Origin of the sequence: Parabacteroides sp. AF17-3, assembly GCF_003635445.1 — a bacterium.
In the GTDB taxonomy this organism is placed as follows: domain Bacteria; phylum Bacteroidota; class Bacteroidia; order Bacteroidales; family Tannerellaceae; genus Parabacteroides; species Parabacteroides goldsteinii.
This window is the reverse complement of record NZ_QTMM01000021.1, coordinates 69,351-124,291: the sequence shown is the minus strand read 5'-3', so window position 1 is coordinate 124,291 and position 54,941 is coordinate 69,351. Positions and strand designations below refer to the sequence as shown.

The following is a 54,941-nucleotide window of genomic DNA, read 5'->3' as shown; positions in this document are numbered from 1 at the left end:
CCCCTATTTACATTCTCTTGGACGAAATTTATTTCATGGATGTTTCATGATATCTAATTTTAAAAGGATTCATCAAAATGAAACATTTAAGCCAAAAGACAGAACGGCCAACGAAAACATCGATTTACCATTTCCATATTTACCCAGATTAGCAGTCTCCGGATCAAAACCGACAGGAAGCTTGGTTAATGTCAGTACATTCTCTGCCGAACAATAAATCCTGGACTTTTGTAACCCCACTTTCTTTAGAACCGTCTGAGGTATCGAATACCCCAACTGCAAATTTTTAAGTCTCAGATAAGCACCATTTTGCAGATATCTGGTCTGTATTTGCTGGTTCTTTTTATAAAGACTGGACTGGCTGTATGGCCGGGGATAATACGCATCCGTATTTACTCCTAATCCTGAATAAGTACTTTCTTCCGCATCCCGGTAATAATCCAGATGATGCGGGAACAGGGTCGTTTGATTCCAGTTATTAAATCCCCAGAACATATTACCGGTCAACCACAAATCTCTTTTCGCCGTACCCTGGAAAAATGCCATAAAATCAAATCCTTTATAATCAGCAGATAATGTTATTCCAAACTGGTACCGGGGAGTATTATTACCTATTATCCGTAAATCACCATGATCGGAAACCGTATTCTTACCGTTATTTATCAAACCGTCATTATTCAGATCCCGATACATAACATCTCCGGTACGCCATACCTGGGCATTAATGAAATTCTGCGATTTACTTTGATTAATCCGATCCGCATCTTCCTGCGTCCGGATTAAACCAACAGTTTCATATCCCCATATTTCTCCAATTGTTTTTCCTTCATAATCAGTCGTCAGTATTCCGGTCGGATTATTATACTTGGTAACAACACTCTTATAATCAAACAACATGGCAGTGACCGAGTAAGAAAAGTCATTACTTACCTTATCCCTCCAGGTAAAAGACAAATCCCAGCCCCTCGTTCTCAGTTCAGAGTTATTCTCTTTAGGTATATCAGCACCTAACACGGCAGGCAGAGCTTGAGCCGGTCCAAGCCGGTTAAAGGTCAGACGTTGATAATAATCGGCAGTTATCTGCAACCTGTTATTAAAGAATCCCAGATCAGCACCTACATCCACCGTCTTTGATGACTCCCAGGTCAGCACAGGATTAATCAGATTCGGAGCAGTCGTATAAGCAGGACGTTTGCCGTTTAAAATCCATTCCAGATTCATCTCCGTACCCAGCAAAGGCAGATCCTGGTAAGCATCTACATTCTGATTACCCAAACTGCCCCATGAAGTTCTTAACTTTAGTGTATTTACATAAGGAGAAACTGGTTCCCAGAACTTTTCATGGGAAATATTCCATCCCAAAGAAAAAGAAGGGAATAACCCCCACCGATGGTCTTTCGTGAATTTGGAAGTTCCATCATAACGGGCATTCACTTCCAACAGATATTTCCCCATATAATCATAATTCAGACGGGCAAAATAACCCTGAGTAGACCAGTGCGTCAGATCATCAGTTGTCTGCATTTCACCCGTAGCGGTAGAAATAGACGGAACCTCCGGCGTTATAAGTTCTTTTTTCAATCCGCTCAGATAATCATAAGAGTTCGACTCTTGCTGAAATCCCAACATTGCCGTGAAGTGATGTTTATCCTTCAAGTCAAATTTATAAGAAGTATAGACATTCAATGAATTATACATCGTATGGGACTTATACTTATTCACATACGAAGGAACTGTTGTCGGAATAGCCGACAAAGAACCATCCACCAGATCTTCATAAGCGGTAAGATTATTGGAAGTGAAGCTGGTATAAGGAAAATCTATTGAATAGTCCGCGCTGATCGTCCAATTCTTCAAAGGGGTAATATCCGTAGCAAAACGTTGCAGTATACCTCTTGTTATTGTCTTATCCGATCCGGCTTCGATCATCGGTATTCTTGACAAACGGGAATAATAACCGTTCGGTGATTTCAAGAACTGGTTAGGCTGCGTACGGAATATCTGGTGGATCATCATGTCATAATCGCCTTCGTCATCATAGTTCGGATTCTCCCGTGTAGACTGGACCACGCGTGTATTGGATGATAATTTCCACCATTTGGTTAAACTCAAATCCAGTTTCGCATTGAAGTTAATCCGCCGATATGTATCTTTTCCGAAATTAAGAATACCTTTTTCATAAGCATGCCCGGCAGAAAGGTAGAAAGCCAGATCTTTACCACCTCCTTTAATCGACACATTCTCCTGATTACGGACACCGGAACCGAAATGCACATCAATCCAGTCATTATTGCCATTTGCCAACAAATAAGTAGCCCATTGATTAGAGTTTGTTGCGTCAGGAACAGTTTCCGGTAGTGACGGATTATTAATGTAAGCTATAATACGGTCTATCGTTTCTTCGGCAAACAACCGGGATTCTCCCTGATTATCATGAAACTCATTCATTGCCCGTACGAAAGTATAGGAATCGACCATCCGCGGTTTACGGATCGGCTTTGTAAAGGCAACATTCGCTGAGAAATCAACCTGTATTTTCTCTTCACGCTTTCCTGATTTCGTCGTTATAATAACTACACCATAAGGAGCCCGGGCCCCATAGATGGCAGAAGCCGCAGCATCTTTCAATACAGATATATTTTCGATATCATTGGGATCGATCATATTCAGATCCCCCACCGTCCCGTCGATAAGCACATAAGGTTCTCCCTGACCACGAATCTGCAAATTCAATTTTGCCCCCGGTTCTGAACCCGAATTCCCATAAGAGAAATTCACACCGGAAACCGTACCCTGCATCACTTGTGACACATTCGTTGACGGACGGTTTTTCAATCGATCTCCATCCACCACTTCAATAGCGCCGGTCAGGTTCACTTTTTTCTGTGTACCATAACCTACTACAACCACCTCCTCCAGTTTTTCGTTGTCTTCATGCATCACCAGCATGATCGATTCCTGCGCTTTCATCTCTATCGGCTGGTAGCCTATATATGAAAATCTCAATATGGCAGAAGAAGGAACATCTTCCATGGAAAAGTTTCCGTCGACATCCGTAATGACTCCCTGATTAGATCCTTTAATTACTACATTTACTCCAATCAGAGGGAAACCGGTATCGTCCTTTATATTCCCGGAAACAGTAATTCCTTTTTGCTGCTGGAGGACTGCGACACTTTTAACACCTGGAGTTTGCGGTGCATCCTCCTTCTTGACAACTATCTGCCGCCCTTTTACAACATAAGTGAGTCCCGTACCTCTAAATACGTCTTTCAGAATATCTTTAATCGGCTGATCTTTGATATTCACATTCACTTTATGACTTAAATCGATTTTGGAAGCATGATAGATAAATACATAATCACTGTGATTTTCAATAAATGTAAATACATCTTCCAACGTTTTATCCTGCATGTTGATGCTCAACTTCTCATGCTGGGCAGAGATAGGTAAAGCTGATAAATGGTTAACAGAAATAGAAATAAAACATGCTGATAAACAAAAACATTTAAAATAATTAGTCATTTTCAGACCAATCGTCTTCATTTTTTTCATACCTTTGTTTATTAATTCTTTAAGTGAGTTTTAATTTTAGAGAATTTTCCAGATCGGGTAATACGGCTAATATTATCCGATCTTTTTTGTTTTTCAATTCGATATACCCATAGGCTGTCTTATTTAATTAATAATTTTATTTGTCATTTCAATGATAAATGGAAACCACCCGAACTGTCACAAACAAATTTCACAGAAACCGATTCTTCAATAACATCAAGTACAGAATTTATATCCCCCCGCAAATCAAGCTTACCGGAAATAGGAATATCCGCAACCTGTTCGTCATATCTGATATTTACTCCATAATATCGTGCGACACGATTTAAAACATCTCCCGTACGGTCATTCTTCAAGTACATCAAGTTATCTTTCCAACATATATATTTAAAAACATTAACTTTTTCTGTCGATGTTTTTCCATCTGTAATACTGACCCGCTGATCTGGTGACATCATAACCTTTTCTTTAGTGTTTGTCTCCACTTCAACACATCCCTTCACCAATACCACCGATGCCGATTTATCTTCTTTGTATGCCGTAACATTGAATACGGTTCCCAATACTTTAACATCGAATTTTCCTGTTTTCACAATAAAAGGACGTTTTGGGTCGCGTGCCACATCAAGATAAACCTCACCTTCCACTGCTATCTCCCTCTTTTTCTTATCGAATACGGCGGGGTATATGACATGGCTGCCTGCATTCACATATATCTTGGTTCCGTCTTCAAAAGTAATGTTCATACGTCTTCCTTTGGGAACAATGATATGGTTCAGTTCTTTTTCATTTTTAGCGGCATCGACATTCCTCACAGACTGAACTTGTTGTTTATTAATAGAAACTTTCCCATTCGAATCATAGTTAAGAACAGACTCATCCTCCAACTTCAAATGATTACTGGAAGTAATCAAAGATATTTCCGTCGTACTGTCTGCCAGCATGCTACTTTCATGTAATGCAGCAACCAGAGAAGATTCGGAAGGTATAAGATATAATGTAGAGAAAACGGCAGCTCCTAAAACCAGCATAGCGGCCACAGAAGTCCACACAAGACGGTATCTCGTTTTCTTTATTTTCTCCTGTTCTGACGCCTGTAGTATTTGTTCTACAGCATTCCACGAGTCATCTATTTCTTTCCGGCTGACCTGCTCTATTTTCTTCATCAGGCCGACCGACCGTCTGGCCTTTCTGAAAAAATAATTATTTGATATGTTATCTTTCCTATACACGTTTCTATTGTATTTACACTATTAAAACGATAGGATAGAGAGATCGTACTCAACGAAAATAAGAAATTATCACTTTTGCGAAAAAAAGTTTTTCAGGGAAGTTTACTTGGCTAGTTCGACATGAAACCATTTGAAATTTTCAGCCAGATGAGAAAAAACATCCAGTTCCTCTTCTTTACAGTCTGCCTGACCCTTATAATCTTTCAGTTTAATGAAAAACAACTCTTTCAGTTTTAACAAAGAGCGGCAAAGCAAATTCTTACTCGACTGGTAGTTTATATTCAGAATATCAGCAATGTCCGAATGACTGGCACCTAACATATAATAAAGGTAAAGAATTTCCTGCTGCCGTGGTGAAAGTTCAAGAAAAGCTAACCGCATAATTATAAAGTCATCAGACGACTCATCTTCCGGAGGATAAGGAATCAGGCTCTTATCGAAAGATAAAAGATCATCTATGCAAGGAAGAAACATATCTGAACGGGAATTTTCATATTTCAGGTCATCATAAAGTCTGTTGCGAAAAGCCAGAAGCAGGTAGCCTTTAACAGATTGGGTGGCAGATAATTTATGATAATTCTGTATTAACTTGGCAAAAAAGTTCTGGATACAGTCTTTTACAAGTTCTTTATTTGCACAAAATTTACATCCATAGTTATATAATAGAGGATAGTATCGCCTGTACAACTCAGCAAAAGCCTTCCGGTCTCCATTCAGACAGGAATCCCATATTTTTATATCTGATAGCTGAGTCATAATTAAATTAGATTATTATAAGAAACAAATGTAGGTATTTATTTCCGAACCAATATTTCAAAATAATTACAAAATTAATTATTTCTACACATATAACATGACAAATCTTTTATCAAATTGTCAGACTGATGCTTCTCCTCCTTCTTATAATTATCATATTAAACATAAATCACATCAAGTTTCCAGACAAAATTCTAGTTCACTCAAAAGCTTATTTGTTAAATTACACCAATTTCAAACCCAGATGCATCTTTTTAATGCCTTTGCTCATCTTCTTTTCATACAAATACAAAAAATCTGTCAGGCTGATAGGGGTTTTTGAAATATTTCAGTCTTACAGGTGGAATTTAAAAGAAAAAAGAAATGAAATACATACTATTCATTACTATGGATCTGGCAGTATATCCTTTTCTGCTACTAATTTATATAGTAAAATGCATCTTTGATAAGATACAACCAGTTCACTGATTTTCAATACAAACAAAAATCAGCCCAAAGGGACATTTCAATATCCTTTTGAGCTGAATTATATGATTAGGATCGGGAAGTCTTATTTAAAAACCTTTTTAACTGCTTCCAGAAATCCATATTTAAATTCTGTATCCGGTTCCAGATAACTACCTTCTCCCCATTCGTTCCAGGCATTAATCGTTACTAAAGGAGTCTGATCCGGATGTTTATCTATAAACTCTTTTGCTTTATACAGGAATTTCTCAAATTTTTGAGGTGTAACATTTGATACAGCAGGCTGAGGATCACCCGGAAAACGAGGATTATTGTCCCAATCGATAGAAACATGCGGAAAATAAGGGATAGAGAAACTTTCACTGAATTCTTTATATTTGGAAACAGCTTTTTCTCCCCACGAAGCATAATCCTGATTAGCCGGAACAAAATGACACCATTGATAATTAGTCAAACTATTAAATCCTAAATATTTGACTGTATTATCCTGTGTTTCCGATTTATCACCCGGAACTGCAGACAGCGTTGAAGGAAGAGCCCCCCACAAAATGGCTTGCAGATGTACTCCTTTTAAACCCGCCTTTACACATTTTACCCTAAAATGGTCCAATGCCTTTTTAGCCTCTTCCATTCCTCCCAAACCATTGATGAATGTTCCTAGTTCATAAATAGCAAAAACAGGTTTTCCATCTATTCTGTAATAATTAGGCTTCATGAAATAGTCTTTGATAACATGATCGGTAAAACGATCAAAAATATCAAAATCCACCTCTCCTTTCCAGAACACCTTACTTTTATCCGGTTCTTTGGGATCTAAATAAGTGGTATGCGTATGATTAGCCCACATTAAATAAAAATTCATTTTTTCATTATTCCGGGCTTTCAGAAAACCATCGTTCAACGTTCTCTCCAAAAAAGGTTTATCATCATACCAATACCAATCAAAGATAAATGTATTAACACCATATTCCAGAGCCGTATCGATTACTTTCTCCTGAACCTTCGGATCAGCCTCATCCAAATATCCCCACAAAGGAACCCTGGGTTGTCGATGTCCCTCAAATTTAGGTTTAGCTTTATAGATCGCTTCCCATTCTCCCTTTCCATCAGGAAAAACATTCATCTCCTTAAAACGAGGATCGTCCTGATAAGCCGGCCAAATATAAGCTGCAACATCATACTTTGACTCATTCTGCTGGGAAAACACATAAGAACTCAACAAAAGCAACACACTCAGTATATAATAATATCTCATATATTTTATCTTAATTGAAAATGATCATTTTATTTTTCATCCACAAATACATGTTTAACAGCCTCCAAGTAACCATATCCAAATACATTACAAGGCATCAGATAACTGGTCTCCGTCCATTCATTCCAACTATTTATTGTTATCAGCGGTTTCTGCTTCGGATGCCGATCAACAAAAGATTTTGCTTTGCGAAGCGCTTTTTCAAAGTTCTCAGGTGTATTATTCTTCACTACTGCACTAACACCTGTACGGGGACTATTATCCCATCCCACACTTATATGAGGATAGTAAGTGAAATCATATGAAGAATCAATGCGTTCCCATTCTTTTTCAACAGCATCCATAATGACATTATAATCTTCATTTACATTTGTAAAATGAGCAAACTGATAATGAGTTCCGCTGGTGAATCCTAATTTCTTTACAAATGAATTTTCCGGATTCGTTGTTTTCCCGGCATCGAACCCACTATAATTCATATTTATGGACCACATAGTTATCTGCAACTCAAGCCCTGGGAACCCTGCCTTCTTCGTTTCCTTCTTGAACCATTCCAAAGCATCAGCTGTTTCTTCGATTCCCCCCAAACCTGCTATCAACTGTGGTATATCGTAAATCATAAAAACAGGTTTTCCGTCTATCTTATAATATTGAGGATGTTTGAAATATTTCTCGATATTACGTTTGCAAATCTTTTCAAACTCCTGGCGATCCACCTTGCCGGTCCAGATCACATTATCTTCTTTGACTCTAGCCAAACGGGTATCCCAGACATTCACCACATCATGGTTTGCCCACATCAGATAGAACTGCATTTTATCCACATTATCAGCTTTCAGGAAACCATTATCCAACGTTGTCTCCATAAACGGACGGCCATCAAACCAATACCAGTCAAAAATAAAAACATTTACACCATGCTTTGTTGCCTGTTCTATTTCCATCGACATAACCGAAGGATCTGCTTCATTAATATACCCCCACAGAGGTTTGCGGTCCCAATAATGTCCGGGATTTCTCTTTTGCATCGTCATAACAGTTTCCCACTCACCTATCCCTATCGGCCAAAACGGACGTAAACGCGGATCGTCAGAAGCATACGCCGGATAAAGGAATGCAGCTATATCATACTTCTGCTTCTTTCCTTGTCCAAACAAAAGGATCGAGCAACATAAAAACACAAATAATAAACACAATCGATTTTTCATATTTTCTACATTTTATAAAAACACATATTTTTCATGAGAATAGCCAAATTTAAAGAAAATCGGCTATTCTCTTCTCTTACTCTATTTATATCCCGGATTTTCTACCATATTAGGATTACTGGATGTCCTGCTCAAAGTTATAGGCAAATAATAATTTTCCTCTTTAAACAATGGCGCAGAAACACTTCCGTCAATATTGTCCAGAATTTCCAACTTATATTTTTTCTCATCATCCGTGTAGCTGGAATAGTCCAAAATATATCGAAGACCTGAAAAACTTCTTGATAATTCTGTTGTTGCTGTTCTCCAACGTCTGACATCCCAATACCGATGTCCTTCAAATGCCAGTTCCACTTTTCTTTCATGACGTATCTTATCCTGGCTGATTTCTTTTAGCGGGGCAATACCGGCGCGTTCCCGTATTTGATTGATTGCATCCAATGCTTCGCCTTTCTTACCTAATTCATAAGCGGCCTCTGCTAAATTCAGTAAGGTTTCCGCATACCGGAACAATAAGAAATCCTGAGAAGAAGTAGCCCATGCAGACTCAGTTCCTGCCATATTATCATGAGATTCATCCAAATATTTCATTACCCCGAAACAAGTTCCTTCCAGATCCTGATCACCAGTACATAACACTCCATCGTAAGAATCTTTCGTCATAATTGTTCCATCAGGTAAAAGTAATCCATTGTGATAATCCACATAGCTACCTTTCCATGGAGTTTCCTGTGTATATATCGTTGCGAAGAAACGAGGATCCTTTTTCCCCCACAACTTATCCATAGTCCACAGGCCATTCTCTACTTCTGAACGGTTCAGTTTTCCGGAAGTTCCATCTATATGTTCAAACTCTTCTACCAACTCCAGATAAGGGCCGTCCAAGTTACCCCTGTTCCAACCCTGGGGGCGAGGGCACTGAAAGAAATCGACTGCCCATCCATTTCCTCCGGTGATCAAGCCATTGGAACTATCATGTCTTTTAGCAAAGATAACCTCACTATTATTTTTAACTAAAAATATATTTTTAAAATTTGTTACTTTATCCGCATCCTGATTATATAAAGCAAACTTCCCGCTATTTATGATCTCCTTGGAAGCCTCATAAGATATCTGATAAAAATCCTTAGCTTTTTCTGCTGGGATTCCCACAACTCCATCCAATTGCACCTTACCGAACTGTGCAATACTTGCAGCGTATAAAGCAGCCCGCGACTTCAAAGCCAAAGCAGCATATTTCGTTGCACGTCCCAGGTTTCCGCTTCCGGCTTCTTCCGACAACTCATTAGCGATTTCACTTGTTTCAGATATAATAAAATTATAGACAGCTTCTTCCGTATCCCGTTTAGGATATAATTCTTCCTCAGGATCAGTCAACTGTTGTGCTTTCAGGATCAAAGGAATACCGCCATAACGCTTTACCATGGCAAAATAAGAAAAAGCTCTCAAAAAACGAGCCTCTGCCACTCGAGTACCTTTAAGTTCCTGATTTAACGGAGATTCAGGGACTTTTTCTATAAATTCATTGATCTTACGGATAGGATCATATCCCCACCAGTCCAACAAACCACCATCTATTTTTAGTCCGCCAAACTTATAATTATATCCGGTCATAGCTTCTCCCCAATCTCTCCATTGAGACAAGCATTCATCAGACACATGATTCACAACAAATGCAGGAAAATAACCATCACCTTGCCAACCATTACCGCCACTTTCATTGCCAAAATAAGACATATGAAAATAACATTGAACCAAATAAGCTTCAATCAAAGCTTCATCATTCCATACAGCTTCATCAGAGATGATATCTAACGGGGTTTTGTCCAGAACGTCTGAACAGGAAACAAGAGATGAAGCAATTATCATTAATGACAAAAATATTTTTTTCATACGATTAGACTTTTTATTAGAATGACAAATTAAGACCTACAGAAAGAGTTTTTTGTTGAGGATAGTAGTATCCGCCTTGTCCGGAAGGAGCCTCCGGGTCAATATGATATTTTCCTAACTTATCGAATGTCAGCAAATTGGTACCTGCGAAATACACTCTGCATTGCTTAATAAATAATTTTGTACAAAGCTCTTTTGGCAAATTATATCCGATAGCCAACGATTTCAGACGCAAATAACCCGCTTTTTTATAAAAATAATCAGACGTATACCCATTGGTAGCAGCACCTCCCAAACGGGGATAAAGAGCATCCGATACATTATTTTGCTCACACCAACGAAGATCATACAGCTCCTGTGGGAAGGTCAATGTATTATGCCACAATGTAATATTGCTGTTATATCCGAAAGCCCCCTGGAAAAGAGCAGCAAAATCAAAATCTTTATATTTCAGATCGACATTCAGTCCGTACATCCAGTGAGGCATAGTTCCTTTACCTATCTCAACCTGGTCTTTCCAATCCAACACTTTATCTCCATTTACATCCACATACCGAATATCGCCTGGTCGCAAAGATGTATTTTGCTTATTATCCTGATCAAAACCCAAATTATCAATTTCTTCCTGAGAAGTGAACAATCCGTCTGATACATATCCGAATTGTCTATCTATCCATTGTCCGGACTTCTGATTTATCCTTTTCTGGTCAGGATCTGTATACATCTGTTCTTCATAATGATCCCATTTTGCTCTGGACCACGAAATATTACCACTAATATTATAACTGAAATTTTTAAAGTTTTTTGAACTACCGACAATAAGTTCAAACCCTCTGTCTGTCATACTATTAATATTCTCATCCGGAAAACTTGCACCAAATGTAGGAGATAAACTCATAGAACGTTTAGCCGGGATACCCGATCTCTTCCGGTAGAAGACATCACCTTCCCCATAAATTAATTGATTCAGGAATGAATAATTCAAACCGACATTCCATATTTCAAATTTCTCCCAGGACAAAATAGGATTAGCTAATCCTGTCGTCACAATACCGGACATACTTTTATCTCCCAACAGATAATACCCATTTAATTTATAACCGGATAAATATTGGAAGTTACCCACAGCATCATTACCTGAACGTCCGTAACTTGCTCTAACCTTCAAATCATCCAATACAGATTTGGTATTTTCCATAAAAGATTCCTCTGTGATTCTCCATCCTAATGAAGCACTCGGAAAAAAGCCCCATCTGTGTCCGGGAGCAAATTTAGCCGAGGCATCCGCTCTTAATGTTGTTTCCAACAAATATTTATTCTTATAGGAATAATTGAATCTTCCGACAAAACTCTTACGTCCCATCTCCGATGAAGCTCCGTCATTTTTCATTGTTTCTGTATTACCGACAAATAATTCCTCTATAGAAGGAGTCAGCAAATCTTCCCTGCTGGCAGACATCCAGTTGCCGGAGTAATCAATCGCCTCATACAGAGCCAAAACAGACAGGGTATGATCTTCTGCCAACGTATTATCATAATTAACAGAAAATTGTCTGGTCAGCATTTTACTTCGATCATCCCGTTGCGATAATTGAGCCGAATTTCCCAATCCACCTGCACTGATATATGTGTCACTCGCCACATCATATCTATAAAAGGAAGATGGTCTGTTAAATCTCTTTTGGAATTTAATATCATCATAATAATTAACAAAAAATTTAGCAGAAAGTCCTTTTACCCATTTTATACTATATTTTAAAGCGATTGTACCGGTTAAAGTTAGCTTTTCATCTTTTGTATATCCGGATAAATCGGTATTAGACGTAACATGTGCCCCCCCTGTTCCCTTTCCATCGGCATAAGAGATTCTCGTCGGATCAGGCAAATGAGCCGGATAAATAGGCAACGTATTCCAAAAGTCCTGCCAAACTGTATTTTCCCCTGCAGACTGTCCACGGACTGTTGTCATATTATCAGACTTTATGAAAGACAAGTCCAACTGCAATGATAACTGATCCGTGATATTGGCATCGATATTCGATTGTAAATTATAACGCTTATAATCCCCTCCATTATTTTTCCAGATAGATTCCTGATCTAAATACCCCAAAAAGCCGTAATACTTAATCTTCTCACTACCTCCGCGTACCGATATATTATGCTGGTTCAATGGAGACCAGTTTCTGATCAATTCGCTATACCAATCGGTATTTACATACTGCGGATCTGTTCCGTCATAAAACTTCTGTATTTGTTCTTCCGTATAGGGAGCGGTCGACTCCGGTTTACCGGACTGAAGCCATTCTTCCCGTTTCAAAGTCGCATAATCTCCCGAAGAAACAGGTTTAGGCATAGTAGTAATACCTTGAAAAGTAATGGATGAATTAATAGCAATAGTCGGTTTTTGGACAACTCCTCTCTTTGTTGTTACCAAAACAACGCCATTACCGGCACGAGCTCCATAAATTGAGGCGGAACCATCTTTCAGTATACTGATAGACTCAATCTGGTTCGGGTCAACCCGGTTAAAATCAGTTTCTATTCCATCTACAATCCAAATAGCATTATCCGCAAATCCACGCACCTTTATAGTGGCCTGGTCCGCCCCTGGTTGTCCGCTTGTCTGCTGAGACACCAACCCTGGCAATCTACCACCTAAACTATTTATAGTACTGGAAACCGGAGCCACTGTCATTTCTTCACTTTTAACCGTAGCAATAGAACCTGTCAAGTTTCCTTTTTTCTGTGTACCATATCCGACAACGACTACTTCATCCAATGTTTTGGTATCTTCTTTTAACGTGATAGCCAATGCCTGTTCATTACCGATTTTCTGTTCATAAGAAAGATAACCGATATAAGACACTTCCAACAGATCGCCTTTTTCTACATTCAATGAAAATTTTCCGTTTATATCTGTAACAGCTCCATTTGTCGTTCCTTTTACCATTACATTGGCTCCAATAATAGGTATACCGGCTGCATCGACAACTGTCCCTGTAATTTTATTCCCTTTTTGGGAAATAACAGGATTTGATGATTTTACAGATAATACAATACGGTTCTCTACTACTGAATAACCGACATTGGTCCCGGAAAAAACGGCATCCAGTATTTTAAATATATCAGCATCGTCGACAGATACCGATACTTTACGATTCAAATCGACATGACGATTGTTATAAAAAAAAGAAAAATTACTTTTCGCTTCTATCTGTTCCAACACTTCCTGCACTGTTTGATTTTTCGTTTCCAAACTTATCCGGGCAGTTTGTGCATAGCTACCAGAGGCATGTAATAAGCTAATTGAACTTAGCATAAAGACAAAAAACAGTTTCATAACCAATGGAATCTTTTTTAAGGTTAACCCAAGTGACATTGTCACCCACCGAAATTGGGTAATAGATAATTTTTGCATAACTTTGTGTACTTTTTTAAGGAAAAAATGATTTGATACGAACCTGTCGCCAAACAGGTTTCTTTCAGTTAACTCATTTCATTCGGATAAATACGCCAATATTTATCCGAATGTTTTTGTTTCAGGAGGTCCGTTTGCCATACGCTTTCATTTTTAATAGATTTCTACTTTACTTTTTCTATCCAATTTGTTTTCCGACGGAATATAACGCCACTTAATTCCGGAAGAAGCATTGAATATGTCTAATATCTGTTCCAATCGATGATTGGTAAATGATCCGGTAAAAAAATCTTTTACATATTTATTATTTGACACTACAAAATCCACATTAAACCTCTTTGTCAACATACGCAATGCTTCTTCAAAAGGAGTCTTCTTGAAAATAATCATTCCATCCTTCCAGGATATCTCAGCTTCCCCGCTTGTCTGATATATATCCGACCGATTCGTCTGGATATTATAAACCAATTTTTCACCCGGCTTTATATCCACCTGTCCGGACTTGGAAATGAATGCGACTTTCCCGCTTATCAATGTAGTCGAGACAATAGAATCCCATCTAAAAGCTTCCATATTAAAAGAAGTTCCCCACACTTCCACGCTGGCATTGTGAGGAGTGGTTACAACAAACCGCTTTTCCGGATTCTTTACGACCTCAAAGAAAGCTTCACCTTCCAAGCGGACCGAACGGAATTCCCCTTCGAAACTCTCCGGATATACCAGTGAAGACTCGGAATTCAAATTAACCTTTGTACCATCCGGTAATGTCAGGCTGGTCGTCATACCCGGATTTGTCCGGACTTCCAACATACGGATATCCTGTTTTTCAGGAATAAGTACTTGCAACAGATAAGCAACCAGCAACGGGATGAATAATATGGCAGCCACCCGCTGCCCCCATATAAACAACGCCTTTAGTTGGCTTCTGAAAATACGGTTGTCTACTTTGGATAAAGCATTGTCCGTATTTACCCGATCCATGACAGAGATAGTATCCGATGCCAAATAGATCAGTTGTATCTGCCGGGCTATTTTATAATGCTCTTCAGATTGACGGATCCATTTTTCAACTTTCTCCCTTTCCTCCGCAGACACATTGCCTTCACAATAACGGGGAAGAAGTTCCTCTACAATATCTATATTCTTTTCGCTCATTAAAATCACCTTTTATTATTATGACAGGTGGGATCGGATGAGTTCCTAAACAGAAATCGACTTTTTTCAAAAAAAATTATGATATTTGCTCTTAGATAAGAAAAACATATGAAAGGGAGTATACATAACGAACAATACCAGAATGAGAATTTTCTTTTGTCAGCATTACGTCAGTCAGACAGAGAAGCATATACCTTCTTGTTTCGGAAATATTATCCGATGTTGTGCGCATATTGCCACAAGTTTATTTCATTAGAAGATTCTGAGGAGATTGTCCAGGATGTTCTGTTCTGGTTATGGGAATCCCGCAAAGAGCTGGTTATCGAAAAATCACTCAGCCAATATCTGTTTAAAATAATATATAATAGAGCAATTAACAAAATAGCCAGTCTACAAGCAAAAAGTAAAGCCGACACCGTCTTCTTCGAGCAGATGCAGGAAATGTTACAGGATACCGATTATTACCAGATTACAGAACTAAGGGAATTGCTCAAAAAAGCTATAAATAAATTGCCGGACAGCTACCGCCAGGCATTTGTCATGCACAGGTTCCAGCACATGAGTTACAAGGATATAGCTGAACAGGCAGGAGTCTCGAGCAAAACCATAGATTATCGGATACAGCAGGCTTTAAAGATTTTACGCAAAGAATTAAAAGATTATCTGCCCCTCCTGTATTTTATTCATCTGGTTTAACAGAAAAAATATATATTATTCTTTATCTTGACACATTAATCATTTATGATGAAATAGAATGAAATTATTTATCCAATTGTTTATCTTGCTGTTGTCACTCGGTATACTGTATCCGGCAAATGCTACCGAAGCCGATAAAGCACCTACTATCACATTGAATATCAGCAATCTCCCTCTACCTGATGTTCTTGTGATAATCGAAAAGCAATCGGAGATGTCCTTTTCTTACGAATCTTCGGTTATCAAAGATATTCCGAAAGTAACATTGCAGGTAAATCAAGTTCCGTTGCGTACCTGTCTTGATATGCTTTTCAGGGATCTCTCCGTCACCTATACTATAAAAGGAAAATTTATTATCTTACGAAGAAAAAGCAATCTCGTTACGATCAGCGGCTTTATCCGCGATCAATATACAACCGAATACCTTATCGGTGCTTCCGTCTACAATCCCAAAACCCAGGAAGGGACAGCAACCAATAACCATGGTTTTTTCAGTCTGACCGTACAACAAGGTGATATCCAGCTGGAAACATCTTATATTGGTTACCAGCGCTTCGCATATCATTTGAATGATCTGAAAAAAGATACGGTCATGGAAATACTGCTCAAAAGCGGTAAAGAACTTCAGGAAATAGTCGTTACCGGAACAAATGCTTCACAAAATCCGGTATACACTCCCCAAATGGGGACATTGAAGATTTCACAGAAAACAGTAAAATCAATCCCAACCCTTCTCGGAGAATCGGATGTGATCAAGACTTTGCAGACACAGCCGGGTGTTTCGGCAGGAACGGAAGGTTTGGCTGGTATGTACGTCCGGGGTGGCAATGGCGATGAGAACCTCTATATGATAGACGGCATTCCCCTTTACCAGGTAAACCACCTGGGAGGACTCTTTTCCGCTTTTAATGCCGAGGCTCTGAAAGATGTCGATTTTTACAAATCGGCTTTTCCCGCCCGTTACGGAGGAAGACTTTCAAGCGTAGTCGACGTACATACCAAAGATGGAAATATGAAAGAATATCATGGCAGCGCCATGCTGGGCCTCACTTCCGGAAACATTAATTTTGAAGGTCCGCTCATCAAAGATAAAACATCATTCAATGCATCCCTGCGCCGCTCCTGGTTCGATGTGCTGACAGCTCCGGCACTTGCCATCTGGAACAGGATAGAGAAAAAGGATGGAAAAAAACGAACGGGCAGATATGCGTTCACCGACATCAACATGAAGGTAAACCATCACTTCAATGACCGCAGCCAAGGATATGTCAACCTTTATTTCGGACAAGATTTTCTAAAAGGAGGAAGTACCGATTATAAAACGAGTGATGATAATCTCTACTACGAATCGAAAGATATCGGGAAATTACGCTGGGGAAATACCGTTGCCTCCGCCGGATGGTCTTATGTGATGAATCATAAAATGTTCAGTAATATTTCGGCTTATTACACACGTTATAATTCCTCCATAAGAAGAATAGAGGAAAACCAGACAGGTAAAAAAGACGATGAGGAGTATAAAAAAAGTAAAAGAAATACATCGACTGAAAATGGTATCAACGACCTGGGTTTCCGAATGAATTTCGACTATTTGCCCGCTCCTGCCCATCATGTCCGTTTCGGTAGCAATTACATCTATCATCATTTCCGCCCGGAATATACCCAAAATGAAGTGACCGGCGATTATGAGAAACTGGAAGTCAAAGATGTGAAAGAGACTTTATCAGCTAATGAACTGGCTGTTTATGCAGAAGATGACTGGACAGTCAATCATTTTATCCGCCTGAATGCCGGGATACGTTTCAGTCTTTACAATGTCCGTCAAAAAACGTATACTTCGCTGGAACCCCGCATATCTTCCCGCTTCCTGATCAATCCCCATCTAAGCCTGAAAGCATCCTATGCCCGGATGAGCCAGTACATTCACCAGATAAACGAAAGTTATATGAGTCTGCCGACAGATACCTGGATGCCGGTTAGTAAGAAACTCCGCCCGTTGGTCAGCGACCAAGTATCGGCCGGCACCTATTACAATCTGCACAACGACTATTCTTTCTCAGTAGAAGGTTATTATAAATGGATGAATCATATTCTCGACTATAAAGACGGATATAATTTCCTCCCGTCATTCATCGGTTGGGAAGATAAACTGGCCCAGGGCAAAGGATGGTCGTACGGGGTAGAGCTGATTGCCCGGAAAGAAACCGGACGTGTCACAGGATGGTTAGGATACGGACTGATGTGGGCAGACCGCCAGTTTGCTGAAATAAATGACGGTAAACGTTACCCTGCCAAATTCGACAACCGTCACAAACTGAATGTCGTAACAAACTGGAAACTAAGCGACAAAGTAGAATTAACCGGCAGCTGGACATTTATGACGGGAAACCGCCTTACCGCTTCTTTCGAAAATTACGAAGACCTCGGACAGGCACATTTTCCATCCGACGTAGCTCCTATTCCTCCGTTTATGAATACACCGGGAGGACTTGAATATTTCACCGAACGCAATAATTTCCGCCTGCCGGCTTATCACCGGCTTGATCTGGGTATCAATATTTATCGTCCTAAAAAGAACGGATGCATGGGTATCTGGAATATCAGTATATATAATGTATATTGCCATATGAATGCGATTACCTTAAAAAAGCGTTTCTGGTATAATTATTATTGTTATTTCGAAACGATGAGTATTCTGCCTATCATACCATCGGTTTCATACACCTATAAATTCTGAACAAGATGAAAACAAAAATACTTCTGTTATCTGTCCTGTCAGGCTTCATATCTATCCTGACTTCCTGTTACCGCGAAATTGACGTGGAGAAATATCGTACTACCCCTAAAATCGTCATTAACTGCCCTATATCCCCCGATACCGTTATCCGGGCGAGCATTACCCGCACCTATTTTTTCTCAGATCTGGACAATCTCGAACCTGAATACAATGGCTGGAACGGGCAAACAGAAATTTCAAGTATAAAATTAAGAAATGCAAAGGTTGAACTTTACATAAACGGAACTTACAAAGAAGATATGAAATGGCAGGCTTTGGATAGTGTCGAAGAGCATCAAGCACCGGATACCTTTTTCATATCGACGGTCATTCCGCAGGCCGGTGATAAAGTCAAACTAGTGGCTACCACACCCGAGTACGGATCTGCATGGGCAGAAGACGTCGTTCCTCAACGGGTTCCGATCGAAAAGATAGAGGTCAGTTGCCGGAAAGAAACCGGAGATCCTTACAGCATACAAAATAATACCCCTGGCAATATAACTTATAATAATGAATATTATGCCTTTCAGTATTACATAACCTTCAGGGACACACCGGGTAAAGCGAATTACTACCAGTTATGGGTGGAAGGAGACATTCAATATATCGACCCCATATTCAACAGTGTAAATTCCACTATCGACGGGACGTTAGGCTATGACGGCGTAGACGGACGGGGCGGTCGTGTATTTACCGACGAACTTATTGATGGAAAAGAATATACCATCCAGGTAAAAGAGCTGATACAGGCACATTATAGTGTTCAGGATTTGAAAGAAAGAAGCATTAACTTGTATGCTCTCTCCGAATCTTATTATCAATATTTGTTATCATTGGAAAAAATCAGTGCCAGCACTTTATCCGGTAGCCTGTCTAACATAGGATTGGCCGAACCGCTTCGTGTTTATACCAATGTAAATAACGGCACCGGTATCTTAGGAGCCTGCCAGCGTACTAACATAAAGATCAATCTGGGAGATTATATTCCAAAGAAAGAAGACAAATAAAAGCCATCTCCGGATATATACGGAAGCCAGTATTTCCTATTTCTTCCGATTATTTGTACCTTTGTTCTGATAATACAAAAGGAACATTCATGTACTTCAAAGATATAATCGGTCAGGAAGAGATAAAAAAACAGCTTATCCATTCAGCACAAACAGGTGTTGTGCCTCATGCCCAGCTATTCACGGAACAGGGAGGTGCGGGAGCATTTCCTCTGGCACTGGCTTATGGCCGTTATCTGAACTGTACGCACCGGACCGAGACTGATGCCTGCGGGAGATGTCCGTCCTGCCTGAAATTTAACGAACTGGCGCACCCAGACCTGCATTTTGTATTCCCTATCGTTGCCAAAAAGGAAAAGAAAAAAGAAGTATGCGACGATTATTTGACCGAATGGCGCGGTTTCCTGAAAGAACGTCCTTATTTCAATATCGACGGATGGCTGGATTACATCGATGCCGGCAATTCGCAGGCCATCATCTATTCGAAGGAAAGTGACGAAATCATCCGTAAACTGAATTTGAAAATATACGAGGCGTCTTATCGTATCCTGTTGGTCTGGCTGCCCGAAAAACTCCATCCGACCTGTGCGAATAAACTTCTGAAAGTGATAGAAGAACCTCCTTTGAATACCGTCATCCTGATGGTATCGGAAATACCGGACCAGATCTTAGGAACGATCCTGTCACGTGCACAGCGGATCAATGTCCGTTCCATCCACCCGGAGGCTATAACAGCTGCTATGATAACACGATTCGGACTGGCGTCGGACGATGCAAAACATGTAGCTCACCTGGCAAACGGGAGTTATCTGAAAGCCATAGAAGCGATCAGCCTGAGTGAAGAAAACAGTTTCTATCTGGAGCAGTTCAAGGCGATGATGCGTAACTCCTGGGCACGTAACGTCAAAGGGATGAAAGCGATGGCCGATGTTCTTGCCGGCATCGGACGCGAACGCCAAAAGAACTTCCTGCAATACTGCCAGCATCTGATCCGTGAAAACTTTATGTACCGTTTCCAGTCACCGGACCTGAATTATATGAATATGGACGAATCCGGTTTTGCCGTAAAATTCGCCCCTTTCGTTAACGAACGGAATGTATTCGATATCATGGAAGAGCTGGCAAAAGCAGAACGGCATATTACCCAGAATGTAAATGCCAAAATGGTCTTTTTCGATCTTTCGTTACGCCTGACGGTTCTGATAAAACGGTAAGCAAAAATTATTCTAAAAAATCCAGTGTCAACAGTAACTAACCGTGAATCAGTTACTGTTGACTGCCGAATAATAAATAAAGCCTAATGAATCAAGCCATCACCAGCCGGAGAATAAGCACCGATCTCACCGATATAAGCATATGATGAGCGGGAGTTTGATCCTACATAATACATGAAATAGCGTGCTTTAACAATATTAGCCGCTCTTGAAAATTGAGGAATATCGACTACGTTATCAAATGAATAAACGCCATAATCCTTCCATCCCGGATCCTTACTGTCTGCCGGATCGGTCAATGATTCGGCATAGAATATCTGATGTGTCGGCTGGGCACCTGCCGAGTCATCCATACGGCGATAGACTTCAAAACTTGATATATTCACCGTTTCTCCCATATCTACTATAAAATAATGGGGAAAGCCAGAATATGGATTATGTGAAGTATGCCATGGAGTATTAATATCGCCATCGATGGTATTCGATGCCCCCCATCCATTTGTTGCAGCAGCGTCGGAACTATAACCGACAATCTTCCAACCGGATTTGTCTATCGGACGTTCATAATAAACCGGTATATTTCTAGATGTAGAAATAAATGTATCTATGGCATTCTCTTCCGGTATGAAACGTGAGCTGTAACTTATATTTCCCTTCAAATCATACAGGGTAGTTGTTGTAGCATCAGCCGATAGTTCCATACGAACCCTTTCATCCGAAGTATTGGTATATTGCAAATCCATACCGATAGCCCCTCTGACTGTTCCTCCCCAATAAATCACCATCGAATCACCTTCCATATCATAACGGGTAAATTCGGTAGTATAACTTCTGTTAGAAAGTCCGTTCTTATAGTTCTCTCCATAAGAAGATCCGGTAGCTTCATATTCCAACGAACGGTTACCGAACTTATCGAAGCTGACCAACTGGAACAGATATCCGCTTTCCGGCATATCATCGAGTATAACAGGAAAAACACCAGTCTTTCCACCGATCTCGACATCGACAGAGTCTTCATAATTATTCCAATAAACGCGTAAATTCTCTACACGTTGAGCTTTTACATAAATGTCTAATTGAATCCGGTTCTCGCCTGCCCGAACACCTACACTATCCACTTTTGCGGCATAAACGATCTCTCCTTCGTCAAGATACTTGTCAGTAAGATCATTCATATCCGTACATGACTGGCTGGCGATTGCCAATAGCATCAGTAATGCAAAACATACTTTATTGAATTTCATAAACTGTTCTTTTTATAATTATTGATATAATTCAGATCTGTTGTCACCAAACACAAACAGTTCTCCTATCTGGAAATTATCACCGCCTGCCCAAGTTCTAAGCACTTTTATACGAATCCATCGAACAGGTGGAACATCCAACGGCATAATAAAATTCTCGCCGGACACAAGAGCAACGTCATCATCTTCCGAAGAATGCTGACCTAAAGGAAGCCCTGAAGGTTTTACAGATTCGAAAGTACCCAACAATGTCCAACTATCCCAATTACCTGTAGGATCCAGATCTGTAGCACCATAAACTTCAAACTGTTTCAGGTTTCCTTCAGAAAAAATATAAGCATCTCCACGTTGATAGAGTAATAAACGACTGATCTTACCTACCGCTCCTAAATCAATAGTAATCGATTGAGGCCAAACCCCGGTTCCACCCGGCGAACTAAACCCATTATCACCTGGACCATAAATGCCATCCCATATACGAGACATCCCCCAACCAGCTCCTTCACCAATATCGTTCGGTAATTTAGCATCGGACCATTTAGTCTTATCGAATGAGGTTTCAAACATAGGTGTCAACTCTTTATAAAGAGTCGGACTGATATTTCCCCAGCGATCCTTCACGTAGATTCCGAAATCCATTGGAATAGTATCCAAACCACGGGCAGCTCCACTCCCCTCTATAACAGTCGTATAAAATGTTTCCAAGGGTTGATAATCTCCATATTCATCTTTACGTACAATATGAACTGTCACCTCATCCCGGTTGTTATTTGTCCACAGCCCTTGTACCCCCCCAAAATCTTGTACCAAATCAAGTGTCTTACCGATCGTCAACACGGGAGGTTCTTCAGGATTCACCGTTACTTTCACAGGAGCAGATTCATTACGACTCCGATCCACTGCTATAAGCGAAACCTCACGCGGTTCCATATCGCCAAAACCCACAACCTTGATCGTATCCGTATAAAGAGAACTTTTAGCTTCAGCCAACCCTTCCTTTAAGTTATAAACGGCTTTAACATAAAGCAAATCTTCATCATCCGGTAAAGTATAACTAAGAATAGCCCCTCCGGGAATATTTTTTACATTCACATTCGAGACAGCCTCCGGAGCAATGGAATCTATAGGTTGCTGTCCTATTGGAGATTCGCTGCATGACCAAGTGATCAAACCTAGCGTCATGACAGACAGTATAATCTTATTTTTCATATTCATCATTATTATAATGTATTAGATATTGAATTTATTACCAACCGTAATTTTGTACAAGATTTTTATTAGTAATAATATTCGTCTCCCGGATAGGCATAAAATAATCTTTCACCGTAACTTTTACAGGAACTTCAGCCACATTCTGCAACTTATAAAAGTCTTCAGGTGTCTCACCCATGATATTCCACCCCTGAGGCTGTATATTATAAGTATCGATCTGCTTCCAACGACGAATATCCCAATAACGTTTGGATTCAAAAGCAAACTCAACCGTTCTTTCATCATGGATAATATTACGCAAACCTTCTTTTGTCGTCGGTTTAGACGGATCGGTAGAATATTTACTCCATGAATCTATTACCCCCTCCAATCCGGCACGTTCACGAATCCGGTCTATATATTCATACACTTCTGCCGAAGGACCGGAATATTCATTCAATGCTTCCGCATAAAGCAAATAAAGATCAGCCAAACGGATAACAGGAAAAGGGTAATATTCCGGTTCTGCAATAGTACTGTTAGTAACACCGTTTTTATAACTGGCCATTTTCTTCGGAGCGTAACCGGTTATAGAATAGGAACTACCCCCTTGGTAACCGGACCACCCCAAATTTAAAAAGTTGGTATAGTTACATGACTCGAAGTCGTTTTTCCCGTTTCCGTAGTAGATTCCCTGGTCGAAACCTATGCTGGCATAAAAACGAGGTTCACGGTTATAGTGCATATAACAAGTACGTTGTCCTTCCTTTACAAAATATTTCTCATCTCCGGAGGAAGGTTCCGAACGTAATTCATAGCGTTTATCATACCATCCCTCTTTGCTCCACTGTTTATCTTCATTCATAGGGACACCATTGGATGTATAAAAACGTTCCACTGTTTTAATTGTCGGAGCCCATTGAGCACTGATTGTATTGATTATTCCTGCATCGATACGTACAACACGAGGGGTCGAATGATAGGAACGATCCCTGCATTGACTATTCGTACCTCCCCATATCAACTCACAGTTCCAACGTTCGCAAACAACCTGACGCAACATAGTCTGCAATTGGAACACAGGATGCTGAGTCACTGTGATCGGTTCAATTTCCGTATACAGTTTCTTTCCGGCGCCATGACAAGCTTCTATCGCTTCTTTACAAGCATCTGCAGCAATTTTCCATTTTTCAGGATCATACGTTTGATTAAACAAGACTGTCCCGCGATTATCTATCAGTCCTGCCATTTCTGTATTACCATTAAACAAAGGGCTGGCAGCCATTACCAACATCTCTGCACGAACAGCCAAAGCTATCTGTTTATCAACACGACCGCCTTCAATACTCATAACCATGTCTTTATAATCCGGCAGATCAGGCAAAGCTTCCAAAATCAGATCATTTACATAAGTCACCACATCATCCACTTTATCACGATAAACCGCAACCTGTTCAGGTGAAGCAGAAACTGGTAGGTTTTCATCTATAATAGGTATAGGACCATAGCATTTCAACAGATAATAATGATAATATGCCTTTAAGAATTTCACTTCAGCAACCCAACGAATACGTTCAGATTCTTCCAAATCAACCGTACTAGCTATGTTCTCCAAGAAGATATTACAATCACGGATACCAATGAATAAACCTTTACCACCTTGCAGACCATCCCAAAAATTCAGATAAGGATCATCTAGTTTTTGAAAACCACGTTGTAGATAAGAAGATGTAAACGTTGGAAATACATGTGATGCTATCGGATAGAACTGCCATGTCTCGTCACCACCGTTAATCGCCGGGTCATTAAATAAATCCCCCCACTGCGGGCGATAACTGTAACAAGTATATAAAAACTTTTCGGCTGCAGCTCGATTCGTAAAAGCTGACTCAACCGTTGCTACGTTATCCGGTACTAAATCCAGATAACCGTCACACGAGGTAAATACCTGTATTAATGCTGTAAACATTAATATTTTATAGAATGCTTTCATGTAAACTAATTTATTGATTAATAGAATCAAATAAGACAAAACTCGTTACAACTCTCATTAGAAGGAAATCTGAGCTCCCAAATTGAATACACGCTGAACCGGATATCCTAAACCATTTCCACCCATTTCAGGATCCCACAATTTGAAAGGACTGAATGTAAGCAGGTTCGTGCCGCTGAAATAGATACGAAAGTTCTTTACAAAGACTTTTTTAAGTACATTGGTCGGAACTGTATATCCGAACTCCAATGATTTCAAACGCAAGAATGAACCATTGCGCATAAACCAGGTAGACGGTTTCCGATTATTCTCTACAGCTTCATAAGATAAACGTGGCCACAAAGCATACAGGTTACGATTATCTTCAGACCAGTGATCATCTGCATATGCTTTTAACAAAGCATTCTGTCCGTTGAGGAAAGGTAGAGTTCCGTTATCCGTTGATGTGTCGATCCAGAATGATTCCCGAGCCAATCCCTGGAAGAAGAAAGATAAATCCCATTGTTTGTATCCTCCGGACAGACCGAAACCATACACAATTTCCGGACTGGTTGGATAACCCATCGGTACCATATCCAATTCGGTAATCTTACCATCGTTATTGATATCTTTATATTTGATATCACCGGCCATATAATTACCAAACTGACTCGGCGAATTACGGATATCTTCTTCATCTGCAAACAAACGTTCAGCCACATAACCGAAATTCTGATTCAGGGAAGTCCCCAGTTTCGACTTCCAAGGCGTTGCACTGTAATCCGGCTCTTCGTAAGCAGTAAACTCACTGGTTGCATAAGTGAAGTTAGCCATCCCCGTCAACCAGGCATCATTATTAATCATATGGTTATAGTTCAACGACAGGTCGATACCACTACTTTTAGCTTTTCCCACATTAGCCATTACATCAGCCTGAAGCCCCATAGTTGTAGGAATAGAAGCACGTGACATTAAAATATTCCAACGGGATTCCATAAAATAATCCGCCTGCAATTCCAATTTATCAAATAGTCCTAACTCTACACCCAGATTTGTTTTCCGGGCAGTCTCCCAGGTTATATCCTCGTTCGGGTAACGAGAGATCGAAACACCATTCAACGTACGTCCTCCAAAATTTCCATAAGTACCGAACGACGATTGCTTTCCATCGCTATTCATATTTACTTCCGAAATATAGAAAAAACGATCTTCAGGTCTGCCAATCGCATCGTTACCGGATAACCCGTGAGTGACTTTCAGTTTCAATTTGTTAATCGTTTTCTTCAAATCGTCATTCCAGAACGCTTCACTAGAAACAAGCCAACCAAGTCCCATTGAAGGGAAGAAACCAAAACGTTCCTTTCTGGCAAAACGTTCGGAACCGTTATAACCGAAGTTTGCTTCAAGGAAGTATCGCGAATCATAAGCATAAGTAGCACGACCGGCAAAGTTCACATTACGTGAAGGTAATGAAAGTTGTAATGTATTGGCGTCGGAAGTCAGGGATTGACGAAGTGTGAAAACCAACATAGCACCGACAGCATGCTTTTCATTATAAGTTTGATTCCAGTTAGCTGCCGTTTCAAAATAAGTTGTAGAACTAACTACTTTATTACCGGGAACAAAGTCTAATGTTTCACGTCCATCCTGTTCGTTAAGGGGGGCCAAAATATAGGTATCCTCCAACTTATTATAGGAACCTATTCTATAGAAGAATGGTACATATTGACGAGATACATCAAAATAACCATATCGATTTGTATTGAACATAGCACGAAGAGACAATCCTTCTGTGATAAAATCCAAATTCTGCTTCAATTCGAACTGAGCCGCCATCTGAGATGTTTGCGTATCTTTATACCCTTTCAACATATCTGCATACGGGTTATTATACTGTCCCTTGTCTGCATTACCGAATAATATATGTTTGGTATACTGATTTGCTTCATCAGCCGGATAAGAAGGGGCGAACAAAACAGGGTTAGTCCGCATTACTTTTGCGAACAGCTGATCGCCACCATCTATCGGTCCGGTATAGTCATCAAATGCACCGCTCAAACGAACGACAGCTTCTGTCGTTTTGGTAACATTGATATTTACATTGGCACGAAGCATATATCGTTTCAAGTTGATATTATTATTGAAACTGCTCTTTTTATCGACATTCAATACGCCCTTATCCGAAATATAACTGCCGGCAATGTAATAACGAGCGACTTTACCACCACCACTTACGTTAAAGTTGGCACGGTAATTGAATGTATTATTCTTGAATAGTTCGTTATACCAGTCCGTAGCCGGATAAACGTACGGATTCACACCGGCAATCGTATTATCTATCTTCTGTTGCGAATAAGGTAGTGCCCCCATCGGGTTACGTGTCAAAACGGCTTCATTATGAAGACGCATATAGGTTATCGGATCGGCCAGCTCCACCATTTTTGTCGGTTGCGACATAGAACCTTCCAACCGGATACTTACTTGGGCGGCCCCTTCCGCTCCTTCTTTCGTCGTTACCAAAATAACACCGTTAGCACCACGAGACCCATAAAGGGCTGTTGCTGTGGCATCCTTCATAATAGAAAAAGAAGCGATATCATCCGGCTGAATGCGGGATAATTCCGTGGTAGTAACCTCATTGTTATCAATAAGAATAAGAGGATCTTTTTTATAACCGAAAGTAGTCACACCACGAATAAAAAATTCAGCATTGTCTTTTCCCGGTTCGCCACTTCGTTGATAGGCAATCACTCCGGACAGACGTCCGGCCATTGCCGTAGTCAGGTTGCTGGAAGGAACTTTTAATTCCGATGGATTCAAGGTTGTAATAGATCCGATAACACTTTCCTTCTTTTGTTTGGCAAAAGCAACGACAGTCACTTCCTCCAGTTCATCCGTTTTGGGTTTCATCGTAATTACAAGATCCTTCTTATCCTTGACCGTTACAATCTGATCTTCCATACCCAGATAAGAGACAGTCAGTTTCTCACCAACCGAAACACTGATCACAAATGATCCGTCGATATCTGTGGCAACACCTCTTGTGCCACCAACGAGAACTATATTTGCACCGGGAAGAGGCTCTCCCATATCATCAATTACTTTTCCTTTTAAATTGAAGGTTGCCTGACTCTGATTCGGAATAATCCTACTTGAAGCTGATTTGCCCCTATCTACTCCTACATTAACCGACGCAAAAGATATTGTATAACTAAAAACACATAGAATAGTTAGGGATACAGCTTTTCCTTTTATATTACTGCATATAGATTTATTCATTATATTGATATTAAGTTTAACAATTAAATATGTTAATTACTGATACTATTGAATAGGTTCATTTTATGTCTTCATAAGCTATTTCATTTATGTTACTGACTATTAGTTCTTGTGGAACTATGTTAATATCAGAAATACAAAAAAGAAGACATGCATTGTATATCAATACATTAACAATTTAACACATAGTTAACACAAAAAGATTCCGTGGATTACATATCTGTTTTCAAGATGACTTTCGAAACTTATTTAGGGATAGTGCCAGTTTTATTATATTAAATATCATTTTTGTAACTTGTGATTTTTATTTAATACGGATATTTGTAACAATTAACAATCCGGATTAAATTAACATAGTTCCACAAGGACTGAGGATACCTTTAAACAACAAATATGAAATTGTGAAAAAATATGGCAAAAGAGAAACCTGCCATATCTGTAAATAGATTACATTGTAAAGAGATGAATCTTTCTTTTATAACGGGAGAGTAACTTTTCCCCTCTCGAGAGGGGGAAGGGGGTGTGTTAAAGCAAGTTACAAACTATCGGCAAACTTCCCCAAAAAGTACCTATCTTTTAAAATGTAAAGTCCCTACTTTTGATTACAAAACTAGGGACTTTTGATTTCAAAACATATATGTTTTTACAGAGGATGAACTATAGCTTCTTATTCCTCCAATTACCTTTCCACAAATAGAAGAAGGCAATAAACAGCATCCCATTATAAACATGTTCCGTTGTCCAGCAAACCGCTACATCGGCATGTAACCAGACACCGACCAGGAACGTATAGGATACATAGACTAAAATACTTGCCATATCGATCCATAATGCAACCTGTGTGTTCCCTGTTCCCGAAACGCTGAAGAAATAAATAAAAGCAGGAACCGCCAATATATAGGAAGAAAGCATGACCCAAAGGGACGGAACAGAACTTTGTATCAAGTCCGGATTATCCGTATAAATACGCAGTACCAAATCCGGAAATAAAGCGATCAATATCCCTAACGGCAACACAAAAAAGTAACAAAGCCTTATCATCCGCCCGCACAATCCCATCACCTGGTCTGACTTGCCGGAACCGATCAGGTTACTCACCAGTGAACTCGACGTGGAAGCAAACGCATTGACAAACATAAACAGGAAAGACGAAATACTCCGTACTACATTCGTGATAGCCAGCGGACGTTCCCCCTGATGCTCCATCACTACAAAAAAGATAAACCAACCGATAAACGCGATACCATGTTGCACCATTATCCAGATCGATACATTCAATATTTGTTTCAACATCCGGAAATCAATTCCGGTAAAACTAAACATTCCATACTTCTTATAATCGATCTTCTTCCAGGTATAAATGATAAAGAACAACACCGACACCGCCTCAGAAATAGAAGAGGCGATCGCCGCTCCGGCAATCCCTAAAGCCGGGAAACCGAACTTACCGAATATCAGGATATAATTTAGCACCACATTCGTCAGCACCATCACGACAGAGTTGGCCGTCAGTATCTTAGTCTTGGTGATACCGACATAAAACGCCCTGAACATCACCGCTATGAACGAGAAGAAGAACCCGTAGACACGCCAATCGATATAACTCATGGTCGCCTGATAAACCTCATCCGAGCCGATCAGCTTCCGAAGAATCACCGGTGAATAGAAATGGGAAACCGTAAATAAGGTGGCAGCAAGTAATAACAGGAAAAGTGCTCCCTGCATGAAAACCGGTCCGATCCGGGTATAATCCTGTGCTCCGTTGCGCCGGGCAATCAGGACCTGTGCTCCGACACTAAAACCGAATCCCAGCATATAAATAACCAGATAATAAACTCCCGCCAGTGCCGAAGCTCCCAGCTCAACCTCTCCTACCCGGCCCAGATAAGCCGTATCGGTCAACCCGATCATATGCTCCATCAGCAAACTGATGAGTACAGGATAGGTAATCTGCCAAATTTGTTTATTCGTAAATTGCATAATGGATATTCAAAAAGGGATGCAAAGGTAGTAATAAGAAGTTTTCCATACAATATAACCGTTAATTATCCGTTTATCATTTTGTCACTACTATACCAACTAATTCGGATTACTATACCGGATATTTGAAAATAGTATACCGGGTAATATTTTTTAACGTATTAAAAAGACAGAGAAATCAGTCAATACATAACATAAAGACAAAAACGATGAACTTCAAAATACTTCTGACATTCCTTATGACCATCGGCTTTTGCAGCTGTAACGGACAAAATACAAATGCAAACAATATCACGACAGCCACTCCGATGCCGATCAACCGGTTCGACAAAGCATTGTTCCAGCTAATAAACTCCGATGATACGACGCTCAACCAACAGCTATTGAATCAATATCCGCTGATGACAGAGATTCTGGGTAAAGGTATCCTGAATATGCAATCGCCGGAAATGCCCGGCTTTTTCAATAAACTGGAAAACTTTTATTCCGAACCAACCCTGAAAAATCTTTATGCGGATGCAATCAAAAAATATGATTCGGTCACAGAGACAGAGCAATCGCTCGGCAACGCATTCGCCTGGATACAGGATAAATTCCCGACTATGCAAATTCCGGCTTTGTACATGCACGTTTCCGGATTCAACCAGAACGTATTGGTCGGCGACAGTCTGTTATCACTCTCCATCGACAAATATATGGGAGAAGATTATCCGTTGTATCAGGACTTTTTCTATGACTATCAACGCCGTAAGATGCAACCCTCACATGTGGTTCCCGATTACATCGCCGGCTGGCTGATGTCCGAATACCCATTTAACGGCAATGAAAATGTATTGCTCGACCGGATGATCTATGAAGGCAAAATAAAATACCTGGTTTTATCAGCATTACCGGAGATGACTCCGGCCGCTTTGTTCGGTTATACAGACGAGGCCTGGGAATGGTGCAAAAATAACGAAACCAATATATGGAAAGCCATTGTCGAACGGAAACATTTATATACACCGGACCAGATGAACACCATGAAATATTTCGAAGACATGCCTGCCCAATTCCTGACAAGCGATGCTCCTGGAAATATCGGCAGCTGGGTCGGACTGCAAATCATCGAACAGTACATAAAAGAAACAAATACAACTCCCGAAGCATTGATGAAAAACGATAATGCACAGGAAATACTGGCTGCATCAAAATACAAACCATAGGGCATAAAAAAACCGCCCTATCCTCGCGGACAAGACGGATAACCTAATCTAACTTAATTCTAATACCATGAAAAACACTATATCTTAATAACAGGAGTTGATGAAAAAAGTTCAACTGACCTGTTTATTTTAATTTCTTTCACAAAATAAAGATCGTGTGAGACCAACAACACGGTACCTTTATAGTCCCTGATTGCTGCTGTTATTATATTAACACTCTGAATATCCAAATTGTTCGTCGGTTCATCCAAAACAAAGATATCCGGCGTACTATTACTGACCATCAGACAGCAGATAGCTAACCGCATTTTCTCTCCACCACTTAATTTTGAACAACATTTATCCCAGGTCCCAACCGGGAAAAGGAAACGGCTCAAAATCATTTTTAACTCATGTTCAGGTTTGGCAAACAGATTATACTTCTCTAATTGCTCAAACACAGTCAGGTTAGGCAACACAATCGAATATTCCTGATCGATATAAACATACTTGAAATCGGCACGATCAACAGAGCCTTCTACAGGTTGCAGTTCTCCCAGGATCAGCTTCAGCAAGGTTGTCTTTCCTGAACCATTGTTACCGCCGAACCGGATACGGTCGCCACTTCTGATCTGCAAGTTTAGTGGTTCGGACCATAAACGGTTCACGCCATAGCCAAAGTTCATATCCTTAACAGTCACCAGTATTTTACCGGTATGAAGATTCGGTGAATTAAAATCCGTTTTCATCTGCCGCATATCCGGCAAAGCGGTCTGGATATCCGTAATGGAGGAACTGAGCGAACTCATTTTCTCATCATGCACATCCTTCAACTTAACCGCACTCTGTTCTGCGTGCTGTTTCATAGCCCCCATTATTATACGGGGAATACCTTTCTTTATGGCTGCTTTCTCTCCTCTTACACTCGATTTATTTTTTCTTTCAAGCGCCTCCCTGGCTATTTTCTTTGCCTGGCGCAACTCTTTTTCTTTTTCACTCAACTGATTCTGCAAGGCTGCCAGTGCGATCTCTTTCTGCTCCTTATAAAAATCGTAATTGCCACCGTACAATGTGATCTTACTTCTGTCGAGTTCACAAGTGTAAGGCAACAAATTAAGCAATGTTCTGTCATGGCTCACAATAAGGATAGTGGCACGGCTCGACCTGATAAAGTCATAGAGTTTGTCCCTGCTTCCGGTATCCAGATGATTGGTCGGTTCGTCCATCAGGATAATTTCAGGGGAATGTATCTGTATGCCCGACAAATATACTTTTGTCTTTTCGCCACCACTCAGCGTATTCATCGTCTGTTCCAGTCGAATATGCTCCAATCCCCAAAAAGAAAGAGCGGCCAGGCTTCGTTCTTCGATATTCCAGTCATCATCCAGAATCGTAAAGTTCTCTACCGAGGCATCTCCGGCAATGATAGCATGCAATGCCTTGATTTTAGCCTCAACCTGCAAGGCCTGCACTACGGTCAATTCATCGTATTGCCCGAAATGCTGGGGCACATAATAGGGTTTAGAGGAACAAACGACTTCACCCGAAGAGGGCTTCAGGCTACCTTCCATAATCCGCAATAAGGTAGATTTGCCGGACCCGTTATTTCCGACCAATGAAACTTGTTCTCCTTTATTTACCGTCAAACTGATATCTCTGAATAGTGGTTCTTTATCCGCATGGATATAGCAAAGCTGTTGCACTGATATGCACATAGTCTATCTGCTTTAAAAATGTTAGAAACTAAAATTTGGAAATAAAAAAAGCGCCAGGAATAAGCGCATGAAATAGCCGGGATGGTTATACAGAAATCGGTTCAACAGAGATTGAACCTTTTAAATTATATGTTCTGAAACCGGCTTACTTAGATATTTTCATCGGAGGTATTTATAATATGATGGGGCAAAGATAGGTATTTCCCGGAATAAACACACAAATATTTGACTAAAAAATGAACAGGCATCGGCTAAGCAACGGATGACTACCCATCCGGTCACGGGTAGTTATCCGTCTAGAAAGAATAATTATCAGCTGTTTTTTACATTTCTCATCACCCTTTCGATTGCATCGTCCATTTGGGCGATCGATTCCAGGCCGAGTGTCATGCAATGCAGATTGCTTTCTGTGACGGCAAAATGTATCGAATGTTCGCGTTCTTCATCAGTAACATGTTTTCCTTCACCGAAAATCTTCATACCCATAATACCTTTCCCGTTTTCCCGGGCTTTGCCCAGGAGGGCGTTTACATCTTCCGGAGTACCGTCCATATGGCTTTGGAATGGGTTCAGGCGGGCCAGGATAATGTCGCACCACGGATTTTGAGCGGCTTCAGCCATTGCATCCCAGTTATGGCAAGAAATACCGACGGCTTTTACGATGCCTTCCTCCTTTGCTTTGGCAAGCCCTTCCATATAAAATTTACGCGTTTCCGGCCAATTGCCGTCAGTCATACAATGCATCAGCAGGATATCGAAATACTCGGTACCGGCTTCCTGCCGGAAGCGGTCGAGCGTTTTCCGGACCGGTTCCCTTTTCTCCGAACCCTCATCATACGTCCACATCTTTGTCATCAGGGTGACCTTTTCACGGGGTAACTCCTTCAAGGCTTTACCGACAAAAGGTTGTGAACCGTACATATCGGCCATATCGAAAAAGCGGAGTCCGCGTTCATAGCCATGATGAGCCAGTTTCACAAAATTATCCAACCCGATACGGGTTTGGTTGGATTCATAGTTCCAGCCTTTCGTTCCGGTCCCCAAAGCGATCCGTGAGACTTCCAGTCCGGTATTTCCCAGCTTTACTTTATCGACCGACACATCTGGAGGAAGCACCCGCTGTATATCAGCCCATCCCACCTGCGCCAGAGACAATCCGGCTACTCCGGCAACACCTGTCCGGATAAATTTTCTTCTGTTCATCATTTCTACGTTGCTCATGGTAAAAGAATATTGAGTATTATGTTCGTGAATACGGATTAAGTCTTCCACAAAAATAATACTATTCACTTAAAAGCCAATATTTTCTATCCTTTTATCCGAAGGTATCCGTTAAATATATATCCGATCATCTATATCTATCAGCCGATAGATAAAATGAATAGGAAAATATCATCCCATCCCCTCTGATTTCTTTATATTTGCTTAGATAGATTCTCTATAAAAACATAACAAAAAGAAGATTATGAACAGATTATTTTACATGATATTGTGTATATTGATTTCCACCGGCATGGCAGTCGGTCAATCATCCGGCGATAATCAAGGAATTACAATGAAGGGAAAGCCAGTCACCTTGCTGGGTACAAAAGCCTATATCGGAGAGATGGCTCCTGATTTCACCGGGATAGACAGTAATATGAAAGAAGTGAAGTTATCCGATTTCAAAGGGAAAGTCGTTGTTCTATCCGTTTTTCCTTCCGTCGACACCAAAGTCTGTGCCGCCCAGACAAGAAGATTTAATGAAGAGGCCTCCGGTTTAGGGAAAGATGTGGTTGTCCTGACACTATCCAAAGACCTCCCTTTTGCATTGGAACGTTTTTGTGCGGCAGAAGGAATCGACCGGATTTATACCTTGTCGGATTACAGGGAAAGCGAGTTTGGAATGAATTATGGCTTCCTGATAAAAGAGAATAAGTTGCTTGCCCGCGGCGTAGTAGTAATTGACAAAGATGGCAAAATAACGTATGTACAGTATGTGAAAGATATCAGCCAGGAACCGGATTACAAAGCTGCAATTGCAGCTGTAAAGAAAGCGAAGTAAAGAATGTAAGAAGGACTATCTCGTACCCGTGCTTGACACAGGGACAAGATAGTTCACATTTGATAAATTCCGAACTTACCCCTCTTTCAAAACCACCAGTACCTTCATCGGTCCATGGGCTCCCAGCACCAGGGCCTGTTCGATGTCGGCTGTTTTGGACGGGCCGGAGACAAAGAAGCCATATTTATAATCGGTTCCTTCCAGCTGCCGGTAGGCTTCATGCATGTTATTGACTAAAGCATCTTTATTGATAATGATTACCAGGGCTGTCGGAATAAAGTAGAGTGCTTTGAACTTCACCTGCTGCGTAATCCAGACAGCTCCGTTCTCCGCCACCCCGAAACAGCCTTCCACAATGGCCAGGTCGGTATCGTTCAATTTCCTGGGATCGGAAAGAGAATCCGGATTGAAGGTGGCAACGGTTATTCCGGGCAGATTCGAACCGATACGTTTTGCCTCCGGGAAATGCCGGCGGATCAATTCATTGATGTCGTCACCCGGCTGCCATACGACAGCCTGACCGCCGGCTGCTTCCAGCGAGTCGGAGAACTGTTTGAGTTTGTCTGCATAAGTGATTGCATCCAACGTGATTTCCGGTTTTTCGTAACGCGTCCCGGTATGGCTGCGGATACGGGACAATATATCATCTTTTGTACTCATCTTATTTTACTTTATTTTTCTTCCACATATCATTGAACGACTCTTTGGCAAATGCCGGCATCTCACGTCCTTTTCCCCAAGCATTCAAACCATTGTATATCATAAAACGAGGCATTTTATTTACCAGCGGAGCAAATTTCAGCGCCGTATTAAATAAACCCGGCCGTTCCATCAGGAACTTCATGCCACCCGACATTATTTTCTTTTCCGAACTGGCCTTACCGATCTTATCCAGATCCTGACGCCAGCGGTAAATCTGTTCACCCAGGTCGATCTTCACCGGACAGACATTCGAACAGGACAGGCATAAAGAACAGGCAGACACATTATCGGAGTACTCTTCCGGATTCTTCAACATACCCAGGTTGATACCGATCGGACCGGGTATAAAATAGGTATAGGAATACCCGCCACTCCGGCGATATACCGGACAGGTATTCATACATTCCCCGCAACGGATACAATTTAATGTACGGATATGGTCGGGCTTTGCCAGGATATCGCTGCGTCCGTTATCTACAATAATAAGATGGAACTCACCGCCATCCTGCGGTTTACGGTAATGGGAAGTATAAGAAGTAATCGGTTGCCCTGTACCGGAACGGGCCAGCAAACGGGTAAAGACACCCAGTGCCTCCTGGTCGGGAACGATCTTCTCCATTCCGAACGTGGCAATATGGACTTTAGGGAACGAAGTACCCATATCCGCATTTCCTTCATTGGTACAAACCACAATCTCACCGGTCGAAGCAACAGCAAAATTAGCTCCCGTCATGGCTACATCAGCCGTCAGGAACTTTTCGCGCATATTTTTACGGACTGCATGCGTCAGATAGGTAGGATCAGAATTACCCTTTTCCGTCCCCAGCACACGCTCCATCATCTCACCCACTTCCTGACGTTTGATATGGATGGCTGGCATCACGATATGGCTCGGATGAAGGTGCATCCACTGAAGGATACGTTCGCCGAGATCACTCTCGATGATATCATACCCCTTCCCGAACAGATACTCATTCATACCGCACTCTTCCGTCAACATGGATTTACTCTTGATCAATGTATGGGCATTATGCTGCTGAAGAATCCTTTCGACGATCTCATTATGCTCCGCCGCATCTTTCGCCCAATGGACAATTGCCCCATTGGCTATGGCATTCTTCTCAAACTCTTCCAGCAGTGTATCCAAATGGCTGTTGGAATATAGTTTTATATCGCAGGCCAATTCGCGTAAACGTTCCCATTCGGGCAGCGAATGACTCATTTTGTCTCTTTTGGCACGGACCATCCAAAGGGTTTCGTCGTGCCAGGCTTCCTGTTTCCTATTAGCAATGAAACGGGCAGCAGCTATAGAATGTTTCATGCTCATAATCCAGCGGCTAATATTTGAGTGATATGAATCGTTTGGATCGGCAGATGTTCCCGTTCGATCACACCTTGCATGTGCATCAGGCAGGAACTGTCGGCTCCGGTGATAAACTCGGCTCCGGTGCTCATATGATCCTTTACTTTATCGTGTCCCATGCAAACCGAGACTTCCGGTTCTTCGACAGCGAACATGCCACCGAAACCACAGCATTCGTCGATACGCTTCGGTTCCAGCACCTCAATGCCCTCCACCAGCTTCAACAAGTCGCGCAGCTTGGAGAAATAAGGGATATTCATTTCGCTCGGAGAAGACAAATGCAGTTCGCGCACGCCGTGGCAACTGTTATGTATACTCACCTTATGGGGGAAAACGGCCGGCAGCTTTTCCGGTTTCACGATATCGTGAAGGAACTCACAGATATCGTATATCTTGCCGCTGTTCAGGCAAGCATGCCCTCCGGACTTCAGTATGCCCGGATGGTTTTCTTTCACGAAAGCTACGCAACTGGCCGAGGGACCGACCACATAATCGTATTGCAGGAACAGTTCTTCCATACGCAGGGCCAGTTTCAACGATTCGTTTTCGAAACCCGCATTCGCCATCGGCTGGCCGCAGCAGGTCTGGTCTAAAGGATAGTCGACATCCAGTCCCAAATGCTTTAAGAGTTTGTAAGAGGCTACGCCAACCTCGGGATACACCGCGTTAATATAACACGGGATAAATAGTCCTATCTTCATATTGGTTGAATTATTACATGAGTATAACTATTCCGATTTAGAATATGTTTCACAACTGTGTACAAAAGTAAAATTTACTTTTTAACTTCTCCGCTCTGATTGTGTAACTTTATTTAATGAAAACAAAAATACCCCTCAGCCATTACAACTAAGGGGTATTTAGGTTTTAGACAACAACCGAATCTACTTCCAGAAATATAGTAAACACACATTTCTTTTCATGATCTATTCATTTTTAGTTTTTACTGATAAGACAACACATCTAATAAAAACCCCTATTCCACTAAACAAAAAGGTGTGCCCGGACTAAATGAGCCGGACACACTTTACATCGGTAAAATCTATGTTCTTTACTTATATTCCTGCCAGCTCTTGATCTCTATATCGTCTATAGACAAGGTACAGAATGCTTCGATAAAGGCACTTGCCAAGCGGGCATTCGTGATCAGAGGGACATTCAGGTCGGTTGCGGCACGGCGGATCTTATAACCGTTGTCCAGCTCTCCGGCGGAAAGGTCGCGCGGGATATTGACCACCATGTCGATCTTCTTTTCGTGGAGCATGGTGAGTGCCTGCGGCTGTTTGCCTTCTTCACTCGGCCAGTAGACCAAGGTACTCGGGATATTGTTTTCTTCCAGGAAGCGGTGTGTTCCGCCGGTAGCGAACAGGCTGTATCCTTTGCGGGCAAGCATCTTCGCTGCATCCAGCATGGCCACTTTCTGTTTCGGTGTTCCGGTCGAGAGCAGGATATTCTTTGCCGGGATACGCTGTCCGACCGACAACATACTGGTCAGCACTGCTTCTGAAAGATCATCGCCAAGGCAACCTACTTCACCGGTCGATGCCATATCCACGCCCAGCACCGGGTCGGCTTTCTGCAAGCGGTTGAAGGAGAACTGCGAAGCTTTGATACCTACATAATCGAGGTCGAACGCATTCTTATGCGGCTTTTCGACAGGCAAGCCCAGCATGATACGGGTAGCCAGTTCGATAAAGTTTATCTTTAACACCTTGCTCACGAAGGGGAAACTACGAGAAGCACGGAGGTTACATTCGATTACCTTGATCTCGTTACCCTTCGCCAGATACTGGATATTGAACGGGCCGGAGATATTCAGCTCCTTCGCGATCTGCTTGCTGATGCGTTTGATGCGGCGCACCGTTTCCACATACAGTTTCTGTGCCGGGAACTGGATTGTCGCATCACCGGAATGCACACCGGCAAACTCGATATGCTCGCTGATGGCATACATCACGATCTCGCCATGATCGGCCACCGCATCCATCTCTACTTCTTTCGCATGTTCGATGAACTGGCTCACTACGACCGGATGCTTCTTGCTGACGTTGGCCGCCAGTTGAAGGAAGCGTTCCAGCTCTTCCTGGTTGGAGCAGACATTCATCGCCGCACCACTCAGCACGTAACTCGGGCGAACCAATACCGGGAAGCCTACCTCCTCCACGAATGTATTGATATCATCCATAGAAGAAAGTTCTTTCCAACGCGGCTGGTCTACTCCGATGCGGTCGAGCATGGCGGAGAACTTCTCGCGGTCTTCGGCATTGTCGATACTCTTCGCGGATGTTCCGAGGATATTTACATGCTGTTCGTCCAGGCGCATCGCCAGGTTGTTCGGTATCTGCCCTCCGGTAGAGACGATCACGCCGTGCGGATTTTCCAGTTCGAGGATGTCCATCACGCGTTCGAAGGTCAGTTCGTCGAAGTAGAGACGGTCGCACATATCGTAATCGGTCGAAACCGTTTCAGGGTTATAGTTGATCATCACCGAGCGCCAACCCTCCTTGCGAATCGTGTTCAGCGCCTGCACGCCGCACCAGTCGAACTCTACCGAGCTACCGATACGGTAAGCACCCGAACCGAGCACCACAATCGAACGTTTGTCGCCCAGATATTGCACATCGTTTTCCGTTCCGCTGTAGGTCAGATACAGGTAGTTGGTCTGTGCCGGATATTCGGCGGCGAGAGTATCGATCTGTTTCACTACCGGAAGGATGCCACGATATTTACGATCCTGACGCACCTGCAGGATGGCTCTTTCGCCGTCTTCCATTTTATCTTTGAAGATGGCGCGGGCAATCTGGAAGTCAGAGAAACCCTGCACTTTGGCCAGACGAAACAGGTCGTCGGGTATACCGGTTATCTTGCTGAAGCTTTCCAGGGCTCCGGCAGTCTGGATGATATTATATAGTTTCTGAAGGAACCATTTGTCGATCTTTGTCAGGTCGTGGATCTGGTCGATCGTGTAACCGGCGCGGAAAGCCTTGCTGATGACGAAGATACGGCGGTCGGTCGGCTCGTTCAACGCCTTGTCGATATCGGGAATGACCAGTTCTTTGTTTTCCACGAAGCCGTGCATACCCTGGCCGATCATGCGGAGACCTTTCTGGATCGCCTCTTCGAAAGTACGTCCGATCGCCATCACCTCTCCTACCGACTTCATGCTTGAACCCAGTTCGCGGGCTACACCATGGAACTTACCCAAGTCCCAGCGCGGTATCTTACATACCACATAGTCGAGTGCCGGCTCAAAGAAAGCGCTGGTCGTTTTCGTTACCGAGTTCTTCAGGTCGAACAGGCCGTAACCCAGACCTAATTTGGCTGCCACGAAAGCCAACGGATAACCGGTTGCTTTCGACGCCAGAGCGGAAGAACGGCTCAGGCGGGCATTGACCTCGATCACCCGGTAGTCTTCCGATTCGGGGTCGTAGGCGTACTGCACGTTACATTCTCCCACAATTCCGATATGACGAATGATGCGGATAGCCAGTTCACGCAGTTTATGATAGTCCGTGTTGCTCAATGTCTGTGACGGGGCGATCACAATAGACTCGCCGGTATGGATGCCCAGCGGGTCGAAGTTTTCCATGTTACATACCGTGATACAGTTGTCGAAGCGGTCGCGAACCACCTCGTATTCCACTTCCTTCCAGCCTTTCAGGCTCTTCTCCACCAATACCTGGGGAGAGAAAGAGAAGGCTTTTTCGACCAGCACGTCCAGTTCTTCTTCATTGTCGCAGAAGCCTGAACCCAGGCCTCCCAACGCATAAGCGGCACGCACGATCACCGGATAACCCAGCTCGGCAGCGGCACGACGGGCATCGGCAGCGTTCTCCACCGCCTCACTCTTGATTGTCTTTACATCGATCTCGTCCAGTTTGCGGACAAACAGTTCGCGGTCTTCCGTATCCATGATGGCCTGTACCGGAGTCCCCAATACACGGACATTATATTTTTCCAGTACGCCGCTCTGGTAAAGCGCCACACCGCAGTTGAGCGCCGTCTGTCCGCCGAATGCCAGCAGAATACCTTCGGGGCGTTCCTTTTCGATCACCTTTTCCACAAAGAAAGGAGTGACGGGCAGGAAATAAACCGTGTCCGCAACCCCTTCCGAAGTCTGTACCGTTGCAATGTTCGGGTTGATAAGCACCGTCTGGATGCCCTCTTCCTTGATGGCTTTCAATGCCTGGCTGCCTGAATAGTCGAACTCGCCCGCCTCACCGATCTTGAGGGCGCCCGAACCTAATATCAGGACTTTCTTTATATCTTCTTTCATCTTTCAATTTTCGTTTTATTGTAACAACATTTTTCATGGGATGCTTGAAGCCTCATTCAAGGCCCCCTTGAAGCCCCGTTCAAGCATGCCTTGAAGCCTCGTTCAAGCGACCGTTGAAACCTCGTTCAAGCATGCCTTGAAAAAAGCCTCCGGAAAAACTCACAACAGGTCTACAAATTTATCGAACATAAACTCCGTATCCGTCGGCCCACTACATGCCTCGGGATGGAACTGCGAGGAGAAGAAAGGTTTCGTTTTATGTTTGATACCTTCGTTCGTGCCGTCGTTCATATTGATGAAGAGCGGTTCCCAGTCGGCACCCAGCGTCGTGTTATCCACCGCGTATCCATGATTCTGCGAGGTGATGAAGCATTTCTCCGTCCCTACCATACGGACCGGCTGGTTATGGCTACGGTGTCCGTATTTCAGTTTGTAGATGGAGGCGCCTCCGGCTTTTGCCAGCAATTGGTTACCCATGCAGATACCGCAGATCGGTTTATCGCCGGAAAGTGCTTTGCGGATATTCTGAACGGCCGCATCGCAGGTATTCGGGTCGCCGGGGCCGTTACTGATGAACAGACCGTCGTATTCCAGCGTATTGAAATCGTAATCCCAGGGCACGCGGATAACCGTTACATTACGTTTCAGCAGGCAGCGGATGATGTTATGTTTCACGCCGCAATCCACCAGGACAACGCGTTTCTTACCTTCGCCTTCGCCGTAAGTAATCACTTTCTTACAGGACACTTTATCTACATAATTCACATTCGCGTATTCTCCGAAATCGGTTGCTTCGACTTTTTCCCCGCCAATCACGATCTTTCCCATCATCACGCCATGTTCGCGCAATTTCTTGGTCAGGGCACGTGTATCGATCCCATAAATTCCGGGAATACCTTCTTCTTTCAACCAGCTTCCCAAACTCTCTACAGCATTCCAATGACTATACTCATGACTGTAATCGCTTACGATGATGGCATCGGCATGTATCTTTTCACTCTCCATGAAAGTGGCAATTCCATCCGCCCCAAACGTACGGGCGGGTACACCGTAATTTCCTACCAGCGGATAAGTTAACACCATCAGCTGACCGGCATAGGAAGGGTCGGTCAGGCTTTCCGGATAACCTGTCATGGCAGTGTTGAACACTACTTCGCCGGTTACCTCTTTTTCACAGCCAAAAGAAAAGCCGCGAAAAACAGTCCCGTCGTCTAAGATCAAAGTTGCTGTTTTCTCTGTTTGCATATAATCTGTATCTTGTGTCATTTGACTAAATATTCTTCTTCCATATAATGTATGAAGGCATTGTTCACCATGCGTGCACCGCCCTGAGTCGGATAATCGCCGGAGAAATACCAGTCGCCCGGATGGTTCAGACAAGAAGCGTGTAGGCCTTCCAACGTCTGATAAACGATCTCCACTTTGGCGCGTGTACCGGCCGGTGTAAGCAGGTCGACCATCTTGGCGGATATTTCCTCGTCGGTGAACGGCGCATAAATCTCCTTCACATAGTTGACGATCGGACCTTCCTCCTTCGCCTGTTGCTTCTTGGCTTTCCAGTATGCCTCGGTGATAACGGATTCCATGCCCCGTTCCTTCAGCAAAGCGACTGCGGCCTTGAAAGCGATAAACTCGTTCATCCGCGACATGTCGATACCGTAATAATCCGGATAACGTACCTGCGGAGAGGAAGACACGATCACGATCTTCCGCGGATGCAGGCGGTCCAGGATACCGATAATACTTTGTTTCAGGGTTGTTCCGCGAACAATGCTATCATCTATTACAACCAGATTATCAACGAATGGTTCGATACTTCCGTAAGTTATATCGTACACATGGGCGGCCAGGTCGTTACGGCTGTTGCCTTCGGCGATAAAGGTACGCAACTTTATGTCTTTAATCGCTACTTTTTCGGCACGGACACGCATGGAAAGTATCTGGTCGAGTTCTTCTTCCTGAAGTAGGTGGCTGCGGTCGGCAATCCACTCTTTCTTCAGCTTGTTCAGGTAGTTGTTCAACCCCTCCTGCATTCCAAAATAAGCGACCTCCGCCGTATTGGGGATGAAGGAGAAGACTGTATGTTTGATGTCGTAATCGACAGCTTTCAATATCGGGTGCACCAGATTCTCCCCCAGCTTCTTCCGTTCGCGGTAAATATCCACATCGCTGCCCCGGGAGAAGTAGATACGTTCGAACGAACAGGCTTTATTCTCTTCCGGCTCCACGATCTGCGAAGTACGGAAACGGCCGTCTTTACTGATAAACATCGCTTCTCCACGCTGCAACTCCTTTATATCCCCGGCTTGCACGTTCATTGCCGTCTGGATCACCGGACGTTCGGAGGCCAGCACCACGATCTCGTCGTCGGCATAATAAAAAGCCGGACGGATGCCCCAGGGATCGCGCACGCTGAACGACTCGCCGCTACCGGTCAGGCCACAGATCACAAACCCGCCGTCCCAGGTCGGCACGCAACGTTTCAACACATTCGACAGGTCCATATGTCCTTCGATCGCATGTGTAATATCCATGCCCCGCAATCCTTCTTCTTCATATTTCCGGTACAAACGCTCCACTTCCCTGTCCAGACGGTGCCCCATCTGTTCGAGCATGATATAGGTATCGGCATATTTGCGCGGATGCTGTCCGATAGCTGTAATTTCTTTGAAAATGTCGTTTACGTTTGTGAGGTTGAAATTTCCGCAAAGAGCGAGGTTCTTGGCTCTCCAGTTGTTACGGCGTAAAAAAGGATGGACGTAGGAAATACCGGACTTACCGGTCGTGCTGTAACGGAGGTGCCCCATATAAAGTTCTCCGGCGAAAGGAAGGTTTGCTTTAGCGAAAAGCGGATCGTTTAATTTACCGGGTGGTAAATCTTTGTAATGATCGTGAACGGCGGCGAATATCTCGGTTATAGCTCCTGTTCCCAACGCTCTTTCCCGAAACATATATTCTTCACCGGGGCTTGCTTCTAACTTCACGCAGGCTAAACCGGCTCCTTCCTGTCCGCGGTTATGCTGCTTTTCCATCAGTAAGTAGAGTTTATTCAGGCCGTACATCCAGGTACCATACTTTTGATGATAATACTCTAAAGGCTTTAGTAACCGGACCATGGCGACTCCACACTCATGTTTAAGTTGTTCCATCTGGTTATATCTTGTTTATTTCAACTGCAAAGATACGCACTTTATTAAACACATTGTTCATATTAATGCAAAATAATTGACATATTAATAGAAATAATCATTTTATCCGGCATTTGGTTAAATTATTATATATTTCCGCATTGTTTCGATAATAGTACAAATGTAAAGCCAAATAAAGAGGTAGAACTATAATATGTAAGAAAAAAAGGCATTAGGCTGATACATTTACATCACTCCGATTCTTCCACTACCCACCGCTCGATATTCCGCATCTCATTGCTAAAGTTAACCCCGATCTTAAACAGCTTGCGGGGGTCTGTAGCAAAAGGCAAAGCATACTTCTTCCCGTCAATCTGCCGGAGCGCTTCTTCAGCAGTACCGTCGAGTTTGAACTCCATGATGTAGATAAACTGATCCGTTTGCAACACCAGATCGACCCGTCCCTGCGATGTATGGTATTCAGCCTTCACATAGAAGCCAATCAGTTTGAAGACGATGAAAAGCACATTCTGGTAATGAAGTTCCAGGTCACGCACCAACTCGTAAGGCGTGTCGGCAAAGAAACTTTGCAGGCGACGGAAAAAAGAATTGTAATCGCCGCTACGCACTTCACGAACAAACTTAATGATTTGAAAAGGTGCCTCCACCTTGTTCGTATCGGCATAGAAAGGCAGCAGGAACTTCATAAAACCCTCTTCCACCTCGCGGTTGGGAAAACCGAGACGGTAGATGCCAAATTCACGGTCATATCCTTTTATCGTCAGGTAGCCGCTCTGGTAAATGACAGGTATCGGGTCAGTCGACGATGAGTCAATGCTATTCAAGGTATCCGCATCGGTTTCCACCTGCGCCATATAGTGAAGGTCATAATGATGCATTTTCAGCAACTCCACCAGATAGGTCGGCGTTCCGGTCTCAAACCAGTAGTTGCCGAATTTCAGCTGGTCGAAGGTATTAAGCAGGCTGAACGGGTTATAAATGCCAACGGAGTCTTCAACGAAATGATAGCCGTCATAGCATACTTTCAGTTCGTTGCATATTTCTTCGTAAGTCATTTTCTGTTTACTCGCCAGTTCGTGCAATTCTTCTTCCAGATAATGATGTATCTCTCTTTCGCTTATACCGCATATTTCAACATAACGTTCATCCATCGACAAATCTTTCAGATTATTCAAGGCACTGAACACGCTCACTTTGCCGAACTTGGTAACTCCCGTCAACAACGCAAACTTTATGCAGCCGTCCATGCTTTTCAGCGCACCGTAAAAGGCCTGCAACGTGTCGCGAAACGACTTCTGCAATTCCTCGTTGCCAATAGCCTGCAACATAGGCTTGTCGTATTCATCGACCAGTATCACCACACGGTGGCCCGTCTTTTCATAAGCCCGGCGGATGATGCCTTGGAAACGCAGTGACAATCCTATTTCGGATGCTTGAGCACCATAAATCTTTTCCCATTCCGATAATGTTGCATGGAGAATATGCTCCAGGCTTTCCGGCGTATCGTATTTCTGTGCATTGAGATCGATGTGCAGCACAGGACGTTTCACCCAGTCCTTTTCCAGCTTGTCCATAGCCAGTCCTTCAAAAAGTTCACGCTTCCCTTCGAAGTAAGCTTCAAGCGTCGATACCAGCAGACTCTTCCCAAAGCGACGCGGGCGGCTGAGAAAATAATACCGGCCACTGTTTACTAACTGGTAAACCAACGATGTTTTATCGACATAAAAGTATCCGTCATTGCGGAGACTTTCAAAGTTCTGTATTCCGATAGGATATTTCTTTCTCATGATCTGACGGCTTTTTGAAATTTCTCTGCACAAAGTTACTACAAAAAAGTGAAATGCGGAAAGATATAGTGATAGAATTGAGTTACAGGGGTTTCAGTTGTACTTCCGATTATTCGTGAAGCCATCGCAATCACCGCTGAAGCCAAATCAGGACACCGATACGTTACTTGTCCGTAACCATACCCAAAAGGGCGACAAACGGACACGGATGGCGAAACAAGACGTTAAGGATTAGTGAGTTACTGACAACCCACGCAACAAATCCGGTTACGGAAAAAGATTGCGCCGTTCCTCCCCGTTTTGCGTACCGACACCGGACTCTTCACCAACTAATTTTGAACCTAAAAAAATTAAGGACGATGAAGAGTACATTTTCAGTAATCTACTACCTCAAGCGTCAGGTAGTGAAAAAGGACGGGACAGTACCCGTCATGGGACGCATCACGGTGGACGGCAGCCAGACGCAGTTCAGTTGCAAACTGACCGTCGATCCCAAGCTGTGGGACACCAAAGGAGGACGTGTCACGGGCAGAAGCACGGCGGCACTCGAAACGAACCGCATGCTCGACAAGATGCGGGTACGCATCAACAAACACTATCAGGAAATCATGGAGCGTGACAACTTTGTCACGGCGGAGAAGGTCAAGAACGCCTTTCTCGGACTGGAACACCGCTACCACACGCTGATGCAGGTGTTCCGCCAGCACAACGAGGACTACGAGAAACAGGTGGAGGCTGGCATGAAAGCCAAAGGCACGCTCTTGAAGTACAGGACCGTTTACAAGCACCTGCAAGAGTTCCTCACCATCCGCTACCGCGTGAAGAATATTGCACTGAAAGAGCTTACGCCCGCCTTCATCTCCGACTTCGAGATGTTCCTGCGCACGGACAAGCACTGCTGCACCAATACCGTGTGGCTGTATGTCTGCCCGCTGCGGACGATGGTGTTCATCGCCATCAACAACGAGTGGCTCACACGCGACCCGTTCCGGGAGTACGAAATCAAGAAGGAGGAAACGACACGCAGTTTCCTGACGAAAGAGGAAATCCGGCTGCTGATGGAGGGCAGGCTGAAAAACGCCAAGCAGGAGCTTTACCGCGACCTCTACCTGTTCTGCGCCTTCACGGGCTTGTCGTTCGCCGACATGCGCAACCTGACGGAAGAGAACATCCATACCTACTTCGACGAACACGAGTGGATAAACATCAACCGCCAGAAGACGGGCGTGGTGTCCAATATCCGCCTGCTCGACATCGCAAAGCGCATCATCGACAAATACCGGGGTCTGTGCGGGAACGGCAGGATTTTCCCCGTTCCCCACTACAACACGTGCCTTGCCGGAATCCGTTCCGTCGCCAAGCGTTGCGGCATCACCAAGCACATCACGTGGCATCAGAGCCGCCACACGGCAGCCACGACGGTGTTCCTCTCCAACGGCGTACCCATCGAAACGGTGAGTTCCATGCTGGGACACAAGAGCATAAAAACGACACAGATTTACGCGAAAATCACCAAAGAGAAACTCAACCAAGACATGGAGAACCTTGCCGCAAGGTTGAACGGCATCGAGGAATTTGCAGGTTGCACCATCTAAAAACAGAGAAGCCATGACACGAGGAACCATCATCATAGAGGACAACACGGTCAGCGTAACCGGTAACGAAATATGGATGACCGCCACAGAAATCGCCGGGCTGTTCCACACGGGCGTCCCGGCAGTGAACGCCGCCATCAGAGCCGTCCGCAAGCCGGACGTGCTGAACGACTACGAGGTGTGCCGCTACATGCGGCTTGAAAACGGGCTGCACGCGGATGTTTACTCGCTTGAAATCATCATCCCCGTCGCCTTCCGGCTGAACACCTACCATGCACACGTGTTCCGCACGTGGCTGGTAGGCAAGGCACTCTCGAAGGAAAAGCGGCAGGCATACGTGATGTTCATACAGAACGGAAAAGCCGGGTATTGCTAAACACGCATAAAAAGAAAAAGGAAACGGACAGCCCCGTGAAGGAGTTGTCCGTTTCCTTTTTTCATGCAGCCGCCTTATTCCATCGGCTTGCGGTAGTTCGCCTCCAGCAGCTCGCGCAACCCCGATTCGGGGTAAAGCACCTTTCCTCCCAAAAGGATAAAGGGCAGCACCCTGTTGTTGCGGTACTCCTGCAAGGTGCGGCGGCTGACACGGAGCAGTTCCGCCACCTCCCTGTCCGTCAGGTAACGCTCCCCGTCCAACGGCGGGCGGTAACTTTCCAGAAAGGCGGAGAGCCATTTCGAGCCTTTGCGCATGTTCTGTACGACGGTGGCAAGCGGCTCGTCCTCCATCGTAAACACTTCATTGTTCTCGTTCATCATCATTTCGGATTCAGTGGGTTGTGAATAATAAAATTCATTTTCCGCCGGGATAGAGCGTGCCGACAAGCGGAATGAGCCTTTTGACCTCCTCCGGCTTGTAATAGAACCTGCGGTTAATCTGCGAGAGCCGATAAGCCGCCTGTCACGCAAGGTCTGCAACGTGCGCGGGCTGATCCTCAACTGCCCGCAGACCTCCTCGCCCGTGAGCCACCTTTCCATCCGCCCGCCGTCGCTCCTGCGCCTCAGGGCGGCTACCTTCTCCGCGAGGGCGTTGAAGGACGCCACCATCATCTCGAAGGTCTTTTTCTCGATAGATACTATTTCCATAAGCAAAACATTTCAGAGTTTGCCGCAAAGGTAACGAAGCCGCCTTGAACATGTGCCGTTTCCCGCTAAAAGGCAGCTTGTTGCGCCGTCTGTCCGGGTAACGGAGCCATTATCCGTAAAAATCTTACGTGAGCCACGTAGTGAGCTGTTAAAGCCCCTTTTGTTTATTGCCGAATTTTGTCGCAGAAACCAAAAGAAAGGACTGAATATGAAAGTGATAACGATGGAAAGTTCCGCCTTCACCGCATTGACGGAACAGATAGCCGAGATAGCGGCACACGTGCGTGCCGTTTCCGGCGGGAGGAAGGAAGAAGCTCCAGACAGACTGCTCACCACCCGCGAGGCGGCGCACCTGCTGAACGTGAGTTGCCGCACCCTCCAGCGTATGCGCAGCGAACAGCGCATCGCCTATGTCGTACTGCGCGGCAAGTGCCGCTACCGGCAGTCTGAAATAGACCGCCTGCTCGAAGATAGCACCGTCACGGGTGATGCCGCGACACCGGAACAGATGAAACGCAACCACACGCTGCGCACGGGCGGCCAACCCAAAGGAAGGAGGACATAGGACATGGAACTGCTTACCCGCAACAATTTCGAGAGCTGGATGCAGAAGGTGATGGAACGGCTCGACCGTCAGGACGAGATGCTGCTCTCCATGCAGCCGTCCGGCAAAGCCCCGAACCCGATGGACGGGATCAGGCTTTTCGACAACCAAGACCTGTGCATGCTGCTCCAGATCAGCAAGCGCACCCTGCAACGCTACCGCAGCATTGGCGCGCTGCCCTACAAGACGCTCGGCAAAAAGACCTATTACAGCGAGGCGGACGTGCTGACGTTCCTCTCCGAACATGTAAAGGACTTCCGCAAGGAAGATATAGCCTTCTATAAGGCTCGTATCCATAATTTCTTTCAAAAATAACCATTAAAACATTTTTCAGATGGCAAAGAAAAAAGACGAAAAGGACGTGCTGGTTGTCCGTGACGAGAAGACGGGCGAAATCAGCGTGGTAGCCGGGCTGAACGCCGACGGCTCCCCCAAGCGCATCCCCGCGAAAGCGGAGAACGCGCAGAGTTTCCTGCAATTCGACCGGCACGGCGACGTGCTGGACAACTTCTTCAAGAACTTCTTCCGGCAGTGCAAGGAACCCAGCCGCTTCGGTTTCTACCGTGTCGCGGCGGACCAAGCCGACAAGCTGCTGGAGGTTATCAAGGACTTGCTGAAAGACCCCGACGGCAACAAGGAGATGCTTACGCCCCACAAGGTGGACACCTCCGGCTACGAAAAGAAAGTACAGGAGGAGCAGTCCGCCGAAAAGCAGGAACAACCGGAACAGAAACTAGATGACGAATCTAAAAAACAGGAAGAAATGGAACAGAAAAACGAACAGAATCAGGAAAGCCCGCAGCAGACGCAGGGCAACCGGGGCTACCAGCCCATCGACGAGAGCAAGATCAACTGGCAGGAGTTGGAGGAGAAATGGGGCGTGAAGCGCGACGACCTTGAAAAGTCGGGCGACCTTGACAGGATGCTCAACTACGGCAAGTCCGACTTGGTGAGGGTGTCGCCCAATTTCGGCGGAGAGGCTTTCGAGTTGGACGCCCGCCTCTCTTTCAAGAAGGACGGCGAGGGCAACGTCAGCCTTGTGCCGCACTTCATCCGCAAGGAGCAGAAGCTCGACGAGTACAAGGAACACAAGTTCTCCGACGACGACCGGAAGAACCTGCGCGAAACGGGCAACCTCGGCAGGGTCGTGGACCTCGTGGACAGGGAAACGGGCGAGATCATCCCCTCGTTCGTCAGTATTGACCGCAAGACGAACGAAATCACGGATGTCCCGGCGAACAAGGTGCGCATACCGGAGCGCATCGGCAAGACGGAAATCACCAAGCAGGAGCAGGACATGCTGCGTGCCGGGCTGCCCGTGCGCGACAAGCTCATCGAGCGCAAGGACGGCAGGAAGTTCGTCACCACCCTGCAAGTGAACGTGGAGCAGCGCGGCGTGGAGTTCGTGCCGGGAACCGGCAGGTCGCCCCGTACCGCCCGGACGCAGGAAACGAAGAACAACCCCGCACAGGGACAGGCGCAGGGTACGGAGAATGCCGGGGGCACGAACAAGGAGCAACGCCGCAACACGTGGACGAACGCCGACGGCAGCATCCGCCCCATCAGCAAATGGAGCGGCGTGGACTTCACCGAGCAGCAGAAAGCCGACTACGTGGCGGGCAAAGCCGTGAAGCTGGAGAACGTGACCGATAAGCAGGGCTTCCACGCCACGATGTACATCAGGTTCAACCCGGAGAAGGGACGCCCGTACCGCTACGACACCAACCCCGACAACGCGCAGAAGGTCGCACCTTCCAACGAGAGCCGCACGCAGGTGGCGGTGAACAGCGAGGGCAAGACCAACGAGGCTACCAAGAACCTGAAAGAGCCGTTGCGGAAGGGACAGACCGCCCCGAAGGATGCCGCACAGCAACAGCAGCAGAAAAGAAACAATAAGGGCATGAAGATGTAATCCCGTGTCCGCCACTAAATCCGAAGTAACATTTGTAAAATTCAAAACGACAAAAAAATATGAAGACAATCATTGCAGAAAAGCCGTCTGTGGCACGTGAGATCGCCCGTATCGTGGGCGCGACAAAGAGAGGGGAAGGATATTTCGAGGGAGGCGGCTACGCCGTGACATGGGCGTTCGGACACCTCGTGCAGCTTGCCATGCCCGACGGCTACGGCATACGCGGCTTCGTCCGTGACAACCTGCCCGTCATCCCCGACACCTTCACGCTCGTCCCCCGTCAGGTAAAGACGGAGAAGGGCTACAAGCCCGACAGCGGCGTGGTGGCTCAGATTAAAACCGTCGCCCGGCTATTCAAGGAAAGCGAACAGATCATCGTGGCGACCGATGCCGGACGCGAGGGTGAGCTTATCTTCCGCTACCTCTACCATTATACCGGATGCACCACCCCGTTCGTCCGCCTCTGGATAAGCTCGCTTACCGACAAGGCTATCCGCGAGGGACTGCGCAACCTTGAAGCGGGCGGCAAATACGACAACCTCTATCTTGCCGCCAAAGCGCGGAGCGAATCAGACTGGCTCGTGGGCATCAACGGCACGCAGGCACTCTCCACCGCCGCCGGACACGGCACGTACTCCGTCGGACGGGTGCAGACACCTACATTGGCGATGGTGTGCGCACGCTATTGGGAGAACCGCCGCTTCACACCCGAAGCCTTCTGGCAGCTCCATATCGCAACGGACGGTTGCGATGAAGGAACGGTGAAGTTTTCCTCTTCCGAAAAATGGAAAGAGAAAGAGCCCGCGACGGAACTATATAATAAGGTGAAGTCGGCAGGCACAGCCACCGTCACAAAAGCAGAGCGCAAGGAGAAGACGGAGGAAACTCCGCTTCTGTACGATCTGACCACGCTCCAGAAGGAAGCCAACGCAAAACACGGCTTCACGGCGGAACAGACGCTTGAAATCGCACAGAAGCTCTACGAGAAAAAACTCATCACATATCCGCGAACCGGAAGCCGCTACATCCCCGAAGACGTATTCACCGAGATCCCCAAGCTGCTCGCCTTCATCGGGGCGATGCCCGAATGGAAAGGCAAGGTGCAGTCGAAAGCCGTACCGACACGCAGAAGCGTGGACGGTAGCAAGGTGACGGACCACCACGCCCTGCTCGTCACGGGAGAGAAGCCGCTGTTCCTCTCCAAAGAGGACAGCACCATCTATCAGATGGTTGCCGGGCGCATGTTCGAGGCGTTCTCCGAGAAATGCGTCAAGGACACCGCCACCGTCACGGTGGAGTGTGCCGGAGTGGAGTTCACGATGAAAGGCAGCGTCATCAGGCAAGCCGGATGGCGTGCCGTCTATGGCGAGGAAGATAAGGAAGAAACCGCCATCCCCGGTTGGAAGGAAGGCGATATGCTGACGCTGAGAGGCTGCTCCATCACGGAGGGCAAGACCAAACCCAAGCCGCTGCATACCGAAGCGACACTGTTGTCGGCAATGGAAACGGCGGGCAAGGAAATCGAGGATGACACGCTGCGTCAGGCGTTGAAGGACTGCGGCATCGGCACGCCCGCCACCCGTGCGGCGATTATCGAAACGCTCTTCAAGCGCGGATACATGGAACGCTGCAAGAAATCGCTTGTACCGACTGAAAAAGGGCTTGTGTAATAAGCAAATTTTAAATCGACATTTTTCGGTAAAGTTAAATCGACATATGATATTCGAGACCCTCCGTTTATAATATTGATTGTCTTAGGATACTGGTCATCTTTGGCTGGGGGTACCCCCAGCCAAAGATGAGTCTTTTCCGGTTTCAAAAATAGATTTTCGATTTCCCATCCGATAGCTTTGTCCCGAGAGTTTTATTACCTCGCAGTGATATAATAATCGGTCAAGTATAGCGGAAGCGAGTACTTCATCATCCAGTGTTTTTGCCCACTCTGTTGGTGCCTTGTTGGTAGTGATTATCAGCGATGCTTTCTCGTGAAGCGTGTTGATTAGGTTGAAAAATCCTGCAGCATCTTCTTTCTTCACCGGGAAGAGCATGATGTCGTCGATGGCTACCAGATCGGCTTTGAGCAGACGGTTATAGGCACTCATGGCTGAAGGCATCAGGCTTTTCATCTTAATGGTGTTTATGACATCCTCCATCGTAACCATATATGCTTTGTATCCTTGTCCTACGGCCTCATATACGAGGCCTGCGGCGATGAAGGTCTTGCCTGTACCCGATGGTCCCATAAGTATCAGGTTGTAATTCTGCTCGAGCCATCCAAGTCGGCGCAGATCGCGTAGTCTGGGGGCGGTTATACCTTGCGAGTAGTTGTGGTCAAAAAGGTCGAGATCATGCCTTGCCGGCAGAGCCGCCGCTTTCAGACGTCGTTGGAAGTCTTTGCTGTCCCTCTCTTGCACCTCACGGGCCAGCAGGTCATGAAGGAACTCTACATGGGTCTTTCCTTGTTCCTGTGCCAGATGAGCCTCGGATTCCAACAGACGTGGAAGGGCGTATAGCCGCAGGCGTGAGCACAAGCTTCTGATTTGTTCGTTGATTGTCATACGAAGAGTGTATTAAAGATTGATATATCTGTTTTCTCAGGGGTCATGCCGGAGGTGTCTGCCTGGGGTAAAGGTTCCGTTTCCGTCCGCACCTCGATAAGAGCCTCCCCATTATGGACTCTAAGGTACTCGGCTACCTCCATCAGGCGGCATCCGTTAAAGACGCCTGCCTCAAGGCATTGAGTGAAAGACCGGGTAAGTGTGGCATTGGAGTATGCCCCATGCCGGCGGGCTATGAACTGGAGGTTGTCGCGATAGTTGCGAGCCTTATGTACGCGCAGTTGTGAGAGGTATTCGTCAACCACTGCGCTCTGGGGAAGCTCCTTGCGCACAGAAGCCTCATAGTCGTTCAGTGAGGCTTCTCGGTCACGCCGGTGCGAGGTGTTGCTGATCAGGCGTCCCTTGTCACCGCTTATCTTGTGACTGGCAAGGGTTTTGCCCGTATCATGGCTATAGATGTGCAGTTTGCCTTCTTTTTCTTCCAGATAGACAAGCGTCTGATAGCCGCGGTAAGTTCCCGTAGGAACGGTGTAATAGTTGCCCCTGTAATTTATCACGTTGTCCTTGCGCACATGATGTGGCACGAGCTTTTCACAAGGTACTGTAGGGACTCCTTTATAAGGCATGAGATATGTTTTTTCCCTCTCGAACTCATCGGAAGGGACACGACGTA

36 protein-coding genes and 2 pseudogenes (1 of these 38 only partly in view) are annotated in these 54,941 nt (G+C 44.3%); 12 read left to right on the top strand and 26 right to left on the bottom strand.

Going from position 1 to position 54,941, the window contains the following annotated elements:
• Positions 1 to 72: 72 nt before the first annotated feature.
• From DWW91_RS23840 to DWW91_RS23805, 8 genes are all read right to left on the bottom strand, one after another.
• Positions 73 to 3,555, bottom strand: a complete 3,483-nt coding sequence (locus DWW91_RS23840; RefSeq protein WP_122329118.1) for a TonB-dependent receptor — start codon at positions 3,553 to 3,555, stop codon at positions 73 to 75.
• A 143-nt stretch (positions 3,556 to 3,698) separates the two neighbouring features.
• Positions 3,699 to 4,721, bottom strand: a complete 1,023-nt coding sequence (locus tag DWW91_RS23835) for a FecR family protein (RefSeq protein ID WP_128134545.1) — start codon at positions 4,719 to 4,721, stop codon at positions 3,699 to 3,701.
• A gap of 168 nt (positions 4,722 to 4,889) precedes the next feature.
• Positions 4,890 to 5,543, bottom strand: a complete 654-nt coding sequence (locus tag DWW91_RS23830) for an RNA polymerase sigma factor (protein WP_122329116.1) — start codon at positions 5,541 to 5,543, stop codon at positions 4,890 to 4,892.
• A gap of 550 nt (positions 5,544 to 6,093) precedes the next feature.
• Positions 6,094 to 7,263 (bottom strand): glycoside hydrolase family 99-like domain-containing protein, encoded by a 1,170-nt coding sequence (locus DWW91_RS23825; RefSeq protein ID WP_122329115.1) that lies wholly within the window; start codon positions 7,261 to 7,263, stop codon positions 6,094 to 6,096.
• A gap of 29 nt (positions 7,264 to 7,292) precedes the next feature.
• A complete protein-coding gene (locus DWW91_RS23820; protein WP_122329114.1) occupies positions 7,293 to 8,471 on the bottom strand; it encodes a glycoside hydrolase family 99-like domain-containing protein in 1,179 nt (392 codons plus the stop codon).
• 81 nt (positions 8,472 to 8,552) lie between these two features.
• The gene (locus DWW91_RS23815) at positions 8,553 to 10,364 is read right to left on the bottom strand and encodes a RagB/SusD family nutrient uptake outer membrane protein (RefSeq protein WP_122329113.1); all 1,812 of its coding nucleotides are present in this window, start codon (positions 10,362 to 10,364) and stop codon (positions 8,553 to 8,555) included.
• Positions 10,365 to 10,380: 16 nt separating this feature from the next.
• Positions 10,381 to 13,704, bottom strand: a complete 3,324-nt coding sequence (locus DWW91_RS23810) for a TonB-dependent receptor (RefSeq protein ID WP_233567306.1) — start codon at positions 13,702 to 13,704, stop codon at positions 10,381 to 10,383.
• Between the two features lie 231 nt (positions 13,705 to 13,935).
• Complete coding sequence (locus DWW91_RS23805) at positions 13,936 to 14,937, bottom strand: FecR family protein (RefSeq protein ID WP_122329111.1); 1,002 nt, start codon at positions 14,935 to 14,937, stop codon at positions 13,936 to 13,938.
• A gap of 108 nt (positions 14,938 to 15,045) precedes the next feature.
• Between DWW91_RS23805 and DWW91_RS23800 the strand changes: the two genes are divergently transcribed.
• The 4 genes from DWW91_RS23800 to DWW91_RS23785 all read left to right on the top strand — a co-directional run bounded on the left by DWW91_RS23800 (position 15,046) and on the right by DWW91_RS23785 (position 20,630).
• Positions 15,046 to 15,633 (top strand): RNA polymerase sigma-70 factor, encoded by a 588-nt coding sequence (locus DWW91_RS23800; RefSeq protein WP_007658343.1) that lies wholly within the window; start codon positions 15,046 to 15,048, stop codon positions 15,631 to 15,633.
• Positions 15,634 to 15,691: 58 nt separating this feature from the next.
• A complete protein-coding gene (locus tag DWW91_RS23795) occupies positions 15,692 to 18,370 on the top strand; it encodes a TonB-dependent receptor domain-containing protein (RefSeq protein WP_199722626.1) in 2,679 nt (892 codons plus the stop codon).
• A 5-nt stretch (positions 18,371 to 18,375) separates the two neighbouring features.
• Positions 18,376 to 19,416, top strand: a complete 1,041-nt coding sequence (locus tag DWW91_RS23790; RefSeq protein ID WP_122329110.1) for a DUF4249 domain-containing protein — start codon at positions 18,376 to 18,378, stop codon at positions 19,414 to 19,416.
• An 89-nt stretch (positions 19,417 to 19,505) separates the two neighbouring features.
• A complete protein-coding gene (locus tag DWW91_RS23785) occupies positions 19,506 to 20,630 on the top strand; it encodes a DNA polymerase III subunit delta (RefSeq protein WP_122329109.1) in 1,125 nt (374 codons plus the stop codon).
• Positions 20,631 to 20,713: 83 nt separating this feature from the next.
• Here the strand turns inward: DWW91_RS23785 and DWW91_RS23780 are convergent, their stop codons facing one another.
• The 5 genes from DWW91_RS23780 to DWW91_RS23760 all read right to left on the bottom strand — a co-directional run bounded on the left by DWW91_RS23780 (position 20,714) and on the right by DWW91_RS23760 (position 30,296).
• The gene (locus DWW91_RS23780; RefSeq protein ID WP_122329108.1) at positions 20,714 to 21,874 is read right to left on the bottom strand and encodes a DUF4998 domain-containing protein; all 1,161 of its coding nucleotides are present in this window, start codon (positions 21,872 to 21,874) and stop codon (positions 20,714 to 20,716) included.
• An 18-nt stretch (positions 21,875 to 21,892) separates the two neighbouring features.
• Positions 21,893 to 23,083, bottom strand: a complete 1,191-nt coding sequence (locus tag DWW91_RS23775; RefSeq protein ID WP_122329124.1) for a DUF5000 domain-containing lipoprotein — start codon at positions 23,081 to 23,083, stop codon at positions 21,893 to 21,895.
• 37 nt (positions 23,084 to 23,120) lie between these two features.
• Positions 23,121 to 25,058, bottom strand: coding sequence for a RagB/SusD family nutrient uptake outer membrane protein (locus tag DWW91_RS23770; RefSeq protein ID WP_010802653.1), 1,938 nt, complete (start codon positions 25,056 to 25,058; stop codon positions 23,121 to 23,123).
• A 57-nt stretch (positions 25,059 to 25,115) separates the two neighbouring features.
• The gene (locus tag DWW91_RS23765) at positions 25,116 to 28,316 is read right to left on the bottom strand and encodes a TonB-dependent receptor (RefSeq protein ID WP_122329107.1); all 3,201 of its coding nucleotides are present in this window, start codon (positions 28,314 to 28,316) and stop codon (positions 25,116 to 25,118) included.
• 657 nt (positions 28,317 to 28,973) lie between these two features.
• Complete coding sequence (locus DWW91_RS23760) at positions 28,974 to 30,296, bottom strand: MATE family efflux transporter (RefSeq protein WP_007658359.1); 1,323 nt, start codon at positions 30,294 to 30,296, stop codon at positions 28,974 to 28,976.
• 209 nt (positions 30,297 to 30,505) lie between these two features.
• Between DWW91_RS23760 and DWW91_RS23755 the strand changes: the two genes are divergently transcribed.
• Positions 30,506 to 31,501 carry a DUF2268 domain-containing putative Zn-dependent protease gene (locus tag DWW91_RS23755; RefSeq protein ID WP_122329106.1) on the top strand — a complete coding sequence of 332 codons (996 nt, stop codon included), beginning with the start codon at positions 30,506 to 30,508 and terminating at the stop codon, positions 31,499 to 31,501.
• Between the two features lie 77 nt (positions 31,502 to 31,578).
• Here DWW91_RS23755 and DWW91_RS23750 read toward each other — a convergent pair whose 3' ends face one another.
• Positions 31,579 to 33,195, bottom strand: coding sequence for an ABC-F family ATP-binding cassette domain-containing protein (locus DWW91_RS23750; RefSeq protein WP_122329105.1), 1,617 nt, complete (start codon positions 33,193 to 33,195; stop codon positions 31,579 to 31,581).
• Positions 33,196 to 33,507: 312 nt separating this feature from the next.
• A complete protein-coding gene (locus tag DWW91_RS23745; protein ID WP_199722628.1) occupies positions 33,508 to 34,398 on the bottom strand; it encodes an aldo/keto reductase in 891 nt (296 codons plus the stop codon).
• A 262-nt stretch (positions 34,399 to 34,660) separates the two neighbouring features.
• Here DWW91_RS23745 and tpx point away from each other — a divergent pair, with 262 nt between their 5' ends.
• The gene (gene tpx, locus DWW91_RS23740; protein ID WP_122329103.1) at positions 34,661 to 35,239 is read left to right on the top strand and encodes a thiol peroxidase; all 579 of its coding nucleotides are present in this window, start codon (positions 34,661 to 34,663) and stop codon (positions 35,237 to 35,239) included.
• Between the two features lie 75 nt (positions 35,240 to 35,314).
• Here the strand turns inward: tpx and DWW91_RS23735 are convergent, their stop codons facing one another.
• The 7 genes from DWW91_RS23735 to DWW91_RS23705 form a co-directional block, all read right to left on the bottom strand.
• Positions 35,315 to 35,899, bottom strand: coding sequence for an LUD domain-containing protein (locus DWW91_RS23735; RefSeq protein ID WP_007658367.1), 585 nt, complete (start codon positions 35,897 to 35,899; stop codon positions 35,315 to 35,317).
• A gap of 1 nt (position 35,900) precedes the next feature.
• Positions 35,901 to 37,268 carry a lactate utilization protein B gene (locus DWW91_RS23730; protein ID WP_122329102.1) on the bottom strand — a complete coding sequence of 456 codons (1,368 nt, stop codon included), beginning with the start codon at positions 37,266 to 37,268 and terminating at the stop codon, positions 35,901 to 35,903.
• On the bottom strand, positions 37,265 to 38,005 hold the full coding sequence (locus DWW91_RS23725) for a (Fe-S)-binding protein (RefSeq protein WP_122329101.1): 741 nt from the start codon (positions 38,003 to 38,005) through the stop codon (positions 37,265 to 37,267). Before DWW91_RS23725 ends, DWW91_RS23730 begins: the two co-directional genes overlap by 4 nt.
• 350 nt (positions 38,006 to 38,355) lie before the next feature.
• Positions 38,356 to 41,580, bottom strand: coding sequence for a carbamoyl-phosphate synthase (glutamine-hydrolyzing) large subunit (carB, locus tag DWW91_RS23720; protein WP_122329100.1), 3,225 nt, complete (start codon positions 41,578 to 41,580; stop codon positions 38,356 to 38,358).
• A gap of 159 nt (positions 41,581 to 41,739) precedes the next feature.
• Positions 41,740 to 42,846: a glutamine-hydrolyzing carbamoyl-phosphate synthase small subunit gene (carA, locus tag DWW91_RS23715; RefSeq protein ID WP_007658373.1), complete on the bottom strand. Its 1,107-nt coding sequence runs from the start codon at positions 42,844 to 42,846 to the stop codon at positions 41,740 to 41,742.
• Entirely contained in the window at positions 42,843 to 44,729 is a 1,887-nt protein-coding gene (locus tag DWW91_RS23710; RefSeq protein WP_048314730.1) for an amidophosphoribosyltransferase, read from the bottom strand. Before DWW91_RS23710 ends, carA begins: the two co-directional genes overlap by 4 nt.
• A gap of 230 nt (positions 44,730 to 44,959) precedes the next feature.
• On the bottom strand, positions 44,960 to 46,516 hold the full coding sequence (locus DWW91_RS23705; RefSeq protein ID WP_199722625.1) for an ATP-binding protein: 1,557 nt from the start codon (positions 46,514 to 46,516) through the stop codon (positions 44,960 to 44,962).
• Between the two features lie 359 nt (positions 46,517 to 46,875).
• Between DWW91_RS23705 and DWW91_RS23700 the strand changes: the two genes are divergently transcribed.
• Together DWW91_RS23700 and DWW91_RS23695 are read left to right on the top strand one after the other, a co-directional pair.
• Positions 46,876 to 48,111 carry a site-specific integrase gene (locus DWW91_RS23700; RefSeq protein WP_122329122.1) on the top strand — a complete coding sequence of 412 codons (1,236 nt, stop codon included), beginning with the start codon at positions 46,876 to 46,878 and terminating at the stop codon, positions 48,109 to 48,111.
• Positions 48,112 to 48,124: 13 nt separating this feature from the next.
• Entirely contained in the window at positions 48,125 to 48,487 is a 363-nt protein-coding gene (locus tag DWW91_RS23695; RefSeq protein WP_122329099.1) for a RhuM protein, read from the top strand.
• Between the two features lie 74 nt (positions 48,488 to 48,561).
• Here DWW91_RS23695 and DWW91_RS23690 read toward each other — a convergent pair whose 3' ends face one another.
• Complete coding sequence (locus DWW91_RS23690; RefSeq protein ID WP_008645571.1) at positions 48,562 to 48,867, bottom strand: helix-turn-helix domain-containing protein; 306 nt, start codon at positions 48,865 to 48,867, stop codon at positions 48,562 to 48,564.
• Between the two features lie 34 nt (positions 48,868 to 48,901).
• Positions 48,902 to 49,194: pseudogene (locus tag DWW91_RS23685) on the bottom strand (helix-turn-helix domain-containing protein).
• A 208-nt stretch (positions 49,195 to 49,402) separates the two neighbouring features.
• Between DWW91_RS23685 and DWW91_RS23675 the strand changes: the two are divergent.
• From DWW91_RS23675 to DWW91_RS23660, 4 genes and pseudogenes are all read left to right on the top strand, one after another.
• The gene (locus tag DWW91_RS23675) at positions 49,403 to 49,759 is read left to right on the top strand and encodes a helix-turn-helix domain-containing protein (protein WP_122329098.1); all 357 of its coding nucleotides are present in this window, start codon (positions 49,403 to 49,405) and stop codon (positions 49,757 to 49,759) included.
• Between the two features lie 3 nt (positions 49,760 to 49,762).
• The gene (locus DWW91_RS23670; RefSeq protein WP_122329097.1) at positions 49,763 to 50,113 is read left to right on the top strand and encodes a helix-turn-helix domain-containing protein; all 351 of its coding nucleotides are present in this window, start codon (positions 49,763 to 49,765) and stop codon (positions 50,111 to 50,113) included.
• A gap of 19 nt (positions 50,114 to 50,132) precedes the next feature.
• Complete coding sequence (locus tag DWW91_RS23665) at positions 50,133 to 51,710, top strand: DUF3945 domain-containing protein (protein ID WP_122329096.1); 1,578 nt, start codon at positions 50,133 to 50,135, stop codon at positions 51,708 to 51,710.
• A gap of 59 nt (positions 51,711 to 51,769) precedes the next feature.
• A pseudogene (locus DWW91_RS23660) lies at positions 51,770 to 53,374 on the top strand (DNA topoisomerase); the annotation flags it as partial.
• A gap of 102 nt (positions 53,375 to 53,476) precedes the next feature.
• On the opposite strand, the gene istB reads toward DWW91_RS23660, so the two are convergent.
• Positions 53,477 to 54,268 carry an IS21-like element helper ATPase IstB gene (istB, locus tag DWW91_RS23655; protein ID WP_010800357.1) on the bottom strand — a complete coding sequence of 264 codons (792 nt, stop codon included), beginning with the start codon at positions 54,266 to 54,268 and terminating at the stop codon, positions 53,477 to 53,479.
• Positions 54,265 to 54,941, bottom strand: the end of a protein-coding gene (istA, locus tag DWW91_RS23650; RefSeq protein WP_117694571.1) for an IS21 family transposase. The gene runs 856 nt beyond the window's last position; 677 of the gene's 1,533 nt are visible here — the last part of the coding sequence; the start codon falls outside the window, past its right edge; its stop codon occupies positions 54,265 to 54,267. Before istA ends, istB begins: the two co-directional genes overlap by 4 nt.

Coding starts and splice junctions, on each gene's coding strand:
- DWW91_RS23785 (WP_122329109.1), top strand. CDS start 19,506: ATGTACTTCAAAGATATAATCGGTCAGGAAGAGATAAAAAAACAGCTT.
- DWW91_RS23820 (WP_122329114.1), bottom strand. CDS start 8,471: ATGAAAAATCGATTGTGTTTATTATTTGTGTTTTTATGTTGCTCGATC.
- DWW91_RS23690 (WP_008645571.1), bottom strand. CDS start 48,867: ATGATGAACGAGAACAATGAAGTGTTTACGATGGAGGACGAGCCGCTT.
- DWW91_RS23805 (WP_122329111.1), bottom strand. CDS start 14,937: ATGAGCGAAAAGAATATAGATATTGTAGAGGAACTTCTTCCCCGTTAT.
- DWW91_RS23840 (WP_122329118.1), bottom strand. CDS start 3,555: ATGAAAAAAATGAAGACGATTGGTCTGAAAATGACTAATTATTTTAAA.
- carB (WP_122329100.1), bottom strand. CDS start 41,580: ATGAAAGAAGATATAAAGAAAGTCCTGATATTAGGTTCGGGCGCCCTC.
- DWW91_RS23790 (WP_122329110.1), top strand. CDS start 18,376: ATGAAAACAAAAATACTTCTGTTATCTGTCCTGTCAGGCTTCATATCT.
- tpx (WP_122329103.1), top strand. CDS start 34,661: ATGAACAGATTATTTTACATGATATTGTGTATATTGATTTCCACCGGC.
- DWW91_RS23835 (WP_128134545.1), bottom strand. CDS start 4,721: ATGAAGAAAATAGAGCAGGTCAGCCGGAAAGAAATAGATGACTCGTGG.
- istB (WP_010800357.1), bottom strand. CDS start 54,268: ATGACAATCAACGAACAAATCAGAAGCTTGTGCTCACGCCTGCGGCTA.
- DWW91_RS23705 (WP_199722625.1), bottom strand. CDS start 46,516: ATGAGAAAGAAATATCCTATCGGAATACAGAACTTTGAAAGTCTCCGC.
- carA (WP_007658373.1), bottom strand. CDS start 42,846: ATGACACAAGATACAGATTATATGCAAACAGAGAAAACAGCAACTTTG.
- DWW91_RS23765 (WP_122329107.1), bottom strand. CDS start 28,316: ATGAATAAATCTATATGCAGTAATATAAAAGGAAAAGCTGTATCCCTA.
- DWW91_RS23800 (WP_007658343.1), top strand. CDS start 15,046: ATGAAAGGGAGTATACATAACGAACAATACCAGAATGAGAATTTTCTT.
- DWW91_RS23795 (WP_199722626.1), top strand. CDS start 15,692: ATGAAATTATTTATCCAATTGTTTATCTTGCTGTTGTCACTCGGTATA.
- DWW91_RS23770 (WP_010802653.1), bottom strand. CDS start 25,058: ATGAAAGCATTCTATAAAATATTAATGTTTACAGCATTAATACAGGTA.
- DWW91_RS23830 (WP_122329116.1), bottom strand. CDS start 5,543: ATGACTCAGCTATCAGATATAAAAATATGGGATTCCTGTCTGAATGGA.
- DWW91_RS23725 (WP_122329101.1), bottom strand. CDS start 38,005: ATGAAGATAGGACTATTTATCCCGTGTTATATTAACGCGGTGTATCCC.
- DWW91_RS23695 (WP_122329099.1), top strand. CDS start 48,125: ATGACACGAGGAACCATCATCATAGAGGACAACACGGTCAGCGTAACC.
- DWW91_RS23810 (WP_233567306.1), bottom strand. CDS start 13,704: ATGAAACTGTTTTTTGTCTTTATGCTAAGTTCAATTAGCTTATTACAT.
- DWW91_RS23750 (WP_122329105.1), bottom strand. CDS start 33,195: ATGTGCATATCAGTGCAACAGCTTTGCTATATCCATGCGGATAAAGAA.
- DWW91_RS23755 (WP_122329106.1), top strand. CDS start 30,506: ATGAACTTCAAAATACTTCTGACATTCCTTATGACCATCGGCTTTTGC.
- DWW91_RS23730 (WP_122329102.1), bottom strand. CDS start 37,268: ATGAGCATGAAACATTCTATAGCTGCTGCCCGTTTCATTGCTAATAGG.
- DWW91_RS23665 (WP_122329096.1), top strand. CDS start 50,133: ATGGCAAAGAAAAAAGACGAAAAGGACGTGCTGGTTGTCCGTGACGAG.
- DWW91_RS23700 (WP_122329122.1), top strand. CDS start 46,876: ATGAAGAGTACATTTTCAGTAATCTACTACCTCAAGCGTCAGGTAGTG.
- DWW91_RS23815 (WP_122329113.1), bottom strand. CDS start 10,364: ATGAAAAAAATATTTTTGTCATTAATGATAATTGCTTCATCTCTTGTT.
- DWW91_RS23670 (WP_122329097.1), top strand. CDS start 49,763: ATGGAACTGCTTACCCGCAACAATTTCGAGAGCTGGATGCAGAAGGTG.
- DWW91_RS23745 (WP_199722628.1), bottom strand. CDS start 34,398: ATGAACAGAAGAAAATTTATCCGGACAGGTGTTGCCGGAGTAGCCGGA.
- DWW91_RS23780 (WP_122329108.1), bottom strand. CDS start 21,874: ATGAAATTCAATAAAGTATGTTTTGCATTACTGATGCTATTGGCAATC.
- DWW91_RS23735 (WP_007658367.1), bottom strand. CDS start 35,899: ATGAGTACAAAAGATGATATATTGTCCCGTATCCGCAGCCATACCGGG.
- DWW91_RS23825 (WP_122329115.1), bottom strand. CDS start 7,263: ATGAGATATTATTATATACTGAGTGTGTTGCTTTTGTTGAGTTCTTAT.
- DWW91_RS23675 (WP_122329098.1), top strand. CDS start 49,403: ATGAAAGTGATAACGATGGAAAGTTCCGCCTTCACCGCATTGACGGAA.
- DWW91_RS23775 (WP_122329124.1), bottom strand. CDS start 23,083: ATGAAAAATAAGATTATACTGTCTGTCATGACGCTAGGTTTGATCACT.
- DWW91_RS23760 (WP_007658359.1), bottom strand. CDS start 30,296: ATGCAATTTACGAATAAACAAATTTGGCAGATTACCTATCCTGTACTC.
- DWW91_RS23710 (WP_048314730.1), bottom strand. CDS start 44,729: ATGGAACAACTTAAACATGAGTGTGGAGTCGCCATGGTCCGGTTACTA.